At 65.5% G+C, this 56,792-nt stretch carries 52 protein-coding genes, 2 tRNA genes and 5 pseudogenes (1 of these 59 running past the window's edge); 22 read left to right on the top strand and 37 right to left on the bottom strand.

From position 1 onward, the window contains the following. On the bottom strand, positions 1-128 hold the 5' portion of the coding sequence (locus VET27_RS21090) for a hypothetical protein (protein ID WP_526521561.1). The gene continues 115 nt to the left of window position 1, outside the view; the window shows 128 of its 243 coding nt (coding positions 1-128); it begins with the start codon at positions 126-128; its stop codon lies beyond the left edge, outside the window. A 168-nt stretch (positions 129-296) separates the two neighbouring features. Here VET27_RS21090 and VET27_RS21085 point away from each other — a divergent pair. Next, a tRNA-Asn gene (locus VET27_RS21085) sits at positions 297-369 on the top strand. A gap of 13 nt (positions 370-382) precedes the next feature. On the opposite strand, the gene VET27_RS21080 is transcribed toward VET27_RS21085, so the two are convergent. Further along, positions 383-2,329 carry an acyl-CoA dehydrogenase family protein gene (locus tag VET27_RS21080; protein ID WP_526521560.1) on the bottom strand — a complete coding sequence of 649 codons (1,947 nt, stop codon included), beginning with the start codon at positions 2,327-2,329 and terminating at the stop codon, positions 383-385. A gap of 102 nt (positions 2,330-2,431) precedes the next feature. On the opposite strand from VET27_RS21080, the gene VET27_RS21075 reads away from it, so the two are divergent. Further along, positions 2,432-3,163: a VIT1/CCC1 transporter family protein gene (locus VET27_RS21075; protein ID WP_526521559.1), complete on the top strand. Its 732-nt coding sequence runs from the start codon at positions 2,432-2,434 to the stop codon at positions 3,161-3,163. 29 nt (positions 3,164-3,192) lie between these two features. On the opposite strand, the gene VET27_RS21070 is transcribed toward VET27_RS21075, so the two are convergent. From VET27_RS21070 to VET27_RS21060, 3 genes and pseudogenes are all read right to left on the bottom strand, one after another. Beyond that, positions 3,193-3,798 carry a hypothetical protein gene (locus VET27_RS21070; protein ID WP_526521558.1) on the bottom strand — a complete coding sequence of 202 codons (606 nt, stop codon included), beginning with the start codon at positions 3,796-3,798 and terminating at the stop codon, positions 3,193-3,195. Positions 3,799-3,920: 122 nt separating this feature from the next. Beyond that, positions 3,921-4,809, bottom strand: a pseudogene (locus VET27_RS21065) (MFS transporter). 29 nt (positions 4,810-4,838) lie between these two features. Continuing rightward, positions 4,839-5,297, bottom strand: a complete 459-nt coding sequence (locus VET27_RS21060) for a MarR family winged helix-turn-helix transcriptional regulator (protein WP_526521557.1) — start codon at positions 5,295-5,297, stop codon at positions 4,839-4,841. Between the two features lie 107 nt (positions 5,298-5,404). Between VET27_RS21060 and VET27_RS21055 the strand changes: the two genes are divergently transcribed. Next, positions 5,405-7,462 carry a DUF2232 domain-containing protein gene (locus VET27_RS21055; RefSeq protein ID WP_526521556.1) on the top strand — a complete coding sequence of 686 codons (2,058 nt, stop codon included), beginning with the start codon at positions 5,405-5,407 and terminating at the stop codon, positions 7,460-7,462. Further along, on the top strand, positions 7,459-8,292 hold the full coding sequence (locus VET27_RS21050) for an energy-coupling factor transporter transmembrane component T family protein (RefSeq protein ID WP_526521555.1): 834 nt from the start codon (positions 7,459-7,461) through the stop codon (positions 8,290-8,292). Before VET27_RS21055 ends, VET27_RS21050 begins: the two co-directional genes overlap by 4 nt. A gap of 92 nt (positions 8,293-8,384) precedes the next feature. Here the strand turns inward: VET27_RS21050 and VET27_RS21045 are convergent, their stop codons facing one another. The 5 genes from VET27_RS21045 to VET27_RS21025 form a co-directional block, all read right to left on the bottom strand. Further along, the gene (locus VET27_RS21045) at positions 8,385-9,731 is read right to left on the bottom strand and encodes an ABC transporter substrate-binding protein (RefSeq protein ID WP_526521554.1); all 1,347 of its coding nucleotides are present in this window, start codon (positions 9,729-9,731) and stop codon (positions 8,385-8,387) included. Further along, the gene (locus VET27_RS21040) at positions 9,728-10,561 is read right to left on the bottom strand and encodes a carbohydrate ABC transporter permease (RefSeq protein ID WP_526521553.1); all 834 of its coding nucleotides are present in this window, start codon (positions 10,559-10,561) and stop codon (positions 9,728-9,730) included. The genes VET27_RS21045 and VET27_RS21040 overlap by 4 nt, the downstream gene beginning before the upstream one ends. Next, entirely contained in the window at positions 10,548-11,420 is an 873-nt protein-coding gene (locus VET27_RS21035; protein WP_526521552.1) for a carbohydrate ABC transporter permease, read from the bottom strand. The genes VET27_RS21040 and VET27_RS21035 overlap by 14 nt, the downstream gene beginning before the upstream one ends. A gap of 64 nt (positions 11,421-11,484) precedes the next feature. Further along, entirely contained in the window at positions 11,485-12,927 is a 1,443-nt protein-coding gene (locus VET27_RS21030) for a DUF1214 domain-containing protein (protein ID WP_526521551.1), read from the bottom strand. 37 nt (positions 12,928-12,964) lie between these two features. Then, positions 12,965-14,293 (bottom strand): DUF1254 domain-containing protein, encoded by a 1,329-nt coding sequence (locus VET27_RS21025; RefSeq protein WP_526521550.1) that lies wholly within the window; start codon positions 14,291-14,293, stop codon positions 12,965-12,967. A gap of 159 nt (positions 14,294-14,452) precedes the next feature. Here VET27_RS21025 and VET27_RS21020 point away from each other — a divergent pair, with 159 nt between their 5' ends. From VET27_RS21020 to VET27_RS21005, 4 genes are read left to right on the top strand one after another with little or no spacing between them, the layout of a single operon-like run. Beyond that, a complete protein-coding gene (locus VET27_RS21020; protein WP_526521549.1) occupies positions 14,453-14,830 on the top strand; it encodes a DUF202 domain-containing protein in 378 nt (125 codons plus the stop codon). A 37-nt stretch (positions 14,831-14,867) separates the two neighbouring features. Next, positions 14,868-15,566, top strand: coding sequence for a hypothetical protein (locus VET27_RS21015; protein WP_526521548.1), 699 nt, complete (start codon positions 14,868-14,870; stop codon positions 15,564-15,566). Further along, the gene (locus VET27_RS21010; RefSeq protein ID WP_526521547.1) at positions 15,563-17,080 is read left to right on the top strand and encodes a metallopeptidase TldD-related protein; all 1,518 of its coding nucleotides are present in this window, start codon (positions 15,563-15,565) and stop codon (positions 17,078-17,080) included. Before VET27_RS21015 ends, VET27_RS21010 begins: the two co-directional genes overlap by 4 nt. A 28-nt stretch (positions 17,081-17,108) precedes the next feature. Continuing rightward, positions 17,109-18,479: a metallopeptidase TldD-related protein gene (locus tag VET27_RS21005; protein ID WP_526521546.1), complete on the top strand. Its 1,371-nt coding sequence runs from the start codon at positions 17,109-17,111 to the stop codon at positions 18,477-18,479. Here the strand turns inward: VET27_RS21005 and VET27_RS21000 are convergent. Both VET27_RS21000 and VET27_RS20995 read right to left on the bottom strand, forming a co-directional pair. Next, positions 18,467-19,429 (bottom strand): annotated as a pseudogene (locus tag VET27_RS21000) (amidohydrolase); the annotation flags it as partial. The gene VET27_RS21005 and the pseudogene VET27_RS21000 overlap by 13 nt on opposite strands. Positions 19,430-19,503: 74 nt before the next feature. Next, positions 19,504-20,010: pseudogene (locus VET27_RS20995) on the bottom strand (amidohydrolase family protein); the annotation flags it as partial. Between the two features lie 221 nt (positions 20,011-20,231). Here VET27_RS20995 and VET27_RS20990 point away from each other — a divergent pair. Continuing rightward, on the top strand, positions 20,232-21,056 hold the full coding sequence (locus VET27_RS20990; protein WP_526521545.1) for a carboxymuconolactone decarboxylase family protein: 825 nt from the start codon (positions 20,232-20,234) through the stop codon (positions 21,054-21,056). Between the two features lie 3 nt (positions 21,057-21,059). Here VET27_RS20990 and VET27_RS20985 read toward each other — a convergent pair whose 3' ends face one another. Continuing rightward, entirely contained in the window at positions 21,060-21,407 is a 348-nt protein-coding gene (locus tag VET27_RS20985) for an SHOCT domain-containing protein (protein WP_526521544.1), read from the bottom strand. A gap of 412 nt (positions 21,408-21,819) precedes the next feature. After that, on the bottom strand, positions 21,820-22,194 hold the full coding sequence (locus tag VET27_RS20980) for a phage holin family protein (RefSeq protein ID WP_526521543.1): 375 nt from the start codon (positions 22,192-22,194) through the stop codon (positions 21,820-21,822). 104 nt (positions 22,195-22,298) lie between these two features. On the opposite strand from VET27_RS20980, the gene VET27_RS20975 reads away from it, so the two are divergent. Next, a tRNA-Ile gene (locus tag VET27_RS20975) sits at positions 22,299-22,372 on the top strand. Positions 22,373-22,416: 44 nt separating this feature from the next. Here the strand turns inward: VET27_RS20975 and VET27_RS20970 are convergent. Next, positions 22,417-22,635, bottom strand: a pseudogene (locus VET27_RS20970) (site-specific integrase); the annotation flags it as partial. A gap of 6 nt (positions 22,636-22,641) precedes the next feature. Then, positions 22,642-23,181 (bottom strand): PucR family transcriptional regulator, encoded by a 540-nt coding sequence (locus tag VET27_RS20965; protein WP_526521542.1) that lies wholly within the window; start codon positions 23,179-23,181, stop codon positions 22,642-22,644. A gap of 371 nt (positions 23,182-23,552) precedes the next feature. On the opposite strand from VET27_RS20965, the pseudogene VET27_RS20960 reads away from it, so the two are divergent. Next, positions 23,553-23,681, top strand: a pseudogene (locus VET27_RS20960) (transposase); the annotation flags it as partial. 159 nt (positions 23,682-23,840) lie between these two features. Here the strand turns inward: VET27_RS20960 and VET27_RS20955 are convergent. Together VET27_RS20955 and VET27_RS20950 are read right to left on the bottom strand one after the other, a co-directional pair. Then, complete coding sequence (locus tag VET27_RS20955; protein WP_526521541.1) at positions 23,841-25,241, bottom strand: wax ester/triacylglycerol synthase family O-acyltransferase; 1,401 nt, start codon at positions 25,239-25,241, stop codon at positions 23,841-23,843. Positions 25,242-25,622: 381 nt separating this feature from the next. Continuing rightward, entirely contained in the window at positions 25,623-25,919 is a 297-nt protein-coding gene (locus tag VET27_RS20950) for a tyrosine-type recombinase/integrase (RefSeq protein ID WP_526521540.1), read from the bottom strand. Positions 25,920-26,401: 482 nt separating this feature from the next. Here VET27_RS20950 and VET27_RS20945 point away from each other — a divergent pair, with 482 nt between their 5' ends. Further along, positions 26,402-26,821: a DUF4352 domain-containing protein gene (locus tag VET27_RS20945; RefSeq protein WP_526521600.1), complete on the top strand. Its 420-nt coding sequence runs from the start codon at positions 26,402-26,404 to the stop codon at positions 26,819-26,821. Here VET27_RS20945 and VET27_RS20940 read toward each other — a convergent pair. The 3 genes from VET27_RS20940 to VET27_RS20930 all read right to left on the bottom strand — a co-directional run bounded on the left by VET27_RS20940 (position 26,795) and on the right by VET27_RS20930 (position 28,087). Then, a complete protein-coding gene (locus tag VET27_RS20940) occupies positions 26,795-27,181 on the bottom strand; it encodes an integrase core domain-containing protein (protein ID WP_526521599.1) in 387 nt (128 codons plus the stop codon). The two genes, VET27_RS20945 and VET27_RS20940, sit on opposite strands and share 27 nt — an antisense overlap. A gap of 134 nt (positions 27,182-27,315) precedes the next feature. Then, positions 27,316-27,564, bottom strand: a complete 249-nt coding sequence (locus VET27_RS20935; RefSeq protein WP_526521539.1) for a DDE-type integrase/transposase/recombinase — start codon at positions 27,562-27,564, stop codon at positions 27,316-27,318. A gap of 175 nt (positions 27,565-27,739) precedes the next feature. Next, a complete protein-coding gene (locus tag VET27_RS20930) occupies positions 27,740-28,087 on the bottom strand; it encodes a transposase (protein WP_526521538.1) in 348 nt (115 codons plus the stop codon). Between the two features lie 523 nt (positions 28,088-28,610). Here VET27_RS20930 and fabG point away from each other — a divergent pair. Continuing rightward, positions 28,611-29,453, top strand: a complete 843-nt coding sequence (fabG, locus tag VET27_RS20925) for a 3-oxoacyl-ACP reductase FabG (RefSeq protein ID WP_526521537.1) — start codon at positions 28,611-28,613, stop codon at positions 29,451-29,453. Positions 29,454-29,525: 72 nt separating this feature from the next. Continuing rightward, positions 29,526-31,478: a 3-oxoacyl-ACP synthase III family protein gene (locus VET27_RS20920; protein ID WP_526521536.1), complete on the top strand. Its 1,953-nt coding sequence runs from the start codon at positions 29,526-29,528 to the stop codon at positions 31,476-31,478. 21 nt (positions 31,479-31,499) lie between these two features. Here VET27_RS20920 and VET27_RS20915 read toward each other — a convergent pair whose 3' ends face one another. The 4 genes from VET27_RS20915 to VET27_RS20900 form a co-directional block, all read right to left on the bottom strand. Beyond that, on the bottom strand, positions 31,500-32,234 hold the full coding sequence (locus VET27_RS20915) for an alpha/beta fold hydrolase (RefSeq protein WP_526521535.1): 735 nt from the start codon (positions 32,232-32,234) through the stop codon (positions 31,500-31,502). Next, complete coding sequence (locus VET27_RS20910; RefSeq protein ID WP_526521534.1) at positions 32,231-33,961, bottom strand: PHA/PHB synthase family protein; 1,731 nt, start codon at positions 33,959-33,961, stop codon at positions 32,231-32,233. Before VET27_RS20910 ends, VET27_RS20915 begins: the two co-directional genes overlap by 4 nt. Positions 33,962-34,080: 119 nt before the next feature. Then, a complete protein-coding gene (locus VET27_RS20905) occupies positions 34,081-34,449 on the bottom strand; it encodes a helix-turn-helix domain-containing protein (protein WP_526521533.1) in 369 nt (122 codons plus the stop codon). Positions 34,450-34,498: 49 nt separating this feature from the next. Continuing rightward, positions 34,499-34,798, bottom strand: a complete 300-nt coding sequence (locus VET27_RS20900) for a hypothetical protein (protein WP_526521532.1) — start codon at positions 34,796-34,798, stop codon at positions 34,499-34,501. 143 nt (positions 34,799-34,941) lie between these two features. Here VET27_RS20900 and VET27_RS20895 point away from each other — a divergent pair, with 143 nt between their 5' ends. From VET27_RS20895 to VET27_RS20865, 7 genes are all read left to right on the top strand, one after another. Further along, a complete protein-coding gene (locus tag VET27_RS20895) occupies positions 34,942-40,443 on the top strand; it encodes an ATP-binding protein (protein WP_526521531.1) in 5,502 nt (1,833 codons plus the stop codon). A 150-nt stretch (positions 40,444-40,593) separates the two neighbouring features. Then, positions 40,594-41,241, top strand: a complete 648-nt coding sequence (locus VET27_RS20890) for an acetate uptake transporter (RefSeq protein WP_526521530.1) — start codon at positions 40,594-40,596, stop codon at positions 41,239-41,241. 278 nt (positions 41,242-41,519) lie between these two features. Next, on the top strand, positions 41,520-41,708 hold the full coding sequence (locus tag VET27_RS20885) for a helix-turn-helix domain-containing protein (protein ID WP_526521529.1): 189 nt from the start codon (positions 41,520-41,522) through the stop codon (positions 41,706-41,708). Between the two features lie 376 nt (positions 41,709-42,084). Further along, entirely contained in the window at positions 42,085-43,692 is a 1,608-nt protein-coding gene (locus VET27_RS20880; protein ID WP_526521528.1) for an AMP-binding protein, read from the top strand. Further along, entirely contained in the window at positions 43,692-44,963 is a 1,272-nt protein-coding gene (locus VET27_RS20875) for an acyl-CoA dehydrogenase family protein (RefSeq protein ID WP_526521527.1), read from the top strand. The genes VET27_RS20880 and VET27_RS20875 overlap by 1 nt, the downstream gene beginning before the upstream one ends. 145 nt (positions 44,964-45,108) lie before the next feature. Beyond that, positions 45,109-46,194 (top strand): patatin-like phospholipase family protein, encoded by a 1,086-nt coding sequence (locus VET27_RS20870; RefSeq protein ID WP_526521526.1) that lies wholly within the window; start codon positions 45,109-45,111, stop codon positions 46,192-46,194. 325 nt (positions 46,195-46,519) lie between these two features. Beyond that, entirely contained in the window at positions 46,520-46,630 is a 111-nt protein-coding gene (locus VET27_RS20865) for a hypothetical protein (protein ID WP_526521525.1), read from the top strand. A gap of 47 nt (positions 46,631-46,677) precedes the next feature. On the opposite strand, the gene acs is transcribed toward VET27_RS20865, so the two are convergent. From acs to VET27_RS20815, 10 genes are all read right to left on the bottom strand, one after another. Beyond that, positions 46,678-48,648 (bottom strand): acetate--CoA ligase, encoded by a 1,971-nt coding sequence (gene acs, locus VET27_RS20860; RefSeq protein WP_526521524.1) that lies wholly within the window; start codon positions 48,646-48,648, stop codon positions 46,678-46,680. A 351-nt stretch (positions 48,649-48,999) separates the two neighbouring features. Then, entirely contained in the window at positions 49,000-49,527 is a 528-nt protein-coding gene (locus VET27_RS20855) for a hypothetical protein (protein WP_526521523.1), read from the bottom strand. Positions 49,528-49,797: 270 nt separating this feature from the next. Continuing rightward, entirely contained in the window at positions 49,798-50,061 is a 264-nt protein-coding gene (locus VET27_RS20850; RefSeq protein WP_526521522.1) for a hypothetical protein, read from the bottom strand. A 93-nt stretch (positions 50,062-50,154) separates the two neighbouring features. Continuing rightward, the gene (locus VET27_RS20845) at positions 50,155-50,583 is read right to left on the bottom strand and encodes a cyclic nucleotide-binding domain-containing protein (protein ID WP_526521521.1); all 429 of its coding nucleotides are present in this window, start codon (positions 50,581-50,583) and stop codon (positions 50,155-50,157) included. A 223-nt stretch (positions 50,584-50,806) separates the two neighbouring features. Next, entirely contained in the window at positions 50,807-51,625 is an 819-nt protein-coding gene (locus tag VET27_RS20840) for a lytic transglycosylase domain-containing protein (RefSeq protein ID WP_526521598.1), read from the bottom strand. A gap of 208 nt (positions 51,626-51,833) precedes the next feature. Further along, a complete protein-coding gene (locus tag VET27_RS20835; RefSeq protein ID WP_526521520.1) occupies positions 51,834-52,187 on the bottom strand; it encodes a hypothetical protein in 354 nt (117 codons plus the stop codon). Continuing rightward, complete coding sequence (locus tag VET27_RS20830) at positions 52,123-52,401, bottom strand: hypothetical protein (RefSeq protein WP_526521519.1); 279 nt, start codon at positions 52,399-52,401, stop codon at positions 52,123-52,125. The genes VET27_RS20835 and VET27_RS20830 overlap by 65 nt, the downstream gene beginning before the upstream one ends. A 1-nt stretch (position 52,402) precedes the next feature. After that, positions 52,403-52,717: a hypothetical protein gene (locus VET27_RS20825; RefSeq protein ID WP_526521518.1), complete on the bottom strand. Its 315-nt coding sequence runs from the start codon at positions 52,715-52,717 to the stop codon at positions 52,403-52,405. Between the two features lie 733 nt (positions 52,718-53,450). Further along, complete coding sequence (locus VET27_RS20820) at positions 53,451-53,594, bottom strand: hypothetical protein (RefSeq protein ID WP_526521517.1); 144 nt, start codon at positions 53,592-53,594, stop codon at positions 53,451-53,453. An 89-nt stretch (positions 53,595-53,683) separates the two neighbouring features. Continuing rightward, the gene (locus tag VET27_RS20815) at positions 53,684-53,998 is read right to left on the bottom strand and encodes a hypothetical protein (RefSeq protein WP_526521516.1); all 315 of its coding nucleotides are present in this window, start codon (positions 53,996-53,998) and stop codon (positions 53,684-53,686) included. Positions 53,999-54,360: 362 nt separating this feature from the next. Between VET27_RS20815 and VET27_RS20810 the strand changes: the two genes are divergently transcribed. After that, entirely contained in the window at positions 54,361-55,494 is a 1,134-nt protein-coding gene (locus VET27_RS20810; RefSeq protein ID WP_526521515.1) for a glycoside hydrolase 5 family protein, read from the top strand. 3 nt (positions 55,495-55,497) lie between these two features. On the opposite strand, the gene VET27_RS20805 is transcribed toward VET27_RS20810, so the two are convergent. Both VET27_RS20805 and VET27_RS20800 read right to left on the bottom strand, forming a co-directional pair. After that, positions 55,498-56,211 carry a TVP38/TMEM64 family protein gene (locus VET27_RS20805; RefSeq protein ID WP_526521514.1) on the bottom strand — a complete coding sequence of 238 codons (714 nt, stop codon included), beginning with the start codon at positions 56,209-56,211 and terminating at the stop codon, positions 55,498-55,500. Between the two features lie 9 nt (positions 56,212-56,220). Continuing rightward, on the bottom strand, positions 56,221-56,792 hold a 572-nt coding region (locus VET27_RS20800), incomplete at its 5' end, for a Rossmann-fold NAD(P)-binding domain-containing protein (protein ID WP_526521513.1).

The raw sequence follows: 56,792 nt of genomic DNA, 5'->3' as shown, positions 1-56,792 counted from the left end.
AGTACCGCCTTGGTCGCCGGGCTGCCCGTGACCGCGCGGTACGTGCCTGCGAGTTGCTCGTAACGGCGCCTGCCGGCCTTCGCGCCCAAGACGTAGCCGACAGCCATGACGGCGGCGATCCGGATCACTGAACCCCCTTCATTCGACGGTGCATGCATCCATCCTGCCTCGTGCGGGCGAGGCGTGACGGAAGGAGTCGGGCACCCCCCCGTCACGTGCCCGATACCCGGCTTCGGGAGCCCATGCGCTAGAGTCAGCGTTCGGTTCTCGGGCATGCCCCGCAGGCCGACGAGCATTCCCCTGTAGCTCAATTGGCAGAGCTTCCGACTGTTAATCGGACGGTTCGTGGTTCGAGTCCACGCGGGGGAGCTTCAGTTTTCAGTTATTCGGCGTTCTGCTCTTGGTGCTCGTCGGCGTCGGGGATGTGCTCGGGGTGCAGCATTTCGGCGTAGCGCAACTGCCCGGGAATCCCGAATCCCTCGACCAGGAGCTCGGCGTGCGGGCGTAGCTTGCGGCACCGGTCGTTGATGCCCCGGGTGACGGCCTTGGAGCGCTCGGTGGACAGGAAGCGGTGCTCCATGAACCACGCCTTGTCATCCTCGATCACCGACAGCGCGTAGAGGTCGCACACCATGCCGAGGATCTCGCGTGCCTTCTCGTCCTCGCAGGTGTCGATGCCCGCGACGAACGATTCCAGGGTGATGCGGTCGATGTGCGCCTTGGCGGCGTGCAACACGTGGTCCTGAACGGCGTTGAACGCGTCGAACGGAGACATCTCCTTGGACTTGCCCTGCAGTCGACGTGCGACGGACGCGAGCATGTACTCCTCGCGGTCCTCGAACATCTTCACCTGTGTGCCGCGGTTGAACAGCGAGCCCTCCTCCTCGTTGTCCTCACGCGAGTCGACGATCGTCTGCATGATCGTCTGCGCCGCGGTCCGCTTGATCACCCGCTCGCCGGCGAAGTTCGCCGCGAAGCGCACCCACTGCGCCGGGCTCATGCTCTTGACGTCGTCGGCGTACGCGGTCAGCAGTTCCTTCGCCACCAGCTGCGTGAGCACGTGGTTGTCGCCCTCGAACGTGGTGAACACGTCGGTGTCGGCCTTGAGCGCGATCAGCCGGTTCTCCGCCAGATAGCCTGCGCCGCCGCAGGCTTCGCGCGCCTCCTGGATGGCGCGAGTGGCGTGCCACGTGTTGGCGGCCTTGAGGCCGGCAGCGCGGGATTCGAGTTCTCGTTGCTCCTCGGCGTCCGGGTCGTCGGAGGTCTGAAGCTCGTGACACTTGGCCACCAGCTCGTTCTGGGCGAACTGCAGGGCGTACGACTTCGCGATCAACGGGAACAGTCGGCGCTGATGAACGAGGTAGTCCATGATCAGCACCTCCTCTTCGGCCCCGGGTGCCTCGAACTGCCTGCGCTCCAGCGCATATCGCGTCGCGATGTCGAGTGCCACCCGCGCCGCAGCACCGGCGCTACCGCCGACCGTGACCCGTCCGCGGATCAGTGTGCCGAGCATCGTGAAGAACCGGCGGCCCTGGTTCTCGATCGGTGAACTGTAGGTGCCGTCCTCCGCGACGTCGGCGTACTTGTTCAGCAGGTTCTCCCGCGGGACCCGCACCTGGTCGAACTGGATCCGGCCGTTGTCGACGCCCGGCAGACCACCCTTGTACTGGCAGTCCGACGTCGTCACGCCCGGCAGGTCGTTGCCGTCGTCGTCTCGGATCGGCACGACGAGGCAGTGCACGCCGTGGCTCTCTCCCTTGGTGAACAGCTGCGCGAAGACGGCCGCCACCCGTGCCGTGTTCGCGGCGCCGCCGATGTAGTCCTTGCGCGAGGACGGGGTGGGGGAGTCGATGACGAACTCCTGCGTATCCGGGTCGTACGTCGCGGTGGTCTCGAGCGCTTGCACGTCGCTGCCGTGCCCGGTCTCGGTCATGGCAAAGCAACCCAGCAAGTCCAGATCGATGAGCCTCTTGACGTAGGCCTCGTGGTGGCGCTCGGTGCCGAGATTCTCGATCGCGCCGCCGAACAGGCCCCACTGCACGCCGGCCTTCACCATGAGTGACAGGTCGGACATCGCCAACATCTCGATCTGCGTCACCGCGGCGCCAACGTCGCCGTTGCCGCCGTGCTCCTTCTTGAAGCCGTCCTCGGCGGCACCATTGGCGGCCATGATCCGCATCTGCTCGGTGACCTTGGTGCGGGCGATCACGGTGTTCGGCGTGTAGTGCGGCCTGAAGACCTCGGAGGAGAGTTCTTGTCGCATCCGGTTCTTCATGTCCCGCCAGCGGCCGTCGAGCGCATTGCGGACATGATCAGCGGTGGTGGTCATCTTTCCACGGTATCCCCCGAAAGCGATCGTGAAACTGTGATGTGGCAAACCCAGGCAATCCTGAGTGGGTCGGGCCAATCAGGCTGGCGTTGAATCATCGACATGACAGATCCGGACCCCTCGCAGCCGCCGACCGGGCTGCCCCTCGACATCGACCACCGGCATGCCGACGTCACTGGCGGCTGGCTGCGGGCCGCCACGTTCGGGGCGATGGATGGACTGGTCAGCAACACGGCACTCATCGCAGGCGTCGCGGCGGGCGCGGGCGCGAACGCCGTGGTGCTGGCCGGCGTGGCGGGCCTTCTCGCGGGCGCGTTCTCGATGGCACTGGGGGAGTACACCTCGGTGACGACGGCCAACGAGCAGATCGAATCCGAGGTCCGCGTCGAGCGACGATCCTTCCGGAAGAACCCGGAAGCCGAGCGCAACGAACTCATCGGCATGTTGGTGGCTTTGGGGATCACCGAGGCGACGGCCACCGCGGCCACCCACGAGATTCACGAGGACGAGAACCGCGCGCTGAACTTCCACCTCGTCCAGGAGTTGGGCATCGACCCGAACGAGAAGCCGTCGCCGTGGGTGGCGGCCGGGTCGTCGTTCGTGATGTTCGCGATCGGCGCGATCGTCCCGCTGATCCCGTACCTGCTGGGCTTCTCGTCGCTCTGGTTCGGGCTGGCCTGTGGCGGCGTGGGGCTGCTCGTCGCGGGTGGGGTGGCCGCCTACTTCACTCGCCGGGCGGTGTGGCTGGGCTCCTTGCGGCAGTTGGCCTTTGGTGCGATTGCGATCGCGGCGACCTATGTCGTCGGCACACTCATCGGAACTTCCGTCGGGTAGAACTCAGCTCGTCGCCGCGCCGACGCCCGTCAATGCTCGACTCCGTAACCGCCACGAAGATCCTTGTGGGCGGCCTTCAACGTGCGTCCACACAGCGCCACCAGCTCATCGACGTCAAGGGCCGACTCATCGCCCAGTTTCCTGAGCCACGAGGTCTCTTCGTCCTTCAGCGCGGTCCACCTCTGCTGTCCTTCGACGATGTTCAGATCGTCGAATGCAGGGACGTCGGGGATTTCGGTGGCGGCCTGCACCAGTTGCTTCTTGCAGGTGTCCAGCTGCGCCAGCGAGTAGCCGTGCTCGCGGAATTGACGGTCCCATTCGTCAAGAATCAATGCGGTGAGGTCGCGAACCGGTTCCGCGGCATAGATCATCAGCTCGGCGATGCCGTCGTCCAACCCGAGGCGTGCACGGAATTCGTAGAGCTGCCTGATGGCCTCCGCCCGTCTTTCGCTCGGGCTCGCGTCGGTGCCTGCAAGACTTTCTGCTCCGCGCATGAGGTGCAGGGTCGCTGAGATCAGCGACTTCAGGACGGCCTTCTTATCGTCTCCGGCACGCTTCTCGTAGTCCAGGACGAGTTCGTGCGCCCTGTCGTCTCGCTTGGTTCTGGCATCGATGCGCTTCGTCCAAATCGCCACGGCCGCAGTCGATAGAACGGATACCACCGGCACTAGCGTCGTCGAGACCACGGTCAGCACAGTCATGCTGGATCAGTCTGCCCGATCTGGTCGAACCGCATGCGGTTGTCGTCGAGTTCGATTCAGCTGTCGCTGCCGACGGTAAGGGCGACGGCCTCGTCGCGCGCCTCTTCCTCGGGCGCCTCGGCGTCGTCGACGTGGGTCAGGTGTGGCCGGGTAGCGACCATGACCCCCGCGCCGAGCAGGACCGCTGCCGCCCCGACCCAGAACGGCAGGTGCGCGTTGAACGTCTCGCCGAGGACGCCCGCGAGCCACGGTGCCACGGCGCCGCCGCCGAATCGCAGGAAGCTGTAGGCGGCCGACGCGACGCCGCGCTCGACGGGCGCGGCCTTCATCACCGTCTCCGTGATCAGTGTGTTGTTGACGCCGATGAACAGGCCTGCGATCACCACACACGTCGCCAGCAGTGCCTTGCTGTCCGTCCCGACCGCCATCACGGCGAGAAGCAGCGAGAATGCGAGCAGGTTGAGGATCAGCACCCGCACGGTGCCGAACCGATGCTGTAGTCGCGGCGCAACTACCAACGAGGTGAACGCCAAGGCTGGCCTCGTAGAGGATGATCGCCTGGGCCACCGGGCCGCGGGCCGAGTTGACGATGGTGGCCAGCGCGGTCGCGATGAACACTGCGTTGCCCAGCCCCCACAGGGCCCGCCATCCGACGATGCCCATCACGGAGTCGGACATGCCCGCCAGTCCCGCCCCGGCGATGATGATCACCAGCCCGATCAGCAGGGTGCGCTTGGGTCCGATCCGGCTGGACACGACCCCGGTGATGAGCATCGCGACGCCCATGACGGCCATGTAGCTGGTGAACAGCAGCGACACCTGGGACGGCGTGGCGTGGAGGTTGTCGGCGATCGGCTTCAGGATCGGATCCACCAGGCCGATGCCCATGAAGGCGACGACGGAGGCGAAGGCGACGGCCCAGACGGCCTTGGGTTGGCGCCACATGGGCGGCTGCTCCTTTCTTTGGTGGGGGTTCAGCGGTCGTGCCGGGCGTCCTCGAGGATCGCGCGCATGACGCGGACGGCCTCGGTGAGGGACTCGCGGTCGACCGGCTCGAGACGTTCCAGGTAGGGGTCGACGATGGCGCCACGGTCGGCGCGCACGCGGGCCAGGACTTCCTTGCCCCGCGGGGTGATGCTGATCAGCACGGCGCGCGCGTCGGCCGGATCGGTGATGCGTGACACCAGCCCGCCGTCTTCGAGTCGACGGACCTGCGTGGTCATGGTCGGCTGCGAGCAGTGGTCGAAGGCGGCGAGGTCGGAGATGCGGGCCGCGCCCTGGTCCTCGATCGTGGACAACAGCCGGGCCTGTGCGTACGGCAGTTCCATCTTGACGCGCTGAGTGGCGAGCCGGTTGAGCCTGGCGACCACGGACAACAGATCCCCGGCGAGGGAGGTGTCGGCAGCGGGTTGCGTCGTGGGCGGAAGGGCCATGCCCCATGCTTACATAGAATCTCTATGTACATCAAACGCTACCGGATCGTGGCCATGGTCACAGCCGGCTGAGACTGCTCTTGGTGGACAGCTGGCAGAATCGAGAAATGGCCCAGACCGGGAGCGAGACCGGCGGCGGCGCACCTCCACGGGCTGGCTCGATGAAGCCCGACGAGTTGGCGCACGCCGCCGTCATGGCCGCGCTGTGCGCAGCCACCGCGATCATCGCGGTCGTCGTCCCCTTCGCCGCAGGTCTGTCGGTGCTCGGCACCGTCCCCATGGGGCTGCTCGCCTACCGTCACCGCTTCCGGGTACTCATCGCGGCGACCGTCGCCGGCGGCATCGTCGCCTTCCTGATCGCCGGATTCGGCGGACTGATGACGGTCTTCAACTGCGCCTACATCGGCGGCCTGACCGGGATCGTCAAGCGCCGTGGGCGCGGCACTGCGACGATCACCTTCGCGGCATTGATCGCGGGCGCGGTGTTCGGCGTGTTCGGCGTCGCCTTCCTGATGGTCTTCCACCGGATCCGCGACCTGGTCTTCGAGTCGATGACGGCCAACGTCAATGGCATCGCCGCGGTGCTCGAACGCATCTCCGGCCTGGAGGCGGCTGCAGAGCGACTCAGGGACGACTTCGCGACGGTGCTGACCTACTGGCCCGTGCTGATCATCGGCTCCAGCATTCTCAGCATTGGCTCCGTCACCCTCATCGGATGGTGGGCGTTGTCCCGAGTGCTCGTGCGCCTGTCCGGCGTACCCGACGTGCACAAGCTCGATGTCGTCGACTCGGCCCAACCCGTCGGTCCGGTGCCCGCCCGGTTCCGCGACGTCCGCTTCCGCTACGACGGCGCGGGTCACGATGCGCTCGGCCCGATGTCCCTGTTCGTCGCCGAGGGTGAACACGTCGCCGTCACCGGCCCCAACGGGTCGGGTAAGACGACCCTGATGCTCGTGCTGTCGGGCCGGCCCCCGACTGCCGGCACCGTGGACCGGCCCGGAGCGGTCGGCCTCGGCAAGGTCGGTGGAACCGCGGTCGTCATGCAGCACCCCGAGAGTCAGGTCCTGGGTAGCCGCGTCGCCGACGACGTCGTGTTCGGCCTCCCGCCGGGTGCCACCACGGACGTCGACCGACTGCTCGCGGAGGTCGGGCTGGACGGGTTGGCCGAACGTGACACCGGCGGTCTGTCGGGCGGCGAACTGCAGCGGCTCGCAGTCGCGGCGGCCCTGGCGCGGGAGCCGTCGTTGCTGATCGCCGACGAGGTCACCAGCATGGTCGACCAGCAGGGCCGCGAAGCGCTCATCTCCGTACTGTCGGGGCTGACCAAGAGGCACCGAATGTCGTTGGTGCACATCACGCACTACAACGACGAGGCCGAGTCGGCGGATCGAGTAATCGACCTCACGGGCAACGGTGGCACCGCGGACAACGTCGAGATGGTCAGCACCGCGCCTGCACCGGCCCCCACCGGTGCGCAGACCCGGCGCGGCGGGTCACCTCTGCTGGAACTCAAGGGCATCGGGCACGAGTACGGACTGGGAACCCCTTGGGCGTCAACCGCATTGCGTGACGTGGACCTCGTCGTCAACGAGGGTGACGGCGTCCTGATCCACGGCCTCAACGGGTCGGGGAAGTCGACGCTGGCGTGGATCATGGCGGGCCTGCTGGCGCCGACCTCCGGGACCTGCCTGCTGGACGGTAGCCCCGTCACGGAACAGGCTGGCGCCGTGGCGATCTCGTTCCAGGCCGCGAGATTGCAGCTGATGCGCGGGCGCGTCGACATGGAGATCGCGTCGGCGGCCGGACTGGACTACTACGACCACTCGCAGATCGTCGCGGCGCTGGCCATGGTCGGCCTCGACCCGACGATCGGGCTGCGGCGCATCGACCAGCTCAGCGGCGGGCAGATGCGTCGGGTGGTGCTGGCGGGACTGCTGGCCCGCAAGCCGCGGGTGCTGATCCTCGACGAGCCACTGGCCGGCCTGGACGCCGCGAGTCAACGCGGCTTGCTGGGGCTGCTGTCCGCCCTGCGCCGGGACGCGGGGCTGACGGTCATCGTCATCTCGCACGACTTCTCCGGCCTCGAGGAACTGTGCCCGCGCACGTTGCACCTGCGCGACGGCGCCGTCATGCCCGCACCCACGACGGCGGGAGGTGTCGCGTGACCGCGCCCCAGCGCCGCCCGTCCCGACCCGTCGTGCTGCTCCGGCCGGTACCTGGCCGCAGCGTCATCCACGAGCTGTGGGCGGGCACGAAGCTCCTCGTCGTCGCCGTCATCGGTGTCCTGCTCACGCTCTATCCGGGCTGGGTGCCCATCGCCCTGGTCGCCGCGCTCGTCCTGGTCACGGCGTGGATCGCCCGCATTCCCCGTGGCGTGTTGCCGTCCGTGCCTCGCTGGCTATGGGGGTTGCTGTTTTTCGGTGCGTTGACGGCGTCGTTCGCCGGCGGAAGCCCCCGCGTCGTCGTCGCGTCCCTGGACCTCGGACTCGGTGGACTGCTGAAGTTCCTTCAGATCACGGTGCTCTCGATCGTTCTGCTCGGGCTCGGCGGGTTGATCTCGTGGACCACCAACGTCGCAGAGATCGCGCCGGCGGTGGCGAAGATCGGCAGACCGCTGCGGCTGCTGCGTCTTCCGGTCGACGACTGGGCGGTCACGCTTTCGCTTGCGCTGCGGGCCTTTCCGATGCTCATCGACGAGTTCCGCGTGCTGTTCGCCGCCCGCAAGCTCAGGCCCCGTGAGCCTGCCACCACGGCGAGGGAACGGCGACGCCGAATGTCCAGGGAGATCATCGATCTGCTCGCGGCGGCCGTCACCGTGGCCCTGCGGCGCGCCGACGAGATGGGTGATGCGATCACGGCGCGCGGTGGCGCGGGTCAGATCTCCGCGCTGCCGTCACGGCCGGGGTGGGCTGACGCCGTGGCCGGTGCGGTCGTCATCGGGATATGTGCCGCCGCGGTGTACGTCGAGCTGTTCACCCCGCTGGCGACGAGCTAGATTTGCTCGCTCGAACACCCCGGCGAGTGGGCACTTGATCCACGTTCGCCAAGAGAAAGGCGTGGGGTAATCCACGTTCGGCGGGGAGGTGGCTAGCGATCTGCAGCGGCATTCGCCGCGGACTGGGCGTCGGAGAGGCTGCTCGGCACGTCGCGACGGCCGAGGAACATCTCGTCGAAGTACGGCTTGATGGCTTGATACCCCGCGGCGAAACCGGGCCCACCCGGCGCTGCGATGCGGGGCCCGTCCAGCACCTTGAAGAACGGGGTCACGTCGACGCCCCTCGCGGCCCAGTGGTCGAAGTACGCGGGCTGGGCCGCGATGACGGCCGGGATCGCCGCGCCGTAGGCCCCGAGGAATTCGTTGCCGCGGGTGCTGCCCATCCAGGCGAGCACTTCGCGGACGGCGTCCGGATGCGGCGAGGCGGCATTGCCTGCGGCGGCGATTCCGTTGGTGACGCTGACGCGACCCGTCGGACCCGTCGGCAGCATGGTCACCCCCCAGCGGAACGGCGCCTGGTCGGCGATCGCGGCCAAATTGTAGGTGCCGGACTGAAACAGGGCCATCCGTCCCTGCAGGAATCGGTTGCGCGAGAAGTCACCGTTGTCGTTGGTATCGGACGCCGGGGGAGCGACGTGGTCGTCGTTGATGAGTCCGACCAGATACTCGAACGCCTGGATCGCCGCAGGATTGTCGAACGCGAACCGGTCGCCGTCTTGGAACGATCCTCCCGCCGAGCCGATGTAGTCGAGGTAGATGCCCTGCAGGTCGTTGGCTGCGTTGTAACCCCACTGCTTGATCCTGGTCGGATCGAATTGCGTTGTGTTGGCGCGGTTTCCGTCGGCATCCACCGTCAGCCGGGCCAGCAACGGTCGCAGGGTGTCACCGGCGGAGGTCCCACCCCGTGACCACCGCAGCCCGAGCAGCTCGGCGAGGCCCACACCCGCCCGATCCAGCAGGTCGGCGTTGAAGTACACCGCGATGCCGGCGTCGGTAAGCTGAGGCACGCCCCACAGCACGCCATTGCGCGTGAACTGTTGCACCACCGGGGTTTCCCAGGCCCGAGCCGCACCCGGACCCAGCGTCTTTCCGATGTCGAGCAGCCTGCCGTTGTCGGCGTAATTGGCGAAATAGGCGTTGGAGAGCCAGAAGACGTCGTCTGCGCCGCCGCCCGCGACGTCGGTGCGCAGTGTGTCGAAGTAGGACGAGTAGGCGACGACGTTGAGGCGCACCTCGATGTCGGGGTGCTCGGTGGTGAACTCGTCGAACGATTGACGGTAGGCAGCGGCCACCTGTTCGTCCCAGAGTCGCACCGTCACCACCGTCTTGCCGGAGCGTTCGCTCGACCCGCCCAGCAGCACCGCGGCGCCGAGCAGCACCGCCAGGACGACGGCGAGCCCCCCGACGAACAGCGTGGAGAACTTCGGTCTGCGCGTCACTTGATACCCGTCACCACGATGGAGCGGACGATGTGGCGGCCGAACGCCACGAAGAGCACGATCAGGGGGACGATCGCCACCGTCGTCGCAGCCATCACCAGCGTCCACTGTGCGTCGTACCGGCGTTGCAGGCCGGCGGTGGCCACGGTCAGCACCTGCCACGTGCCGCCGCTGGTGATCACCAACGGCCACATGAAGTTGTTCCACTGCGATACGGCGGTGATCAACGCCAGCGTGACCAGAATCGGGCGGCTCGCGGGCAGCACCACGTGCACGATCACGTCGAGGGTGTTGGCGCCGTCGATCCGGGCGGCCCTGATGAGGTCGGCGGGAATCGTGCGGAAGTACTCCCGCAGCAAGAAGATCGCATACGGGGAGCCGAACATGAACGGCAACACCAAGGCCCAGAACGTGTTGCGCAGGCCGACTTCGGCCATCATCAGGTAGAGCGGAACCACGGTGACGGTGGCAGGCACCATGAGTGTCGCGACGTACACCCAGAACAGTGCGTCCCGGCCGGGAAACTCCATTCGCGCGAAGGCATATGCGGCGAACACCGAGAAGGTGAGTTGCCCGAGCAGGATGACGGCGGTCATCAGCGCCGTCACCGCCAGCGCCCTTCCGAATCCGGCGTCGGCCAGGCCGAGATAGTTCGCGAGCGTCGGCGGGGACGGCACCGACAGGGGGGATTCGGTGTTGAACTGCCGTGCCGAGGTGAACGACGTCAGCAAGCCGAGTCCGAACGGCACCAACGTGATCATCGCGAGGACGGCGAGCACCAGGTAGATCGCGGTGTTGACGACCACGCGGCCCCGTTCAGACGAGGTCATGGCTGATCCTTCGGCGGAAGTACACGTGCTGGACGAGCGTCACGCCGAGCAGCAGCACGAACAGCACGACCGCCATCACCGCGGCGCGCCCGACCGCCGCCGCACCGAACGCCTCGGCGTAGATGCGGTGCGCGATGAGGTCGGTACGGCCCTGGGGCCCACCACCCGTCAGGGCATACACGGTGTCGAAAACCTGCGCAGCGCTGACGATCCCGGTGACGAGCACGAAGAACAGTGTCGGCCGCAGCATCGGCAGCGTGATGTACCTGAACCGCTGCCAGGCATTCGCCCCGTCGGTGCGTGCCGCGTTCTGCACCTCGCGGGGGATGGCCAGGATGCCGGCGAGGAAGAACAACGTCACGTAGCCGACGTTGGTCCACACCGTGACCGCCGAGACGACGGGCAGCGCGAGCACGGGATCGGTGAGCCACTCGACGGGATAGCCAAGCACGGTGCTCACTGCGCCGTCGCTCGGCGCCAGGATCCACTTCCACAGCACGGCGATCGCCAGCGGCGAGCAGATCCACGGCAGTACGTACAGCGTCCGGAGGAATCCACTGCCCGGTAGGTTGCGGGCGAGCATTGCGGCCGCGAACAATCCGAGCACGGTTTGCAGAGGGACGACCAGAAGTATGAAGACGCCGGTGGCGGCCAGCGACGTGCCGAAGGTCTCGTCACCCAGAACCGATCGCCAATTGGTCAGCCCCACATAGTCGATCGGCCCCAGCAGGTCCCAGCTGTGCAGGCTCAGCCATCCCACGACGAGCATCGGCAGCAGCAGGAAGGTCACCACGCCGAAGAGACTGGGGGCGAGCAGCGCGTAGCCCACGACGGTGTTGCGAATGCGCAGGCGACCCATCCGATCATTAAAGGTCATGGCCGCCCCCGCGCGGACAGTGCCCACTCGTCGGTGAGCGCCTCGATCAGGCGATCATCTCGAAATCGTTGAGGGCGAAGGTTTTGTCAAAGAAAGGCTGCAGGGGTGCGTACAGGCGGAAATAGACGAACCAGCCGTCGGTGCCCACCGTCTTCATGAAGTTCTTTTCGTAGCCGGCCGGCGCGTGCGGGCCGATGAAGAGATCGACACTGCCGTCGTCGTTGTACCGCAAATCCTCCAACGTGTTGTCGAGGTTCGCGCTCCGGACGCCGCCGCCGCCGTTGTCGTAGGGCCTGCGGGTGTTCTCGCTGTAGAGGGTCAGCGCCCAGAACTGGCCGACGGGAACGTCATGGGGCACTCGCAGCCGGTAGGTCTTGTCGGCGCGCAGGGTGTTGCCGTCGCTGTCTCGTTTAGTCGTCATGTACACCTGCCCGGTGCCGACCTGGGGGTTCACCATGCCCTCGCTGCTCCCGACGGCCTCGTAGAACCAGGTGGTGCGTTCGTCGAGTTCCACGCGGGTCTCGGTTTCCTGCGCGAGCGAGAAGTCGAAGCTCTTGTACCAAGAGGTGCCGGTCCAGTACGGCTCGGCGAAGCGAGGATTGCACTGCAGGTTGCGCGCCATCAGCTCACCCATGGCCGCCCCCCTGAGCAGGATGGTCTGCAGGCGCTCGTTGGGGCAGAACGGTCTACCCTGCTCGATGCCCAAAGGCCGGATCATGGCCATCCACGCCTTGTCGATCGCGCGGACGGGTTCCTCGTCGAGGATGCTCGACAGGGTCTCCCAGTAGTCGAGGCCCCGTGGCGCCGTAGCGCTCCATTCGACGTCGATGTCTTCGATGAAACGACTCGTCGCCAGCGGCTGCCCGACACGTCCCATTTTCATCGTCGTCTTGAACGTTTGGTAGTACGAGGGAGTCTCGTCCAAGATGCGCAACAGCACACCGACGTTGTTGGTCGCGCTCTGACGCACGAAGTGGCCGGGCTTGGAGAACGTCGCCGCGTCCGCATCCGGCCCGACGATGACGTACTTGCCGCCGTTGCCGCCGTCGGGTCCGGTGAGACCGAGGTCGGCGACGGGGCGCTGCCAGAAGTCGAGGACGCCACCTGCCGTCAACCCGGCGGGGTAGTCGATCTCCAGCGGACCGTCGGCAAGGCTGATGAAGTTGAAGATGTACGGCGTCGTCAGATTGGCGGTGACGATGCCACGCTTCTCCTTGAGCGATCGCTGCACCACGAAGTCGGTCTCCCCGGTGACGCCAAAGGCCGCTGCCTGCCGGTTGCGCCACGTGGCCACGCTCACCAGCGGATGGCTCCAGAGGTAGGCCTGGACCGCCCGCTGATAGTCCATCTCGTCGAACAACCGATTCGAGGCATCCACATCGAAGTAGCCATGCACCAACTCGATGTCACCGACGGGGGTGTGGATGGTCTCGTTGCCATGCAGGGTGGCGTCTTCGAGGGCGATGCCAGGTTCGGGTGTCGCGGCCATCGTTCGTTGGTCCTTTCAGTGATCGGTCGGGTCCGGATTACTTCACGAGGCGTGGCTGCGGGGCGACCCACGTGCCGTCGGCGAGTGACCCTTGCGGGCCATACATGCGCAGCACCATGTAGAACGGGCCGTCGGGTGAGGGCAGCCAGTTGGATTCCTTTCCCTCACCGGGCGACTCGGCCTGAACGTAGATGGTTACTGAGCCGTCGGCCTCGGTGGTCAATCCCGTTGTGCGGCCGCCGATGGCGTGGCGGTCGAGTGGGTTGTCCACGAGCAGCCGCTGCGGGAGGTTGTACATCGTCTGCGACCAGAAGTACTGCACGGGTGGCACCTGTTCGGCGGTGAAGTGCAGCAGGTAGCGGTTCGCGCCGTCGAGCGGGTGGCCGTCCGCGTCGACCTGCCACGGGGTGTAGACCGCTTCTTCCTTGGAGTTGCCGTAGATGCCCATCGTCGCGGCGACCGCCCGCTTCACGGCGAAGTCCGCGCCGAGGAATTCGCGGGTGCCGAAGAACTCCGTCGAACTGCGGGTGGCAGCCACGGTCTTCTCGATTGCCTTCTGGCCCTGGGCAATACCCGCCGCGATCGCGGTGCGGACGGTGGGATCCAGCGCTGCGGCGTCGAAGGGGCGCCCGGCACCGATCCCGATGCGGGCAAAGCGCGCACGTTGCTCTTTCTCCGCCGGCAGTTCCGGACACAACCGGAGGATGAAGTTTAGATACGAGATGAAGTTGGTTGTCGCGGAATGACTTTCATCCCACGCGGGGAAACTCAGCGCTGGCGCCGGAGCGGGCGGCCGGGTGCCGGCGAACTCGCTCAGCGGCGTCAAGCGGTATTGGCGCTGCACGCTTTGCAGGGCTTCCTTCTCCTCGGGCCCGGTCCGCGCAGTGCGAGTGAGGGTGCCGATGATGTCGGTCTCCGAATGGAGGACCTCGGTGATGCCGTTCGGCGCGTCGCCGTGCCAGCCAGGCCCCGCGAACAGGTAGTTGCCCGCTTCCACGCCCGTCGCCCGCGAACCGATGTAGGCGAAGTTGTGCGTGTACATGTCGAACCACTGCAGGACGTAGTAACGCGTCCGGATCGCCGGAACGCTGAGTACCACGGGCTCCGCGCGCAGGTCGAGCCACGCCCAGGAGTACGGCGTGTCTTTGCTCGGGGTCACGATGTCGGTGTCGGCGGGAGTGAAACCTCGGGAATAGTGGCGGAATCGTCCGAAACCGCCGATGTAGCCCGGAAACGAGAAATCCTGCGTCTGCTGAAACAGCGTCTTGTAATTGAATAGCGGCGCATAGGCGTAGACGTAGGCTTCGGCGGCGATGGCCCTCGCTTCGTCCGGCGAGATAAGACATGTCTGCGGGTAGTGACTCACGGCACCGACTCGCTTCTCGACTGGGGATCGCGCGACGGGAGCGAGCAACCCTTAATGGTCTTCTGCCGTTCGGGAGATAATCAATTGGCATAGTAACCTCAATATCTGCGGGCGCGATAATCTGTTTGGGAGCCGGTTCGGACCGGCCGAGAGGTGGCCATGGCAGAGCGTCAGCTGGACACGAACACTCAACTGGCCGCTGAACGCAACCGCCTGGCACTGGAACGAACGTTGATGGCCTGGACCCGCACCAGCACGTCGCTGATCGCCTTCGGTTTCACCATCTACCAGATCTTCCTGTACCTCTCGCAGAACGAACGGCTGCGTGACCCGTACGTCAGCCCCCAGGTGTTCGGGGTGGTCATGATTCTCATCGGACTGGTGGCGCTGATACTTGCCTGGATTCAGCACCGCCAGGAGTTGACGGTGCTGCGGGCAGACTTCGGACCAATGCGTTATTCGATTGCCGCGATCGTCGCAGCGATGATCGTCGGTCTCGGCGTGATCGCGCTGCTCGGCGTCACCCTGCGGCTGTAACAGCTTGCATTGCATGATATTTCGAAGAAGGCAGCACATGGACGACGTTAATCGCCCCAGACCGGTCCAGCGGCTCAGCACGCCTCGTGGCGCTGCCATCGCCGGCATTCTTTTCGCCGTGCTGTTCGCGTCCAGCCTGGTCTTGCTGCGCAGCGCGGTCCCCGACGATCCCTTCGCGCAAACAGCGTGGGTGACCCGCGGCGAAACCAGAATCAGTACGGCGTTGGTGTTGGCTCCGCTCGCCAGCATCGCCTTCCTGTGGTTCATCGGGGTCGTGAGGGACCAGCTAGGTAACCTCGAGGACCGCTTCTTCGGGTCCGTCTTCCTCGGCAGCGGACTCTTGTTCCTTGCAACGGTGGCCGTCTCGATGTCCATCGCCGGAGCGATCCTGATGGTCGCTCAGATCCCGGTGATGGCCTCGAACGGATTGATCTACTTTGCTAGGTCGCTGATGCTCCAGATCAGCAACGTGTGGGGGGTTCGTTTCGCTGGGGTGTTCATGATTTCGCTGGCCACCATCTGGATCCGTACCAGGCTGATGCCACGCTGGTTGGCGTTCGTCACCTACCTGCTGGCCGTGAGCCTGCTCCTGGTGGTCACTCGCAACCTGTGGATCACGCTCGTGTTCCCGGCCTGGGTATTCGGAATCAGCACGGTCATCCTCGTGAGGAGCCATGCGGTTCGCCGTCGGCACCGAGTCACCCAGGCGGATGGTGCCACTACGGTAGAGGCGTGAGAGCGCGCCGACGTGTCGATGCCGACTATCTCGAACTGCCGCGGCACCAGCTCGCCGACGCCGCACTGACGGCGGCCACGTCAGCCGGCGCAAGCTATGCAGACCTGCGGATTCACCGCATCACCACCGAGACGGTGCAGCTGCGCGACGGGGAGCTTGAGACGTCGGTCGTCAGCCGCGAGATCGGCCTTGCGGTTCGGGCCATCGTGGACGGCACCTGGGGTTTCGCGTCGCACGCCGAGCTGGACCCGGTGGTCGCCGCCGAGACGGCGCGCCGCGCGGTCCGTGTCGCCGCCACCCTGGCCCCGCTCAATGCCGAACGCATCGAGCTCGCACCGGAGCCGGTGTACTCCGACGTCAGCTGGGTGTCGGACTATCTGGTCGACCCGTTCGACGTCCCGGCCGCCGACAAGATCGGTGTGCTCGTCGAGTACTCGGGGCGCCTGCTCGCCGCCGAAGGCATCGACCACGTGTCCGCCGGCCTGCACGCCGTCAAGGAACAGACGTTCTACGCCGACACGTTCGGCTCGTCGATCACCCAGCAGCGAGTGCGCGTGCAACCCTCGTTCGAAGCAGTCGCCGTCGACTCGGCGGCGGGCACGTTCGAGAGCATGCGCACCCTGGCACCGCCGATGGCGCGGGGCTGGGAGTTCGTCGCGGGTGACGAGGTGTGGGACTGGTCGACCGAGCTTGCCGAACTGCCATCCCTGTTGGCCGAGAAGACCAAGGCGCCGACCGTGGTCGCGGGCCCCACCGACCTGGTGATCGACCCATCCAACCTGTGGCTCACCATTCACGAGTCAATCGGCCACGCCACCGAGTACGACAGGGCGATCGGCTACGAAGCCGCTTACGCGGGAACGTCGTTCGCGACGCCGGACAAGCTCGGCGTCATGAAGTACGGGTCGCCCGTGATGAATGTGACCGCCGACCGCACCGTCGAGTACGGACTGGCGACGATCGGATTCGACGACGAGGGGGTGCGCGCCCAGAAGTGGGATCTGGTGCGCGACGGCGTCTTCGTCGGCTACCAACTCGACAGGGTGTTCGCGCCACGCCTGGGTGAAGCCAGGTCGAACGGATGCTCGTACGCCGATTCGCCCCATCACGTGCCGATCCAGCGCATGGCGAACGTGTCGCTTCAGCCGGGTACCGAGGACGCGAGCACCGACGACCTGATCGCCAAGGTGCAGGACGGCATCTACGTGGTCGGCGACAAGTCGTGGTCGATCGACATGCAGCGCTACAACTTTCAGTTCACCGGCCAGCGGTTCTTCCGGATCCGCGACGGACGGCTCGACGGCCAGCTCCGCGACGTCGCCTATCAGGCCATCACGACGGACTTCTGGGGCGCCATGGAAGCGGTCGGCGGCCCGGGGACGTGGCGGTTGGGCGGAGCATTCAACTGCGGCAAGGCGCAACCCGGGCAGGTCGCGGCGGTCAGCCATGGCTGCCCGTCGGCGCTGTTCCGGGGGATCAACGTCTTGAACACCCGCGAGGAGGCCGGCCGGTGATGAGCGCTTGCGCGAAGAACAGGGCAGCATGATCGCCGCATCGGACGTCGTCGGGATCGCCCTCGCCGAGGCAGTCCGCCGTGGGATGGCCGACGAGACCATCGTGGTGGTCACCGATCGGGCGACGGCGTCGCTGCGCTGGGCGGGCAACTCGATGACCACCAACGGCGAGTCGCTCGGCCGGGACGCGACGGTGATATCGATTGTCCGCCAGGGTAAGAGCGCTCACGTCGGCTCGGTGAAGTCCAGCGAGGTCGACCCCTCGGCGATCGCCGGCCTGGTGGCCGCGTCGCAGGACGCGGCACGCTCGGCGCCGGAAGCCCGCGACGGTGCGCCGATGCTGGCCGGCGACGAGACCCCGTACGACTGGGACGCGCCCGTGCCCGAGACGGCTGCCGACGTCTTCGCCGGCGTCGCGAAGAGCCTGGCGAGGGGGTTCCGCGGCGCCGACCGGTTGTACGGCTTCGCCCGCCACGAACTGGAGACGACGTTCGTCGCCACCTCGACCGGACTGCGTCGGCGCTACACGCAACCGACCGGATCGGTGGAGATCAACGCCAAGCGCAGCGGGGCCAGCGCGTGGGTAGGCGTCGGCACCCCCGACTTCGCCCACGTGCCAACCGATTCCATGCTCGAGCAGCTGTCGACCCGACTGGACTGGGCCAGCCGCAGCATCGAGCTGCCCGCCGGTCGTTACGAGACGTTGATGCCACCGTCGACGGTCGCCGACATGATGATCTACCTCGGCTGGACCATGGACGGCCGAGGGGCACAGGAGGGTCGCACCGCGCTGTCGGCGCCGGGCGGTACCCGGGTGGGGGAGAAGCTCACCGATCTCGGACTGACGCTGTACTCCGATCCGACTGCGACGGGTCTGGAATGCTCGCCGTTCGTTGCGGCGACGAGTTCCTCGGAGCGGGTGTCGGTGTTCGACAACGGCATGGACATCGACCGGGTGGAGTGGATTCGCGACGGGACGATCAACGCGCTGGCCTACCCGCGGGCGGCCGCGGCGGAGTACGACGTCCCCGTGGCGGTTCCTGCGGACAATCTACTGATGACGGGCGGTTGGGCGAGCCTGTCGGACATGATCCGCCGCACCGAGCGCGGCCTGTTGCTGACGACGCTGTGGTACATGCGCGAGGTCGATCCCACCGTGCTGTTGCTGACCGGTCTGACCCGCGACGGCGTGTACCTGATCGAGGATGGGCAGGTCACCGGCGCCGTCAACAACTTCCGGTTCAACGAGAGTCCGCTGGACCTGCTGCGCCGCGCCACCGAGGCAGGCGTGAGCGAGACCACGCTGCCCAGGGAGTGGGGTGACTGGGCGACCCGCGCGAAGATGCCGTCGCTGCGCATCCCCGACTTCCACATGTCCTCGGTGAGTCAAGCACAGTAGACGCTGCGGCCCTCCTTGAACGTCTCGACGACGGCGATGTCCAAGATCTCGTCGGTGGGCACGGTCGTCGGGTCGCCGTCGAGGATCACCACGTCGGCCCACTTGCCCGCGGCGAGCGTACCCTTGTCGTGCTCCTCGCGGATCTGCCACGCGGCCTCGATCGTGAGCGCCTTGAGCGCCTGCCACGCGTCGACCCGTTCGTTCGGGCCCATGACCTTACCCGAGCGCGACGTGCGGGCGACGGCGCTCCACACCATCCGCATGGGGTCGATCGGAGTCACGGAGAAGTCGTTGTGATTCGAGCAGTGCAGCCCCTTGGCGACGGCTGAGGCCATTGGGCTGAGGAAGTAGGCCCGCTCCTGGCCCAGATTCTCCTCGTGCAGGTCGCCCCAGAAGTAAGCGTGGACGGTGAAGAAGCTTGGGGACAGCCCCAATTCGACGTAGTCGTCAAGTTGTTCGGGGCGCATGAACTGGGAATGGACAATCACGGTGCGGCGGTCATCGCCTGCGGTCATGCCGGCCGCCCGGCAGGCGTCGATCATCATGTCGATCGCCGCGTCGCCGTTGCAGTGGCAGAAGATCTGGATGCCCGCGTCGGCGATCTCCTTGACCATCTTCTCGATCAGCTGCTTGGGGAACACGGGTTGGCCGCACCAGTCGGCCTCACCGTTGGGCCCCGGGGTCAGCAGCGGCTCGGTCCAGAACGCCGTCTTGCCCTGCGGCGAACCGTCGACGATGCACTTGATGCCCTGCAGCTTGAGCCGGTTGCGATAGGAGCCGAACGACTCGGCCGCCGTATCGGGCAGCTCCATCGGGCCACCCGCGAAGTCGGGGAAGTACTCCTTGACGAGTTTGGGTACCTCGAGCACCAGCGGCACGGCCACCACGTCGAGGTAGAGACGCCCCTGGTCGGCCGCCGTGCGGATGAGGGCGAGATCCTTGGCGTGGGTCGCGCCCTCCTGGACCGTGGTGGTGCCCTTGCAGGCGTAGAGTTGCTGAGCGGCGTCGAACGTCTCGCATTTTCCTGCTCCGACGGCTGCGGCATGTCAGCGAAGATCGGCACGAAGGCGGTCTCCATGATCAGGCCCTCGGGTTCGTTCCCGCCCGGCTTGCGCAGGATCAGACCACCGGGCGGCGTGGGCGTGGACGCGTCGTAGCCCACCGCCGCGAAACCCCGTGAATTGAGTACCGCCCCGTGGTTGGAGCTGTGGATCAGCATCACCGGGTGGTCTGGCAGCACGGCATCCAGGTCGTCGCGCGTGCACTGGCGGCCGTCGGACAGATTCGACACGTCGTAGCCGTAGCCGACCACCCAGTCACCCGGTGCCACCGAGTTGGCCGTCACGAACTCCTCGAGCACGCGCTGGATGTCGGCGATGCACGTGACCGGCCCCGTGGGCACGCCGGACACGTTGGCCCACTTGACGATCTGCGGTGCGTTGGCGAAGTGGCCGTGGGCGTCGATGAACGACGGCATCAGCGTGAGGCCGCCCAAGTCGACGATCTCGGTGTCGTCGCCGCGGGTCGTCATGACCTCGGCCTCGTCGCCCACGGCCAAAATGCGTCCGCCGCCGATGGCGACCGCCTCGACACGAGGCCGGGTGTCGTCCATCGTGAGAATCGTGCCGCCGCGGAAGATGCGCTCCGCCGAGTCGTTGATCATGATCGCGACGGTAGTCATCGACGACTTCGAGGGTTGGACTTCGCCGAGTTCCTCGTGTGGGCGACGAGCGGCACGCCATAATCGCGGTCATGGACGACGATCAGTTGTACGGCTTGTTGACCCGGCTGACGGCGCTCTCGCCCGAGGGCGATGCGGGCCGCAACGCGCTGGTGCGCGAGGTGTGTGCGCAGGCCGTGTCGTTGCCGCCGCTGGTGGCGCAGGTCCCTGCGGACGACGACCCGCAGCTGGCCGAGTTCGCCGAACAGTTCGCCGTCGACGTGTCGGTGCTCAGCCCCGAGCAGCGCTCGGCCTTCATGGCGGCGTTGGGCGACAAGGCATTCCAGATGGTCGCGCTGATCTTCATCGCCGACTTCGTTCCCCGCGTCAGGGCCGGCCTGACCGCGCTCGGCTTCGCACCGGTCGTCGACCCCGTCGTCTGGGACCGTGACACCGATCCGGTCGACCTGCTGCTCAACCAGTTCGCACCGACCGTCGGTGCGCTGCGCGCGCTGGACCCCGTGACGACCGAGGTGGTGCGGTTGCGCGGCGCCGTCCAGCACAACTGCCGGCTCTGCAGCTCGCTACGCGAGGGCGCGGCGCTCGATGCGGGTGGGACCGAGTCGCTCTATTCCGAGATCGAGCACTATGAGTCGTCGAGCCTGCTGAACGAACGGCAGAAGGCCGCACTGCGCTATGTCGACGCGTTGATCTGGACGCCATCGAAGATCGGTGCCGACGTCGCGGCCGGGGTGCGGGAGCAGTTCTCCGATGCCGAGGCCATGGAGATCACGCTCGACGTGATGCGCAACGCCGCCAACAAGATTGCGGTGGCGCTCGGCCGAGACGCGCCGCGTGTCGAGGAGGGGACCGAGCGGTACTTCCTCGGACTTGACGGCCAGCCGGTCTACAGCTGAGGTCTAACCTCGAAGCACCTGTTGCTTGGCCGCCGCGAACTCGGCGTCGGTGAGTGCGCCCCGGTGGTGCATGTCGTCGAGTTGCTGCAGCTGCTCGGTGATCGTCGGACCCTGCTGCGGCAGAAGCGGAGGCGCGGCCGGTTCAGCAGCGTAACCGGGTCCGTCGGTCGTCTCGAGGTGGTGGGGATTCTTGGGATCGACCCTCAGATGGAAGACATCGCCGGGGCTCGGGATCTCACCGAGCATGAACGTGCCCGAATACTTCGCCTCGTATGGCGGCGCGCCGTCGGCTCGATCCACGCCCAAGGTCATCGTCCGACGAATGTAGACGTCGTTGATGATGGTGTTCATGAGTGGCTGCTTGACCTCGAGCACGGTTCCGGTCGCCCGAATACCGTTGTGCTGCAGATCCGCTGCGTTCGATGCGCGAGTAGAACCACGCCGCGTAGGCGCCCACCACTGCGGCGACCGCGATCGGCGACCATGGCGCGACCGGGACGGTCCAATCCGCGACGAACGGTATCGTCGATGCGAGGAACCACTCGCCGATCCCGTTGCGCGAGGCCTTGCGCGTGGCGGCCATGAACACGCCGAACTGCAGCAGGGTAACCGACGATCCAGATGGCGAGGATGGGGCCGATGATGGGGGTGTCCGCGTCGACGCCGCGGAACGTCACGTAGACGATCCACGCCGGCAGGACCACCAGCAGGCACCACGTGGTCAGCAGTCCGGCGATGAGCGGCTTGTTCACGGCGTCTGTTACTACGCGACCTTCTTCTTCAGGATCAGCATCGGCAGCAGGAGAGTGGCGAGGGCGGTGACGAGCCACACGAGCACCGTCGCCGCCACCCACGAACCGATGCCACGGATGGTCAGTCCGTGGGTGAGCAGCGACGCCAAAATCAGGGCCGCCAGGGTGGACACCAGGCCGATGCCGCCGAGGAACGCCGACGCGTAACGGCTCGCCATCTTCAGGAAGAACGGGGAAAGGATGGCCTGCGCGACGGTGAAGATGACGACGGCGGTGACGAAGCCCCACGTCGACACCGTCACACCGTCGATCAGCCAGGCGGCCACCAATAGTCCGATCGCCGAGGAGCCGAGGAACACGACCATGCGCAACAGAAAGCGAATCACGGTCGGAGCCTAATGCGGCGGGGTTGATCATGATGAAGTTCGGATATCGCCGGCGAGGATCACCGACGGGTTGTGCGACCATGGGGACCGCGCACGCGCGCAAGGGGGCGATAGCTCAGTTGGTTAGAGCCGCGGACTCATAATCCGTTGGTCCTGGGTTCAAGTCCCAGTCGCCCTACGTCAGAGGCTGTTTTTTCAAGATCGATTTTTTCGAGTCGATGTTTATTCGTCGTTTATGGCTCGGTCAAGGAGATCGGCTACCTCGATCTGGCTCCGACCTCGGGCCATGTACCTGTCCTGCGTCATCGACACGTTGGTGTGTCCCAGGTGGTCGGCACCGATCCGCGCGGACAGGCCCCCGCCGTCGATCAGGGCGGCGACCGTCTTGCGGAAACTGTGCGTGGTCACGCTGGCGGCCCCGACCCCGTCCCGCACCTGTCGCGCGCCTCAGTTGTGGATGCCCGCATATGCCGAAGTGTCGGCAGGAGTCGACCCGCTCGTTCCATGCGTCTCGTCGACGAGATCGGCCAAGGCGAGTGCAACCCGCAACTCGAGCGTGCGTTTGTCCACTGACCGCCCCAACAGTTCCTCGGCTTGCCTGAGCCGGTAGGTCACGGTGTTCTCGTGAACGCTGAGTCGTTTGGCTGTCCTGGCGCGGCTTCCGTTCTCGTCGAGATTGGTGCGCACGGTCGCGGCGAGCCGGCGGGTGGTGTCATCGCCATCCGCCAGTGCGCCCAGCTCGCGTGCAACGAAGCCCCGGGCTTGGCCGATGTTCGCCGTCGCAAGTGCGCGCAGCGAAATGTCGCCGTACCGGGTGATGCTTCCCTCGCGACGCCCCGCCAACCGCGCGATGCTCTGCGCTTCGAGTGCCTCTACATGGCTGGCACGAAAGCCCGCGATGTCGCGTGCCGGTTCGCCGATCGCGACCCGGACGCCCGGTGCCGTCGCCGTCCGGAACCGCAGTTCGTCGAGCACCCTGGACGGCACCGGGCTGCTGGTGCTCCCAGTCGGCGACCGAGAGTGTGCCGAGGGGCTGAATGAGAGGTCGCTGGGTGCCGATCGCCGCGGCGATGTCGCGGAATGGCGGCTTCGAGCAGGGCATGGGTGTTGCGGCCCTCTTCGTGAGCGTCCAGCCAAGCGACTGCGGCCACGTGCACCCGGCGCAGGTCGTGGCGCAGGCGTTGGCCGGCGACGTCGATGTCGATGGATTGCCCGGACAGGATGGTGCTGACCATCTCGGCCTGGCTCGCCGCGGCGCTGCGCAGCCACCGTTCGCTCGGTGGTGTCCACCTCCTCGGCCAGGCACAGCGCGGTGTCGACGTAGGCAAAGAGCCACGCCGAACACAGTCGTGGCCAGGTTCAGTTCGTCGACGGAGGCGGCGGCCAAGGAACGCTTCGTCGAGTTCACCGCGAAATGGGGCGCCCAATACCCGGCCATCATTCGATTGTGGGAGAACGCCTGGACAGAGTTCGTGCCGTTCCTGGACACCGGCTGACCGCGTACAACGCCTCAGGAACCGCGGACAGCGAGTTGGAACACGTAGGGAAACCCCCACGCAACGGCTAGAAACTCACCACAACATGTTTCGTCGTCGGTCGGTCGGTCGGTCGGTCGGTCGGCTCGCGAGGCTCGAGGTAGCGGTCGGTCAGGACGGCGTGCGCTTGCGACCAGCCGGCTGCTTTCCAGCCGCTTCTTTCAGCTCCGTGTAGGCCTGCAGCGTGTGATGCGCGAGCTCGGCCACGTCGTCGATCGCCGCGGCGTTTGCGACGAACCCGAAGTCCATATGGTCGTGGTAGGAGGTGAGCGTGGCGTTCAGCCCGATCGAGGCGGCGAGCGCGGAGACCGGGTAGATGCCGACGAGGCGTGCAGCGTTGAGATACCGGGGCTCCCTGGCGCCCGGCACGTTGGAAATGACCAGGTTGCAGGCCGGGTGCCCGACCCGGTCCAGGTGCGTCGAGGCGGCCAGACCCGCGAGCGCGACGACTCCGACCGCGTAGGTCATCGCCGCGTCCTTCGACATGCCGCGCAGCTCCTTTTTGGCCGTGGCGACCGAGTCCACCACTTGCCGGATCCGCTGCGGCACGGTCGCGTCGGGCTCGCCGAGCCGCACGAACATCGCCGACACCCGGGTGCCGATCGCGGTGTCGCCGTCGGCACGCAGCGACACCGGACACATCGAGATGAACGGGTGGGTAAAGGCGCGGCCGGTCTCGCGCAGGTAGGCATGCAGCCCGGCGTCGATGACGGTGACGGCCACGTCGTTGAGGGTCGCCCCGAAGTGCCGGCCGATTTCGTGCATCTCCTCGAGCGGCAGCGCGAGCGTCGCGAACCTGCGCCCCATTGTGAGCGGCTCGTTGGTCGGGGCGTGCTGCGCCGTGAACGGCAGGCTGCCGTCGAGATGCGAGCCCACGAGCCCGGCCAACGTCTTGCGCAGCGCGCCGACCGAGACCTGGTTGAGCGCCTCGACCTGCGTGACCGCCGCGCGGATCGAGTCGGCGATTCTCTGCGTGACCGGCGTCGGCGGGCGCGGCTTGGGCACCGGCACGCCGAGCGCAAAGGCGGGTCTGTCGATCGTGGGCTGAGCGGACGTGCTCAGGCCTGCGTACAGGATCTTCATGCCGGAGGCGCCGTCGATGATGGAGTGATGGCTCTTCGTGTAGATCGCGAACATGCCGCCCGGCACCCCATCGATCACCCAGCAGCGAAACAGCGGGCGGTCGCGATCGATCATCGGCTCGTGCAGATCGGCCACGAGCCGCAGCAGGTCGTCATAGCAGGCTCCCGCGGGCAGCGACAGATGCTGGATGTGGTACCGCGGGTCCCAGCTCGCCACCTCCCGGAAATGGGGCGCGCCGCCCAGGAGCTCCGGGACATAGGTGAACGGCGGCGCGGGCCGCTGCGCCCGGTACGCCTCCACGATCTCGCGCACGACGGGCCTGCGGCCCGCGGGCTTTTTGAACAGCAGCATCGCCCCGACGTGCGTCGTGCTGCCCGGTGACTCGATCAGCAGCCATAAAAGGTCAAGCGGCGGAATCGGTTTGGTCATAGCTGCAGTCCTCTGGACATCATTCGTGCTTCGACTACGCGTACCCGCCGCTCGCCGGAAACCGGGCGCGGGCCGCCACGGCGGTCCTTGCCTCGCAGCGGTGCAGAAGGCTTTTCGTGCGGTTTCAGTCTTGGCTTGCCCGGACGCCGGGAAATAGGGGCCAAAGTCCTAAGCTGAGTGCGAGCTCATTCGGCAGTGTCTGACTTCCCGATCGGTCGAGTAAAGAGCGTCTTCGACGTCACCACGTGATGGCTTCGCCACCCTTGTGTCAGTTGCAGTGAAACGGATTGTGCGGCAACGATTAACGGAGCTTCCTAGGAACTATTCAGAACCACGGATCGGAAATCCGTTGGTCCTGGGTTCAAGTCCCAGTCGCCCTACTCAAGATCGTTTTCTGTGAGTCATTACAACGATGACTCGGTCCAGCAGGTCGGCCACTTGCGTGTGAACGCGTCCGCGGCTCCTGTACTCGTCCTGCGTCATCGAGACGTTGGTGTGGCCGAGGTGGTCGGCGCCGATGCGCGCCGACAAGCCTTCGTCGTCAATCAACGTGGCAAGGGACTTGCGAAAGCTGTGAGTGTTCGCGTTGGACGCGCCGAGCTCGTCACGGATCTGCCGCCACTGCTGGTTGAAATTGTTAGGGTGACGCAGCGTCCCCGCCGTGGACGGGAAGATCATCTCCTGCTCGCCGAGGAAGGGTAGATGGCGCCGTGCCTTGAGGACGTCGACGGCGAAGCGAGGCAGGCGGCAGGGTGCGCAGGCCGGCGTCGCTTTTGGCCGTGTCATGTCGTGGCAACCCTTGCCGGGCGGCCCGGCCCAACATTCCGGTCACCGTCAGGATGCCGGCGTCTGCGTCGAAGTCGCGCCACAGGAGTCCGAGTAGTTCAGACTCCCGCAGCCCGGTTGCGGCGAGCACGGTGATCGGGTCGGCCAAATCGTGGTGTCGGCAGTAGGCAGAAGCGCGCACCTTCGCCACCAGCTGGCGCAGCTCGTCGGCAGTGAGCGGGTTGCGCCCTTTGGCCGGTTCTTCGACCTGATCGTCTGCACGTCCCGCACCGGATTGCTGCCGAGCACGTTCGCCATCACCGCCAGCTGGAGGGCGCCGTGAAGGATGGTTTTCGACTGCCGCGCCGTTGTCGGTTCGTGCGCACTTCGCATCGATCGCAGAGCCGCATCAATTCGGGCGGGGTTCGCCTCGCCGACGTCGCGACGGCAAGTTCGAGTTCCGCGTGGTCGGGATGACGCGCCCGACGCAGGCTGGTGACCTGAGCAATCCGTACATGATCGCAAACGCGCAAGGCGAGTTCATCATCCTGACGCTGTCCGTCAGGAACATCGGCGACAAGACTCAATCGTATTTTGGGTCAAACCAGAAGCTCATCGACACGTCGGGTCGCGAGTATGGCGTGGACTCCTCTGCAGATATGTGGATGAACGACGAGGGCGCACTTATGGCCGACATCAATCCCGGCAACTCCATTCAAGTCAAGACGGCCTTCGACGTGCCGCCTGGCACCAAGTCCGCAGAGCTGGAGTTTCATGACTCGATGTTCTCAGGTGGCGCCAAAGTCGCACTCTGAACGAACCGATTCACGTTTCCCCGCGTCTGATCTATTGTTCGGCCCGTCACCACTCTCCGGGCGGGCCGTTCGCGCGTCGACCGGCCGTAAATGATGTGCCCCTGGTTCGGCGGTGTCGCTATACCTGGTTTCAGGCCACGGGTTGGGCGGATGGCGTAGCAGTTCGAACTCTATCGGAGTGCGCATCCCGAGGGCGGAATGACGGCGTTGCCGGTTTTGGAAGATTTCTAGGTAGTCGAATATTGCGTTGCCTAGCTCTACGCGTGACTTCCATCGCTTGCGGTTGAGTAGCTCCGTTCGCATTCTGCCCCAGAAAGATTCGATCATCGCGTTGTCGTAGCATTGACCGATCGAGCCCATGGATGGCACCAGTCCAGAGCGCTTGGCGCTATCTGTAAAGGCCCACGAGGTCAACTGCACGCCGTGGTCGGAATGAATGATCCCGCCCGATTGGGGGTCGCGATTGGCGATGGCCATACTCAGCGCGTTGGCGACTAGCGCCGCGGCTGACTCGAGTCGATCGACCATCCGACCACACGTCGGGAGAACGGTTCCAGAACGACTGCACAGTACACCTTGCCTTCGTAGGTGCGATGTTCGGTGATGTCGTTGACCCACAACCGGTTTGGCGCTTCGCGGGTGAGCATCCGCTCGACCAGATCGGCGGCTGTCGGGGTCTCGTGTCGGGGTCGGGGGCGCCGGTTACCCGGCAGTCCCTTTCTCGCGGCTCGGGTCATCAGCATCTCGACCTGGTTATGCCCGACCGCCAGCCCCAGCCCGAGGGTCAGTTCGGCGTGGACCCGCCGTAGGTGCCACGTGAGGCGGTGTGCACGGCCCGGGTCTGGTCGGTGAGCCCGGCATGGCGGACCGACCGTGCTGACGGCGCCCGAGACCGCCACTCATAGAAGCCCGACTCGGCTACCTCGAGCCTTCGACACGCCTTCTGTACGGGGAGTCCTTCTGCGGACATAGTCGGTATGCCCGCGTACCGTCTTTTGGGTCGTGCGGCTCCCGGAGCAGCTCACGGACCCTTTTCAGGATGGCCACCTCGGTCTCCAGTTCATCGGTGCGCTTGTTGGCCGCGCTGAGCTCGGACAGCTCAGTGCGGTTCAATCCCGGCAGCTGTCCTTTATCGATCAGCTCCTGGCGGCGCCAGTCGTAGATGGTCTGGTCGCTGATCTCCAGATCGGCAGCGATCTGGGCCACCGGGCGGCCGGCGGCCACCACGTCGAGCACTTTGCGGAGGAACTCTTCGGGATAACGCATGGGCACGGGCACGGCTCCTTTGTGGACGTCGTGACCAGAAGTCAAGCAAACGGACTCCGGACAACCCGGGGTACATCAGAGTCTGCATCAAACTCGGGATGGTGAAGGTGGCCTCGAGGATAAGGCCGGGGTGCATCGCTTGACATTGGGTGGCATCGAGAGTGCACTGAACAGGGCAAGAAAATGCCGGTCTGGTAACGCGATCGCCGCTTAGCGGCCGTGATCGCGCAAGCAACGTCTACCGCACCCAGAGTCTCGAAGCTCGCCCCGATTTGCCTCCCCTCGGCGTATGTCGCGATGGCAAAAGGCTTGGATGGTTGTGTTGTGGACTGCACTCCCGGTACGTCGAGGTCACCCACCTCGCCCGGTTCCCCACCGACCTACTCGTCGCGTCCGCGCTTGAGTGCGATGTCGTCACGACCGAAGTACCGGCCAGACCCCCGTCCGTCCTCGTCACCACCACCACCACCGCTGTGACAGCCGAGGAACCACGAGAAGCACAACTTCAAAGATAAGGATCATGATGACAGCGACGTCCGTTGATCAGATCGGCGAGTCTCGGTTCGCAGAGGCGTGGGGAGGGAAGCTCCGTGGGCGCGTCGCCTTCGTGACGGGCGGCACCCGTGGGATCGGCGCCGCGATCAGCAAAAGCCTGGCCCACCAGGGTGCGACGGTAGCGGCGGGGTACAGCACGAATACCGTAGAGGCGCAAAAGTTCCTCGCCGAGTTGTCGGAAGCCAGTGAGGGCGGCGAGGTCAGCGTCCATCAGGGCGACGTCTCGAACGGTGATGACTGCCGACGGACCGTCCGCGAGGTGATCGAGCGTCACGGCCGCCTCGACATCCTGATCAACAACGCCGGCATCACCATCGACAAAACGGTGGCAAGGATGACCGACGAGGAATGGAACAAGGTCATCGCGGTGAACCTGTCCGGGGCGTTCTTCCTCGCCCAGGCGGCGTTGGCGCACATGCTCGAGCGCGGCAGCGGGCGGATCGTCATCGTCTCTTCGGTCATCGGTGAAACGGGCGCCATCGGTCAGGCGAACTACGCCGCTTCCAAGGCCGGACTGTTCGGCCTGACGAAGACACTGGCGCGCGAGGCGTGTTTCCAGCTGGCGCGCGCGGACAAGTTGAGTGAAGACGGTATCGGCGTCACGGTCAACACCGTCACACCCGGTTACGTGGCGACCGAGATGGTCGAGTCCATCCCCGAGAAGGTACTCGACCGAATCAAGACCACCATCCCCGCGGGCCGCCTTGCCCGGCCGGATGAGATTGCCCGCGTGGTGCACTTCCTGGCCGCCGACGCCTCCGGGTACATCACCGGACAGGTATGGGGAGTCAACGGTGGTCTGGACATGTGATCGGTTCGGGACCTGTTGGGCATCGCCTGGAGTCACATCAACGCGCAAACCTCTCAGTGAAGGTGATGGGCAATGGATGCTTTTGAACTGAACAAGCACGGCAAGATCGTCTTTCCCTCCAATTGCTTTCCCGATCTTGACTTTTCGACCTTCGAGAGCCTTGAGCAGCTCGATGCCGTCGTCCGGCGTGACTTCGATTCCAAAGCGCCCACAGGGACAGACATCCTCGAGCAGATCAAGACGGGCGCCTACCAAAGCAAGTTCGAGTTGATGCGAGACATGGCGCTCAACCTGTTCTGGGCCAATCGTTTCAAGATGACGATGTTCGATGTCCGGCCTACCCGGTGGGCCGACGTTCCGCGCACCCGCGACGACGTCTTCGTGCCAGTCCAGACGCCGTGGTTGGACAGCGAAACCAAGGTGTCCGCGGTGTTTTCCGCCTACCCGAATCTTCCGGCGCAGTGGGATGACGAGGTCGAGGACAGCATCTTCGAGATCCTCTTCGACGTGTTCGGCCATCGTAGAAACCACGCGACCAAGCTTTCGGCCGTCGTACCCACGGTTGCCGAGTTGCTCTCTGACCCCGGTAATCAAACTCTCCGCCTGAATCGATTCGACCCCGACTTCCGCCGGTACAGCTACGCCGAGATCATTGACTGCAATGAGGATGTGGCTGAACTGGAGGCGCTACGCCGCTGGTCGATGGTCCTGCACAATCAGTATCCGTGGGGTCGCAGCGAAGCCGCCCTGGTCGCGGTCAGTGAACTGCACGATGACGACTACGTGGTGGTATTCCACCCGCGTGATCCCGAGGTGGCGAACTTCCTGTCCCGCATCGCCTCCGGGCACGCGGCGAAGAAGGCTGTCCCGGCTGTCCCGGAATTGTTTGCGCCCATCCGCCCGTACCCTGCGATCGACGTGCGCAACGACTTTGCGGTACAGCCTCGCATCGAGGCCATCGCCGCGGCTCACGGCGACCAGGTGTGCACCAACGACGATCTCATCCGCAACAGCGCCTACAACTGGTCGCCCATGTCTGCGGAGGAGATCCGTGACAAGACCGGCATCGAGCAGCGTCGCTACACCTCGGGCAGCATCGAGGAACTCTCGTTGCGGGCTGCCCGGTCGGCGCTGGCTCACGCCGGCGTGAGTCCAGACCAAATCGGGGCGGTTATCGTCTGCACCTGCACCAGTTCTCGGCTGATACCGTCGATCGCGACCTGGATCTCCGGCGCGTTGGGCATTCAGCAGACGCACTGCTCGTTCGACCTCGTCGCCGCGTGTGCCGGCCTCAGCTATGGGCTGGCCGAGGCGGTCAGAATTCTCCAACTCGTTCGACGACCGGTGCTGGTGGTCTGCGCGGAGAAGTTCTCCGACAAGATCGGGAACGTCCGGCCATCCCGGATGATCTTCGGCGACGGCGCGGCCGCCCTTGTCATCGGCCCTGCACCCGAGGGTTCACCGCCGGATATCGAGTACATCCAGACCTATGCCAGCGGCCCGACCAGCCAGGTCAACTCGATCCTGTGGCCAAACCCCGCGTTTGGCAACAACATCACGGTGTACGGCCCCGAGGTGAAGGCGCTGGCCGGCCGCTACCTCACGCAGATGCTCGACGACGTCAGGGCCCTGCCAGACCCGGATGGGGCCGCAGATTCGCTGCTGGCGAGCGTCGAACTGATCATCCCGCACCAAGCGAACAAGACCATGGTGATCGACCTGGCGACCGGCGCAGGTCTGTCGCCGGATCAGCTGTACTTCAACATCGAACGGGTGGGCAACGCCTCCTCGGCGAGTATTCCGCTGGCCATTCACGACGCGGTCCGTGATCAAGTGATCACCACGCCGACAAGGGTTTTCGCTCCTGGTTTCGGGGCCGGCGCGGTTGCTGGCTACGCGGTTCTCCGCGTCGATCCTGCCGTCGTCGCGCCCGACGATCAGGTGGCATCCCCTGCTGAGTCGGACGCGATTGCCGAGTCGGTTGCCGTGCCGACCGCAGCCGACATGGCCCTTGCCTTCGGTTGAGGGCCCGACGGCCGTGTGACCTCAGGTCGCCGGATCGAGAAACCGCTGCACCAGTTGCCCGGCAGCGGCCGCCGGACCAGGTGTTTGCAGATCGTGGCCGGCCTCGATCGTGACGAGGCGGGCGTTGCGGATGCGTGCCGCAAGTAGCCTGCTGTTGGCCGGTGGGACGACACGGTCGTGGTCACCGCAGATCACCAGAGTGGGTGCGTCGATACAGCCGAGCACAGGGATGCTCGACCAGGTCGAGATGGCCGCGATCTGCCACAGCAAGCCCAACGGATCCGCTGGCGGCCAACGTGTTCCGCGGTTCGGTGCAAGCCAGCTGCGCGTGACGTCGCGGCTGCGGCCTGGAACCGCCCCGACTCCACACGACGTCGACAACAGCACGAGCCGATTCACGCGTGCGGGGTGGCCGACCGCGAGCTGCTGTGCGACTGCGCCGCCATGCGAGAAGCCGACGACATCCGCCTTCTCAACGCCAACTGCATCGAGGACTCGTGCAGCGACATCCGCCAACATCGGCATCGAGTGCGGAAGGATCGGGGTCTCGCTCAGGCCGACCCCAGGACCATCCAATGTGATGACGGTGCTGTCGCGAAGCGCGTCGGCGAAGTACCTCCAGCTCTCCATCGGGCGGGCCAAGCCGTTGAGCAACAACACCGGATCACCCGATCCGATGGTTCGCGCAGCAATCCGCAGGCCACGAATCGACAGCACGAATGCCTCCGAGTCGATGGTCTCCGGCGGATGGGTCACGCGGCGTCGCTCGGTCGGACGTAGGTGCCCGGGGCCTTCTCGATCGGCGGATAGTCCTCGTTGCCCGGGAGTTGCGGTGCGGGAATCATTTCCCCGCCCCGGTCGGCGATCCACTGAGTCCAGTCCAGCCACCAGGTGGCGTCCACCAATTTCGCGTCCGCCTTCCATTCACGCGGGTCGGCGGGAAGGCTGGCGTTCACCCAGTGCTTGGCCTTGGGGCCGGGCGGGTTGACGATACCGGCAATGTGGCCGGATGTACTCAGGACGAACCTGCTCTTGCCACCCAGCAGCTGAGTGGTCTTGTAGCCCGAGATCCACGGCACCACATGGTCGTCCACGGCAGACAACACGTACGTATCGACGTCGATGAGGCCGGGATCGAGACACTGGCCGTCGATTTCGAACTCGCCGCGAGCGAATTCGTTGCGTACGTAGCACGACCGCAGATACTCCGAATGCATCCGGGCCGGCATGCGGGTGGAGTCTTCGTTCCAGGCCAGCAGGTCGAACGACGGCGGCTTGTTACCAAGGAGCCAATTGTTCACCACGTAGGCGAAGATCAGGTCGTTTGGCCGCAGGGCACTGAAGGTCCGTGCCATCGTCGTCGAGTCCAGGAACCCCTTCTTCAGCATCTGCTTCTCGAGTCCCGCGACCGTCGCCTCGTCGGTGAACGTGCCGAGTGAGCCTGGCTCGGTGAAGTCCGTATGGGTATTGAGAAATGTTGCGGTCCTGATGGACTCGTCACCGCGTGCCGCGTTGTACGCCAGCCCGATGGCGGTGAGCGTTCCACCAAGGCACACCGACACCGTGTTTACCGCTGGGGCACCGGTGATGTCGCGAACCACTCGCACGGCGTCCAGCGGTCCTTGGAACAGGTAGTCGCGGAATCCGAGCTCGCTCATGGACGCATCGGCATTGCGGTAACTGATGGCAAAGCACGTGTGTCCGTGTTGAACCGCCCACTCGATCAGGCTTTTGCCCGGTGCAAGATCCATGATGTAGAACTTGTTGATCCAGGGCGGACAGAAGAGCAACGGGATCGCGTGCGTATCCGGCGTCTGGGGCGAGTATTGGATCAACTCGATCAGATCGCTGCGGTAGACGACGCTCCCCGGGGTGGCACCCATGTTGACGCCAACCTCGAATTCGGAGCTGTCGACTTGCGAGGGCCATCCATCGTTGTGACGAAGATCGTGCACCAAATTCTTGAGGCCCCTGCCGATGCTCTTGCCGCCGGTGTCGAACGCCCTGCGGATCGCCGCGGGGTTACCGAGCAGGGTGTTCGTGGGCGCGAGCGCATCGACGAGGAATTTCGCGGCGAAGCGCGCCTTCGCTTCTCGCGATCCACTCACTCCCGCGGCATCGAGTAGTTCGGCGACGAGTTGGTCGAACAACAAGAAATGTTGCGCAAGAAGGAAGTATGAGGGATTTTCCTGATATGCCAGATCGGAGAACCGTTTGTCGCCTCGGGCGATCGCGATGGGACCGGGATTGTCATGGCCGATGGAACGTCCGGCGGCGGCTTGGAATGCCCCCGCAGAGCCCCAGGCCAGACGTGCGCTGGCAGCGATGATTGCGGCTGGATGCTTCAGCGTCATCGCGGCGGTGGCCAGCAGCTCGCGGATCAGGGCGGCGGGGTCGGCCCCGGAGATGACATTCTCGGCGACGCCGGGCAAGTCGAGAACTGAACGTGACGGGGAGGGGGTGGGAGCGTCTGACGAGGCCATGAGGCCTCCTTCGATTGGGCGGGGAAGACGATTCCCCTAGTGGCTCAATACTTTGAAGAACATGCGCGGGAGCGGGTCACGCCCACATGCGAACTGACACCATCAATCATATTCTGCCATCAGCCATCTGCGCCATGACCGTTGGCGTCGAGATAGCTTCGGTACACGGCGAGAAGCGCCCGTTTCTGCGGCCCGGTGAGTCGGGGATCCACGCGCAGTGCGGTTTCCGTTGCATCGTCTTCGGGTCGGGTTTCGGGTATCAAGCCGGCCTGGGCGAACAGTGCTTCGGCCGAGACGTTCAGTGCCATTGCGATCGACTTCAGCACGCGGGCCGAGGGCTCGGACAACCCTCGCTCGACCTGGCTGAGATAGGGGTTGGACACTGAGGTCATCGCCGAAAGCTCGCGCAACGACAGATTGGCCATCTGTCGCTGCGCGCGGATGAACGAACCCAGAAGATTGTCGTCTCGCGCTGACTCTTCCGACATCACCGTGCTCCCGTCATCGCCGTGCGCAGTATCGCACGCTGATTATGACTCAGGCAGTTTTGCTCGGGGTGAGGGTCTCCGCCAGAGCCATGGCGAAATCTTTTTGCGCGGCCAGCAATTCGGCGGCGAGGTCGAAGCCGTAGGCCGTCACTGCCGGAACATCGGGCAGTGAGCCCATACCGGGGATCGCGGACGGGTTCACCGGCATCGACGAACACGCCGCTGCGAACGCACGGGCCGAGTCCAACGCCAGGTTCTGGCTCTGCTTGACCGCCGAAACCATTTGCTCACCAAGCTTTTGGGTGGCCTCGGGGACGACGGTCGGGGCGGCGGCAGTCTTGTCGGTCATGTTTCTCCTTCAATAGTGGGTGGTGTTGCTAACTATAGCATGCATTTGCTTGATCTAGTTGAATTTTCGCTGTTGCCTTGCCCAGTTTCGTGGCCGTTGTCGATTCCACGCTCGGCCCCGGCTGCGGTGCATAAGCTGAGTGCATGCCCGAAATCGACCTGTTGACAGTCACGTTCCCCAGACGAATCGGCGTGGTCAACAGAGGTGAAGCCGCGGTCCGCCTCATCCGGGCCGTACGAGAACTCAATGCGGAACACGGTTGCGGCATAACGACCGTCGCTCTGCATACCGACGCCGAGCGCCGGGCCATGTTCGTCCGCCAAGCCGACGAAGCCGTGACACTCCGCAGAACCTCGGCTGGCATCGCGTACCTCGACCACACCGAACTGGAGCGCGCGCTGCTGGAGGCCAAGGCGGACGCGGTATGGGTGGGCTGGGGTTTCGTCGCCGAAGACATCGCCTTCGCAGAACTCTGCGCGCGCATGAACCTCACCTTCATCGGGCCGCCCCCCGCCGCGATGCGCACACTGGGCGACAAGGTCGAAGCGAAGTTTCTGGCCGAGAAGGTGGGTGTTCCGCTCGCACCGTGGAGCCGCGGCCCCGTCGACACCCGCGAGGACGCCCGCCGTCACGCGGAGTTCATCGGCTATCCGCTCATCATCAAGGCCCGTAGTGGTGGCGGTGGTCGCGGCATCCGCAAGGTGTTCGCGCCCGATGAACTCGAAGTCGCGCTCGAACGCACGCAGGGCGAGGCGCAGCGCTCGTTCGGCGACCCGGTCGTATTCCTCGAACGCCTCGTCACGGATGCCCGCCACGTCGAGGTCCAGATCATGGCCGACAACTACGGCAATGTCTGGGCACCGGGAGTGCGCGACTGCTCCATCCAACGTAGAAACCAGAAGGTGATCGAGGAATCCAGCTCCCCGGTACTCACCAAGGAGCAGGCCGACCACCTTCGAAGCGTGTCAACCGAACTCGTCCGCGCCGCGGGATATCGCGGCGCCGGCACCGTCGAGTACCTCTACCAACCGGACCAGAAGATCTTCACGTTCCTCGAGGTCAACACTCGGCTACAAGTCGAGCACCCGATCACCGAGGTCACCACCGGCATCGACCTGGTGAAGTTGCAGATTCTCGTCGCCGGCGGCGGTTCGCTCATCGGCGAATGCCCCCCGGAGTTCGGCCACGCCGTCGAGGCCCGACTCAACGCCGAGGACGCCGACAATGAGTTTGCCCCAGCACCGGGAACCGTACGGCTGCTGAGGTTCCCGCTCGGCTCCGGTCTGCGCGTCGACACCGGAATCGCGCAAGGCGACGTCATTCCGCCCGACTACGACTCGATGGTCGCCAAGGTGATCGCCTGGGGCCGCGACCGCAGCGAAGCGTTCGCGCGACTGCGCACCGGCCTGCGTGAGACCACCGTCGTCATCGACGGGGGCACGACCAACAAGTCATTCCTTCTTGATCTGATCGAACGAGACGAAGTCGTCTCCGCGTCAGCCGACACCGGCTGGCTCGATCGCACCGGCGCGGCAACGGCCGCCGGCCCCACGGAGATGGCCGATATCGCGCTCATCGCTGCCTCGGTCGACGCGTACGAAGCCGAAGAGAGCCTCGAACGTGCGGGCTTCCTGGCCTCGGCACGTGGTGGTCGACCACGCGCCACCCACGCCATCGGCCGCAGTGTAGAACTCAGCTATCAGGGCCAGACGTACAACCTCACGGTCGGACAGATAGGTCCGCGAAGCTACGGAGTCAGCGGGGACAGCGGCGAACTCGTCGTCAACGTCGAACGACTCGGCGAATTCGAGAGTCGACTCACCCTCGGCGACCACCGATTCCAGGTCGTCACGGTCGCGGGCCCCACCGGGTTCCTGGTCGAGGTGGACGGCATCAGTCATCGCATCAGCCAAGACGAAGCCGGCCTGGTGCGCGCCACGTCTCCGGCCGTGGTCGTGGCTCTGCCGGTCGCCATCGGCGACGAGTTCGAGGCTGGTGCCACTCTCGTGGTCCTGGAAAGCATGAAGATGGAAACCGCCATGCGTGCGCCATCCGCGGGACGTGTGCGCGAGGTGTTTGCCATCGTCAACAGCCAGGTTGATGCGGGCGCCACCCTGCTACGTGTGGACCAGGTCAGTACCGATACGACTGCCAAAGCAGCGCCGCGAGTTGAGTTCCGTTCCCAGCCAAGGAACGAGGACACGAACCCTCGTACCGAGGCCCTCGCGCGGCTCAGCGAACTCCGCAGCCTGATCACCGGTTACGACGTGAACGGTGGCCGCGCACGCATCCTGCTCAAGGAGTACGGCGACCTTCGTGACAGCCAGTCCGGCGACGACCAAGAACTCGTCGAGGCCGAACTCGGACTACTGGACACCTTCGCCGACGTCTGCGAGCTTTCCCGCAACCGTCCGACCCTGGACGAAGAGGGAGCCGACGAGCGCGTCCACAGCCCTCGCGAGCACTTCCATTCCTTCCTGCAGTCCCTCGACGCCGAGGTGGAGGGACTGCCAACGGCATTCCGCGCCAAGATCGCTCGCGCGCTGCTCAACTATGGCGGCGCTACTCTCGAGCCCGGACCCGAGTTGGAAGAAGCGGTCTACCGGCTCTTCCTCGCGTTGCAACGCATGGAGAACCAGGTACCCGTGATCACCGCGCTGCTCGGGCGCTGGCTCACCACAGAGGATGTCGCCCCCGCCCCGACCAACGCCGTGGGGGAGGTACTGGAGCGGCTCATCGTGGCGACGCAGTTGCGCTACCCGGTCATCGGCGACATCGCGCGGAACCTGCGGTTCCGCCTGTTCGACGAGCCGCAGATCCGTACAGCACGCGAGCAGGTCTATGACGACGTGCGCGACGGCTTGCAATACCTTGCCGACCATCCCGACGCCGCGGACTACGCATCCAGGATGGATGCCCTTGTCGCAACTCGCGAGCTGTTGATGCACCTTCTGGCACAAAATATCTCCAATCCTGGCCCGCTGCTCGAGGTGGTCACGCGTCAGTACTACGAGATCCGCGCGCTCGAAGACGTCACGACGGTCGAAGAAGCGGGTGACCGTTTCGTCACCGGCAGCTACGAACTAGCCGGAGAGCAGCTGCATCTCGTATCCACGGTGACGGACCGCACGCGCCTGCCGGCAACGCTCGACGCCGTCGACGCAATCGCCGGACCCAAGGCCGACAACCTGGTTGTCGACATCTACTTGTCCTGGCCGGACGCGCCCACCGACTGCGACGAGCTGTCGGCTGCGTTGCAGGACGTGCTTGCCGCGCACTCCAGCGTGACCGACTGGCGCCGAGTAACCGTGACGGTGGTCGGCCGCAACCTGAATCAGGTCACGTTCCGTTCGGCAGGAGACGGCGGCGTGGCGGAGGACCGGACGATCCGCGACATGCATCCGCTCTCCGGGCAACGCCTCAATCTGTGGCGGCTCAAGAACTTCGACGGCACTCGCCTACCCGCCGCCGCAGGCACGTACCTCTTCCATGTAGTGGCGAAGGACAATCCGGCTGATGAGCGCCTGATGGCGCTGGCCGTCGTTCGTGACGTCACTACTCAGCTGAACGACGACGGCGAGGTGGTCGGGGTTCCGGCCATCGAGCGAACCCTCGCTGCGTGTCTCGACGGTATTCGCCGTGCGCAGGCCCGGCGCGGCAAGAATCGGCTCGACGCCAACCGGGTCGCACTTTACGTATGGCCGGTGCTCGACGTCCCTGCGGACCGTCTCCCCGCGATCGCGCGACGGATCGCACCGCTTACGGTCAACGCTGGGATCGAAGAGGTCACCATCCTGGCCAGCGTCAAGGATGCCCAGACGTCGCAACACAGCCGAGTGGCGATTCGCTTCTCCTACAACGCGGGCGCCGGCATCGTCGCGCACGTGACGGCGCCTCCGACCGAGCCGATGCGCCCACTCGACGAGTACGCGCAGAAGGTGCAGCGCTCACAGTCGCGCGGCACGGTTTACCCCTATGAGCTGATTCCCCTTCTCACCGGCAGCGAAGGCAGCTTCGTCGAGTACGACTTCGACGAGTCCGGAATGCTCGTGCCGGTCGACCGACCGTATGGACACAACACGGCCGGCATCATCGTCGGCATGGTGTCGAAACCAACGACCCGCTACCCCGAGGGGATGACGCGCATCGCCTTGTTCGGAGATCCGACGAAAGCTCTGGGCACGGTCGCCGAAGCCGAGTGCGCTCGTGTCGTTGCCGCGATCGATCTTGCCGAAGAGGCTTCGCTACCGGTCGAGTGGTTCGCCCTGTCCTCCGGAGCCACCATTTCGATGGAGAGTGGCACCGAGAACATGGACTGGGTGTCCCGCGCGCTTCGCCGCATCATCACGTTCACCCAGAAGGGCGGTGAGATCAACGTCATCGTCGCGGGAATCAATGTCGGCGCGCAGCCGTATTGGAACGCCGAAGCGACGATGCTGATGCACACCAAGGGCATTCTCGTCATGACACCGGACAGTGCGATGGTCCTCACCGGCAAACAATCCCTCGATTACTCCGGGGGAGTGTCGGCAGAGGACAACTTCGGCATCGGCGGCTACGACCGCGTGATGGGACCCAACGGTCAAGCCCAGTACTGGGCGCCGAACCTGCAGGCGGCCTGCGACGTACTCTTCTCCCATTACGAGCACGCGTACATCGCGCCGGCAGAACGCTTTCCGCGTCGCGCGGCGACTACCGACCCGGTGGATCGTGACGTTCGTGACTTCCCACACGTGCATCCGTGCAGTGAATTCACGACCGTCGGCGACATCTTCTCGGACAGCACCAACAAGGACCGCAAGAAGCCGTTCGACATTCGGACGGTCATGCGTTCGGTGGTCGACCAGGACCACCCCACACTCGAGCGGTGGGCCGACATGGCGGACGCCGACACCTCCGTGGTGTTCGACGCGCACGTCGCTGGAATTCCGTTGTCCGTCATCGGTATCGAATCGCGGGTCATCCCGCGCAAGGGGTGGGTTCCCGCCGACGGACCGGACCAATGGACGTCGGGAACCCTCTTTCCGCAGTCCTCGAAGAAGACTGCTCGCGCGATCAACGCCGCAAGCGGCAACCGACCCCTCCTGGTGCTGGCAAATCTGTCTGGCTTCGACGGCTCACCTGAGTCTCTGCGGAACATCCAGCTCGAGTACGGCGCCGAAATCGGCCGGGCCATCGTCAACTTCGACGGACCGATCGTGTTCAGCGTGATCTCCCGCTATCACGGCGGAGCCTTCGTGGTCTTCTCCAACGCGCTGAACGAGAACATGGAAGTGCTGGCCATCGAGGGATCGTTCTCGTCGGTCATCGGCGGCGCACCTGCGGCCGCAGTCGTATTCACCCGAAACGTGAATGCGCGTACCGCTGCCGACGTGGCCGTGCGCGAGCTCGAAGCGCAACTTGCGGCTTCCACGGACGACGCGGCGAATGCCGGCCTGCGGGTGAAGCTCTCCGCCACCAGGGCGGCGGTGCGTTCGGACAAGCTGGGCGAGGTGGCAGCGGAGTTCGAAGCCGTCCACAACGTGGAGCGGGCGCGCAGGGTGGGTTCAGTTCACGCGATCATTCCGGCGGCAGAACTGCGCCCGAGGATTGTCGAGGCTATAGAGCGTGGGATGGCTCGGACGATGGGGGCGCTCGGCGGGTAGGCCCGGATTGGGCGCACCGCGGACCACTTTGGCTGATATGGCCAGTATTCAGTGCGACGAGTCGCGCAGGCGCACACTGAACACGTCGAATCTTCCTTGGAATGTAAGGGAACTCCGTACCGGTTACTCCCGCACGAAAATGGTCAGCCCATGCCAAACCTCGAAGACGACCCGAATGAGATCGCCGTCCCCGTACCCAGGGGCGCCCACATCGCCGATCCCGGGCCCTTGGGCCTGGCCGCCTTTGCGCTGACCACGTTCATCCTCTCCAGTGCCAACGCTGGATTCATCTCATCGAAGGCGGAGGCCGCCGTCCTGGGAGTCGCGCTGTTCTACGGCGGCGTCACCCAGCTCGCGGCTGGCATGTGGGAATTCCTCAAAGGCAACGTCTTTGGGGCGACGGCCTTTTCCTCGTATGGCGGCTTTTGGCTGAGCTTCTGGTACCTGGTCACCTACACCGCCGCGGACATGGGCGCCGAAAAACACGTCGGGGTGGGCATCTTCCTGCTGGCCTGGACCATCTTCACCAGCTACATGTGGTTCGCCAGCATCCGGGTCAGCAGTGCCATTCTCACTACCTTCTCGGTACTTCTGATCGCCTTCGTCTTCCTGACCCTCGGAGCGTTCCTCGAGCAGACAGGCTTGACGAAGGTCGGCGGCTACTTCGGACTCGCTGCCGCCGCCGCTGCGTGGTACACCTCCGCTGCCGGACTCCTCAGCACGACCTACGGGCGTGTCGTCCTGCCCACGGGCCCGCGAATAAGGAAGGCCCCTGAATCTGGCGTACTCGTGAACTGACCGCGGTGGCCGTACGGGAGGCGGATGTCCCCCGTACCGGCCCTGACCAGACTGTGTCGGCTTACTTGCTGGATCTGATGGCCTCGAACACGCCGGGATCGACTCGTCCACCGCTGCTGGGCGGATGATGATTGGTGTTTTAAGTTCCCCGCCGAGTACGAGCGCGAGCTAGTGAAAGAGCGCACGCGCCGAAGCGTCAAACTTCCCGCGCCAACGGGACCAAGTTCGGGCGGCCGCGGAAGGTCTTCGACCTCGAGCACATCGCCACGGCGAAGCGGATGAAGTCCGCCGGCCACAATGCCAAGGCGATCGCGAAGTACCTCGGAGTGAGCCGAGCGACCTTGTACCGATACCTCGGAGGAAGGGACAGTTCCGCGGACGGGTCGATGCCGGGTGATCGAACGATTCACGGTCCGAGTCCCTGTCGAATCCCGGCCGATCGAGATCGATCGGGCCGCTCCGCATGACCGATCTGTTGTGCCACAATGCTTATCGCCACAGTCTTGCCCGGCGTCCGCTCCCGACGGATCGCGATCCGACTCCTGCTCTCCACTCCTGGCAGGCGCGGCGCCACACCGCCAGAAAAATCGGGTTGCCGTGAGAAATGTCGGCGTCGTCTGAAAACTAACCCCGTGTCGACGCCCGAATTTTGACCCCCTTCGTCCAATTCTCGGTTGAAGAATGAACACCAACGGGGTCAATTTCAACCGTCGAAAAGGGGTCAAATTTCGACCGTCGTCGACAAGAAACCCGAAATGTCACTCCACGATATATTGACCCGTTCAGGGCGTACGGTGGAGATAAGGCGCCACAATGACGTCAGTAGACGAAGTGGCGTGAATCATGGAGATTTCTCTGACCCCACTGCGCTTTCTCGAGCGCGCGGCAGCGGTACATCCCGATCGCAAGGCGATCGCAGACGGAACGAGGTCCTTCACCTACGCGGCGATGGCACGGCAGGTCACTCGCCTGGCCCGGGCATTCCTGTCCAGAGGGCTGCAGCCCGGGGACCGGGTGGCCTACCTCGCTCCGAACTGTGCCGAAATGCTGGTGGCCCATTTCGCGGTGCCGCTGGCCGGTGGTGTGCTGGTCACCCTCAACACCCGGCTCTCGGCCGAGGAGATCGCCCAGATCGTCGAACATTCCGGCGCTGCGTTCCTCCTCGCCGACGCCCCACTGCTGCAACCAGCACGCGATAAGCTCGCCGCGGTGACCACGTTGCGGGAGATCGTGACGTTGCCGGCAGAAGACGGTCACGCCGTCGAGGTGGCCTTCACCACGACCTACGACGACCTGCTGGCAACCGGAAATGATGATCCGATCGCGTACACGGTGGCCGATGAAGACTCCGCGATCAGCCTCAACTACACGTCGGGAACCACCGGCAACCCCAAGGGTGTCATCTACACCCATCGTGGCGCCTACCTGAATTCCCTCGGCGAAGTCATCCATCAGGGATTGCGCGACGGGTCCAGCTATCTGTGGACCCTGCCGATGTTCCACTGCAACGGATGGTGCACCACCTGGGCGCTCACCGCGGTTGCCGGCACCCACGTGTGCCTGCGCGCGGTACGGGCGGACGACATCTGGCGGCTGGTCGATCGGGCCGGCGTGACCCACATGGCCGGAGCGCCGACGGTGCTGTCGATGATGCGGGAGTCCGCGTTGGCTCACCCGGTGGCCAAGGCGTTGACCGTGACCACGGCGGGCGCCCCGCCCAGTCCCTCCATCATCGCGGCCTTCGCCGAGCTGAACGTGCGGGTCGTTCATGTCTACGGACTGACCGAAACCTACGGCCCGTACACCGTGTGCGAGGAACAGGACGACTGGCACAAGTTGTCGGTCGCCGAACGCTCCCATCTGATGTCCAGGCAGGGTGTCGGCATGATCACCGCAGACGAAGCGAGAGTCGTTGCCAGCTATGGTCATTCGGAGGAACTGGTCGATGTACCAGCCGACGGTGTGACCATGGGTGAGATCGTCATGCGGGGCAACACGGTGATGAAGGAATACTTTCGCGACGAGACGGCCACGGCAGTGGCTTTCAAAGGCGGCTGGTTCCATTCCGGCGATCTCGGCGTCCGCTATCCCGATGGCTACATCCGGTTGATGGACCGTGCCAAGGACATCGTGATCTCCGGCGGCGAGAACATCTCCACCGTCGAGGTGGAACATGCCTTAGCATCGCATCCGGCGGTGGCCGACGTCGCCGTCATCGCTGTTCCGGACGAACGCTGGGGCGAGCGGCCGAAGGCCTTCGTGGTGCTGGCCGCGGGCCACACCGCAGGCCAAGCGGAACTGATCGGCCACGTCAAGGAACACATCGCAAAGTTCAAGGCGCCCAAGGAAGTTGTATTCGTGCTCGAACTGCCCAGAACGGCAACAGGAAAGATCCGCAAGAACGAGCTGCGTGAAGCGGCTTGGGCCGGACATGAAAGCAGGATTCAGTGATGACCACCAGTGTGGATCGCCCGGTCGGCGTCACCGCCGATGCTGATGCTGCGGAGGAGGTGGAGTTCCCGAACGGTGACGATCTGGCACTGTCCCGGGGCACGGATTTCTACGGCCTCGACGAGTTGCTGACAGGCCGGGAGCGGGAAGTACGGGACCGGGTGCGGGTGTGGTGCGACACCGAGGTCGCGCCCGCAGCGGCAGGTTTCTGGGAGCGTGCCGAGTTCCCTGTCAAGTTGGCCGAGGGCTACGGGCGGTTGGGGATCGCCGGCGCTTCGATCGTCGGGGACGGCTGCCCGGGGCTGAGTTTCCTGGCCGAAGGAGTGATCGCCGCCGAACTGGCGCGCGGCGACGGCAGCATCGCCACCTTGAACGCGGTCCACTCGGGGTTGGCGATGACCACCATCGCGATGCTCGGCTCGCCCGAGCAACGCGCGAAATACCTTCCGCGGATGGCGACGTGTGAGGTGCTGGGCGCGTTCGCACTAACCGAACCGAACCACGGCTCCGACGTCGTTGCGTTGGAAACCCGGGCCCGACGGGACGGCGACGAGTGGGTGCTGGACGGGGAGAAACGGTGGATCGGCAACGGCACGCTCGCCGACGTCGTCATCGTCTGGGCACGTGATGACGACGGTCAGGTCGGCGCGTTCGTGGTGGAGCACCCCGACGGCGCAGCGCACCCGGTCCCCGGCTACCACGCCAGAAAGATCGTCGGCAAGGCCGCGAACCGTGCAGTGTGGCAGGCCCAGATCCGCCTGGACGGTGTCCGGGTGCCCGCCGACGCCCGACTGACCCAGGCACGCACGTGGGACGACGCCAACTACGTGCTGGCCAAGTCGCGGCAGACCGTGGCCTGGGAAGCCCTCGGCCACGCGATCGCCGCGTACGAGGCCGCGCTCACCTACTCCCTTCGGCGCGAGCAGTTCGGCCGTCCGCTGGCCCGTTTCCAGCTGATCCAGGACAAGCTCGCCCATATGCTCAGCGACGTCACCGGCATGCAATTGATCTGCACCCGAATGTCGCAACTGCAGGCACAGGGCCGGATCTCGATCGAACACGCCGCGCTGGCCAAGCTGAACACCGGCGACGCCGCCCGCCGGGTCTGCGCGATGGCCCGGGACATCCTCGGCGGCAACGGCATCCTGCTGGACCACCATGTTGCCCGCCACCACGCCGACATCGAAGCCGTCTACACCTACGAAGGCACCGACTCGATCCAATCCCTCATCGTCGGTCGCGCCATCACCGGACTCAACGCCTTTCGCTGAACGGCTGATCGGTCCCTGCTGGCCCGTCGTCAAACCAACTTGACACATCGACGTCAACCGGCCGCCTGAGAGAAGGGGGCGCCGAACACGTCAACATGAGCCACGTTTTCCTTTCCCGACCTTGAGGAGCCTCAATGACCTCGGCATGGTTGATCACCGGAACTTCCAGCGGGACGGCGCGATGACCGGCCGCGCTCGACGCCATCCGGGCGGGACCGGCGGCCTCGCCGGGCCGCGCGCCCAAAAGACCGTGTCGCTGGCCCTCCAGGGCGGCGGGGCTCACGGCGCCTTCACGTGGGGCGTGCTCGACGCCCTTCTCGAAGACGGGCGCCTCGCCGTCGAAGCGATCACTGGTGCGAGCGCTGGCGCCATGAACGCCGTCGTCATGGTGCAGGGCTGGCTCGAGGGCGGGATCGACGGGGCGCGGAGCCAGCTGGAAACCTTCTGGCGCCGGGCCAGCCTCGACGGGTCCCTTTCCCCCGCCCAGCGCAGGCTCCTCGGCCTGATGCTGGGCTTCTGGAGCAAGGCCTGGACGGACGTCATCGCCCCAAGCTTCAGTCCCTACCAGACGAACCCGCTCAACATCAATCCTTTGCGGGACGCGATCGACACGCTCATCGACTTCGATCGCGTGCGCGCCTGCACGGATGTCGAGATCTTCATCAGCGCGACCAATGTCTGGACCGGCAAGGTTGCGATCTTCAAGAGACAGGAGCTCACGGCCGATCACCTCATGGCCTCCGGCTGCCTGCCCACGGTCTTCCAGGCGGTGGAAATCGACGGCGTGCCCTATTGGGACGGCGGTTATATGGCCAATCCGGCCCTGTTCCCGCTCTTCGACGAGACGATGACCGACGACATACTGCTCGTGCAGATCAACCCGCTGGAGCGTCGGCAGACGCCCCGCACGGCGCGCGAAATCAACAACCGGCTGAACGAGATCAGCTTCAACAGCACTCTCCTGCGCGAATTGCGGGCCGTGGCGTTCGTCAAGCGGCTGATCGAAGAGGGAAAACTCTCGCCCGACGAATACAAGAACGTCCACTTGCACCGGATCGACGCGAGCGACGAGCTCGACGATCACGAGGCCTCTTCGAAGCGCAACGCGGAATGGGATTTCTTCGTCCAACTTCGCGATGCCGGGCGGCGGACCGCTCAATGCTGGCTCGCAGCCCATTACGGAGCGATCGGGGTGCGCGGCACGCTCGATCTGCAGAGCGGTCGGTTGTGACACGGGTCAATCGCGGAAGCGCCAGACCGTCGACCGCTTCATGTCCGAATCTTCCAGCGAGCGGGTGACCGGCACCTGGTGGGTGGCGAGCGCGTCGAGCCGATCCTTCGGCAGTTAGCTTCGTCCCAGATCACCGATCAGCGGTCGCGCCTGCTCAAGCCGAAGAGCCACCCGGTCACGCGTTTGCGCCAGGTCGCGCTCGTTCGCAGACTTCGCCCGCGAGCACGGCGTCCCAGCCCTCGCGCCGGCAACGAGGTCGGCTTTCGACGGCAGCCACGCCGAACCCGTTCGCCGCCGCGTTGATGCGGCTGGCCGCGATCGCGAGGTGGGCATCTTCCTACTGGCCTGGACCATCTTCACCAGCTACATGTGGTTCGCCAGCATCCGGGTCAGCAATGCCATTCTCACTACCTTCTCGGTGCTTCTGATCGCCTAGCGGGAGGCGGATGTCCCCCGTACCGGCCCTGACCAGAGTGTGTCGGCTTACTTGCTCGCTCTGATGGCCTCGAACACACCGGGATCCAGGAGCGTCGACGTGTCGCCGAGTTCCCTGCCCTCGGCGACGTCGCGCAGCAGTCGCCGCATGATCTTGCCGCTGCGGGTCTTCGGCAGCTCGGGGACGACATGGATCTCGCGAGGCCGAGCAATCGGCGAGATCTCACGGGCCACCTCGTCGCGCAATTGCTTGACCATGAGATCGCGCGGAACGTCGGCGTGGTGTGCCATCAGGATGACGAACGCGCAGATCGCCTGCCCGGTCGTGTCGTCGCTGGCGCCGACGACGGCCGCCTCGGCCACCCCGGAGTGGCCGACCAGAGCCGACTCCACCTCGGCAGTGGATATCCGGTGTCCGGACACATTCATCACGTCGTCGATTCGGCCAAGCAGCCAGATGGCGCCGTCGGCGTCGTAGCGTGCGCCGTCGCCGGCGAAGTACCAGCCCTGCTCGGCGAAGCGGGACCAGTAGGTCTCCTTGAACCGATCCGGGTCACCCCAGATTCCGCGCAGCATGCCCGGCCAGGGCTTGTCCAGTACCAGGTAGCCGCTGACCTGCTCACCATGGACCTGCTCACCGTGATCGGTACCGCGGGCCAGTTGGTTGCCGTCGTCGTCGACGACTAGGGCGGAGATGCCCGGCAGCGGAGCCATCGCCGATCCCGGCTTGGCCGCCGTCACTCCGGGCAATGGCGAGATCATCGCCGCGCCGGTCTCGGTTTGCCACCAGGTGTCCACGATCGGGGTGCAGTCGGCGCCGATCGCCCGCCGGTACCAGCGCCAAGCCTCCGGGTTGATCGGCTCACCGACCGACCCCAGCAGCCGCAGACTGGACAGGTCGTGGGCTACGGGGATCTCGTCACCCCACTTCATGAACGTCCGGATCAGCGTCGGTGCTGTGTAATAGGTTGTTACACCGTACTTTTCGATGACCTCGAAGTGGCGATGCTCGGTGGGCGACGAGGGCGTGCCCTCGTACAGGACCTGGGTAACGCCGTTGGACAGCGGGCCGTACACGATGTAGGTATGCCCGGTGATCCAGCCGATGTCGGCGGTGCACCAGAACACGTCGGTCTCCGCCTTGACATCGAAGATGTTGTAGTGCGTGTACGACGCCTGGGTGAGAAACCCGCCAGTAGTGTGCACGATGCCCTTGGGGGCGCCGGTCGTTCCCGAGGTGTACAGCAGAAACAGCGGATGTTCGGAGTCGAACGCCTCCGGGGTGTGTTCCGGGGATGCCGGGTCGACGACGTCGTGCCACCACAGGTCACGGCCCTCGGTCCACGCGATGTCGATCCCCGTGCGCCGCAACACCAAGACGTGCTCGACGCGGTCCTGCCCGGCAACGGCCTCGTCGACGGCGTCCTTCAGCGATACCGCCTTGCCGCGCCGGTACTGCCCGTCGGTGGTGATGACGAGCTTTGCCTGCGCGTCCTCGATACGCGCCTTGAGCGCCGATGCCGAGTAACCGGCGAAGATGACCGAGTGCATGACCCCCAATCGGGCGCAGGCCAGCATCGCCACGATCGCCTCAGGCACCATCGGCATGTAGATGGCGACCCGGTCACCGGCGACCAGGCCCAGATCGGCCAGCGCGTTGGCAGCCTTGGATACCTCGGCCAAGAGGTCCGAATAGGTAAGGCTGCGGCTGTCACCGACCGGCTCACCCTCCCATAGAATCGCGACGCGATCGCCGAGACCCGCCTCGACGTGCCGGTCCACGCAGTTGTACGCAACGTTGAGCCGGCCACCCACAAACCACTTCGCGAACGGCGCGTCGGACCAGTCCAGAACCTCGGTGAACGGCGTCGCCCACGAGAGCCGCCTGGCCTGCTTCGCCCAGAACGCCAGTCGGTCTCGCTCTGCCTCGCGGTACAAATCCGCGGTCGCGTTGGCGTTCCTGGCGAACTCCGCGGAGGGCGGATAGCTCAACTGGACTTCGATGTGCGTCGTGGACATGGATGTGAGCTTAGTCACTCAATATAAGGGTGGGCTGGGTGGTCGTCGGTCGGGGCGCTGGAGGTTTGTCGGTCATGTTTTCCCGTTGTGGCTCGAGGCCATCCAGGTCCGCGGCAGGGCGAAGCCGGCCGAGGTTGCTACCTCGGTGTCGCACCACACCCTCACGCGGCCCCGAAATTTTCCGCTCCCGAACTGTTGGCTACTCGTCGAGGTCGTAGAAATCCGTCCCACGGGCCCGCTGGCCTCATGTGGATCAACCGAGTCAACCGCGGGCAACCCGATGTCGTCCTCGGCGGGCGGCCCCACGGCGGTCCTTGCCTCGCAGCGGTGCAGAAGGCTTTTCGTGCGGTTTCAGTCTTGGCTTGCCCAGACGCCGGGAAATAGGGGCCAAAGTCCTTCGCCACCCTTGACGCATCCGATCGTCAGCGCAGGATCGCGCGTATGAGGAAGCGGTGAAAGTGCCGCTGTTTCACCCCTCTGGACACCAAGAGAACCGCCAAGGCCGCTGCCCGCACCGCCGCCACTGGACACGCCGAATTTAGCCGCCAGTCTGTTGTCGCTGGGTTGCGCGACGCTGCGGGACGGCACTACCCCCTTCAACAGACAGTCAGTCGGATAGGGCGCGTGGCAGAAAGCGACATCGTTCTTGACGACGCCAAGGTCAGCCAGCGTCACGCCGTGATCATCGATACCGGAAGCAGTTTCGTCATCAACGATTTGACCTCGGCCAACGGCGTGCACATTCAAGGTCGTCGAGTGCGACTCAGCGCCACCCTCGCCGATGGCGATCCCATCCGCATCGGCTGCTACGAATTCATCTTCGAGATTCGACCACGATGACATCGCTACGCATGCGACGGCCAACGCATTCAACGACATCCGCGGCCCTCCGCCGGAGTGGGTGTGGGACGCCCGATCCATTGGTAACCCCTTGAAATCCTTTGAGGCCGCGACCCCAGACTTGGCGTATCAATGCGTTGTGAGGGGGATGGCAATGAGGAACGCGGCGTTGGTGGCGCTGGGAATTGCCGCGTTGGTCTCAGCGCCGTCAGCGGGCCCCGATGTGCCTGGGCGGGCGTCGTTCATGGGGACCTGGAGGGCCCACGAGGAAGGGCTCGTAAATCGGACCGAGGGCAACGGCCACATCGACTACCAAGATCTCAGCAGCTGTCTGACCTGTTCCATGGCCGGCGCGACGAGCGGCGTCACGGAATTCACGCTGATCTCGGTCTCCGGCAATACGGCCACCGGTTTCGTCACCGCTGCATCCGAGCCGCGAAATGGCGCCGTCGGCGATCCGTTGACAGCCGAGCCCGTTACCGTCTCCACCGCCGTTCCTCCCGTCACGATGCTGCGGATGACCGTCGGCAAGATGCGGGACTGGACCTTTTGCAACCACACCTCGGTCGGCATGTGTAGCAGATAATCGCATCAAGAGTTTCTGCACCGCTCGCAAGGTCGCCAACGCGCCGGCTTACGCCGACACAGGTTCGATCCCGTTCGGTATCAACTCGGATCAGCTGCAGGCGAATGGCGCGCGACAGTCGCGTCCATGGTTTCGCGCAGTGCGGGTATCTCGTCGAGCAACCGGTCGAGATCGTCGCGCGCGATATGCAGCACCTCGGACGGCCCGGTCGTCGTCACGGTCGCAGAACGCAGTTTCCCGCGGCGTAGTGCAGACTCGCCGATCACCTCACCCGGCTTCAACACCGCAACGCGGTCTTGGCCCACGTACACCGCCGCCTCTCCGCTGAGCAGGATGAAGCAGGCGTCGGACGGGGTCTGCTCGTGAATCATCGGCCACGGCGCGGACCTCGACGTGTGATGTGACGCTCGAACGAGACTCAACAGATCGTCGTCCGAGAATTTGTCGAATGCGGAGAACTCCCGCAGCCGACGGGCAGCGTCCTCGTATCCCTTTTTACCGGCGTCCATGGAGGCTCCTGACTGCGGGGTGGTTCTGGCATCGAGGAGCCTAGCCACTTGTCGTCGTATGCAGTTCCGATCGGACCAATGACTCGCCAGGTGTAGGTCGAGACCGTCGTGCGGCACGGCGACCACCACTGACGGGCCTCCACACGATGACCAATCGAGGCGGTCGAGGATCTCGTGGTGTTCGAGTTCCGGTACTGCCACCAGGTGCGGCTTGTCGGACGATTTACTGCGGGTGAGTCGCCAGATAGTCGGCGACGGGGAACGGCGACGTCGCGGCGTAGCCGATCGGGAGCAGCACGTCACCCGAGGCGGTGTAGTAGTAAACGTCCCACCGGTAGTAGCCCGTGAACGCTGAGGGGTCGGCCGCGAGCACCGCGGCATAGTCGTTGACCGCTTGTACGTACTCGTCGGCGTTGTTGTACCGGTAGATCGCATGATCACGTTCCGCGGCAAAGCCATTGGCAGCCAGGTAGCGGCCGGCGGCCATGATGCTGTCTCGGGGTGAGTGGATGTCGCCGCCCTCGCCGTAGCCGGCGAACGTCGAGGGCATGAACTGCATGGGCCCTTGCGCGCCTGCAGTGCTCACCCCGTCGATGCTCCCGAAGCGGGTCTCGATCAGGTTGATCGCCGCCAGGTGGTTCCAGCCGACACCAGACGCTGCTTCGGCTTCGCGGTAATAGCCCAGCAGCTCCGCGGCCGGAGCTGGAGCCCGAATGCGCCACGCGGGCAGTGTGTCCTTGACGTGTGCCATCGCGGTGAGCTGCCGACGGGCGTCGACGTTCCGGTCGTAGGCCTCGAGAAGCGAAGGCGGGATTCGCGATTGCACGAGGGCGTCCCATTCGGGGTGGCGCCCGATGGCGCGGTAGGCAGCCTGTTGCCGATGCGCGGCAGCCACCAGCGCTGCCTCCGGCGTTGACGGGTCGCGCAGAGCCTGCTCGTCGGCGACGAGGTCGTCGGCCAGTTGCGCGGTGTCTGCAGCCAGTTGCGGCTGGGCGCCCGCGGCGCCGCTCCCCGAAGTGGGCACCGTCGGCTCGTCCAACATGACCGCGTCGACCGGCTGGGTGGCAGCCACTTCCGTTGCGACGGTCGACGGCGTTGACGGTGAACACCCGAAGAGTGCGACCACAACCGCGGTAAGCACCAGGAGGTCGCCACGTCGCGGCCGGGCGATTACTACACGGTTACGCACACTTGTTCACTTCCGTCGACTACCTCAGAGCCTAGGGAGTGCTGCCGATATCGGGTGAACTTCAGCGGACGCGGCGGGCGTGGCCGGGCTTCTTGTCGACGCGGATGGTCTGCGGGGTGGCGATGGTGGGGTCGGCCAGCATGGAGGCGACCTGCGCGCACGCAATGTCGATAGGTGCGGCGATTTCATGCGCACGTGTGGTCGGCGCAACGTGCACGGTGAGATCAACGGTGCGGGTGCCGCGATCGATCACGGACTTGCCGTTGGCGGACTCGACGTCGATGGACTGTTCCAGCGCCTGTCCTGCCGCGGAGGCCACGTCGCCGAGATCGATGGTGATCGTGCCCGTATCACTGGTGTGCAGCGGCAGGCTCTTCACCCTGGCGACGGGGGTGTAGGTCAGCAGCCAGCGCATTGCCACCACGACCGCTACGACACCGGCGCCCAAGCGCGCCCACGGCCACCATCCGGTAGTCGTGGCTGCGCTCAGTCCGGGCGCGGGTGAGGGTTCGGGGGATGTTGGGCACCCAGGTGGTGTTCCACACCACCATGCCGGCGCGCAGGGCAAGAAAAGCGATGCCGGCGATGAGGGCGGCGAGCCGGTCGACGGTGGCGGCCAGATTGGTCATGTCAGTGGTCTCCTGTGCGGGTGCGCACCTTGATGCGCGGTGTCGTGGCGGTGGTGATGGCCTTACGAATGGCCGGATCGCCTGCGGCGGTGACCTCGGCGCGCACCGTGATCGTGCGCCGGCTCGCCGAGGCCCGAACGTTCAGGACCTCGGGTCCCGTCTCGGCCGCCGCAGCGGCCAAGCGGGCCAGATCGGCGGGACCGATCCAGACGCTGCTACTCGCGAGAACGGCCAGCGAGGTGCGTCGGCTGGGACGCGCCGACGCGTACAGCGACCACAGTCCGGCGACGGCGGCGACGATGCCGGCGGGCAGCATCCAGCCCTGATGGGTCAGGCCGTCGAACCAGTCGATGGCGGCGGATCCACGCGGAGCCCTGCAGCCACCCGAGGGCGACGGCGGCGTCGCGCAACGCCACGGCGCCGACGGCGAGCATCAGCAGCGCGACGAGTGCACCGGCGTAGCCGGCAGTGGGTGCTGCCACCGGAGGCCGTCCGGCTTTCGGTGCGAAGACGGTGCCGGAATCGGGTCCGTCTGCAATCTCCTGGATCGGGGTCGTTGTCATTGCACTGTCCTGGTTGGTCTTTCGGCGGGTTACGACGGCGTGCACGGAGACGTCCACGGCGTCGACGGTGAGAGCGGCATACGAGCTCATGTCCTGCGCGACGCTGCGTTGTACGGCGGTGGCCACGGCCACCGCAGGTTGCGGCCATTCGACGCCAATGTTGAGGTGCGCCCTGCCACGGTCACCGGCGACGCGCACAGTGGCACGCGGCAGTTCGCGACCGGTCAGCTTGTCCAAGCCCGCGGAGTGCGCACGAACGCCGTCGGTCAGCTGGGTGGAATGCGCGGCGATGCGTTGAGCGACCCAAGCGGCAGTCGCGCATGATCGTCAGGTACGCGGGGTTGCCGTACCACTGGTTGATCAGCCAGCGTCGTGCCGCGACTGTCATGGCGTTCCTGGCGATACGAGCATCGGCTGCCAGGTCTTGTCGCCGGGATGCGAAATTCGCCAGATCGGTGCTATACGTGTCGCACTGCCCGGCCGAAATCAGACCCCGCCACCCGCGGTCAGACGCTCATCGAGGAGTGCGTCGATCGGGCACAATGACGGGTCGCCGCCGTCCTGACGGAGAGCCAGCCGTATCTGGGCGACTAGCACCAGTTCGTCGTCAATCGACTCGAGGTCGCGCACCGCCTCAAGCTAAGAGCAAGCCGTGGGTGTGGCGAGCTTTTTCAGCGACGTGATTTAAGGCCCGCACCGGCTGACGTCGCCGTCGAGTTTCAGGCCTGCGAGCCCTGGGCGCATCGCACGATGAGCGTCGCCACGGACTCGGGCAGTTGGTGCTTCTGCGCGAGAGCGGTGATCTCCGCCTGCTGGGCGCTTTGCGTCTGCTGTTGGCCACCGGTCGCGGCATACGCTTCGGCGCCGAGTTTGGCTGCGGAACTAGAATCGAGGGTGAGGCCGCCGACGGACATTGCGTCAGCCACCATGCACCGCAGGTAGGCAGCGCGATCGAAGTCTGCGGAGGCCTGCGGGGCAAGCAGGAGGGACAATGCGCCCATCGTCGTCGTCACCACGGCGATGCGAATCTGCATGACGCGAAAGGCCCTCCCGTACGGCTACTTCCAGGGTGTCCAATACTACCTGCGGCGTATCCCATCCGCCGTCAGGGCAGGTCAGAAGGTGAGACGAACGCCCCGTCGAGCCAGACTCCCCAGTGCTGCCAGCCCGCCCGCGATCGCGGCACTGGCAAACACTCGGATCAGTTTCATGATCAAAAATCCGTTGTTCGTGGCTCGCCTCCAGGCGGCGTGTGGTGCTCTTGGCGCCGCGGTATGGCTAACAGTGTCAGCGCGTTCGTAAACACTTGCGGCACCGGGTAACGATTGCCAACCTGATCGATTGCGAATCGATCCGCAGGTCTGAACCCACCGACTGAGAAAACTACGGTGGCTTGGTGCACCGTCGAACCGCCCTGCAGCTTCCGCTACTACTGGCAGCAGGCGCGGCACTGACTCGCGTGCCCCGCGCTTCTGCCGATCCAGGTCCGTGGTCGGTCGACCGGGCGAACAGCTGGTATCAGTCTCAAGGGTGGCTCGTCGGCGCGAACTACATCCCGGCAACCGCCGTCAACCAGATCGAGATGTTTCAACAGGGCACCTACGACCCCCGGCGCATCGACGCCGAGCTGGCCATCGCCCGACAACTCGGGTTCAACACCATGCGCGTCTTCCTCCACGATCTGCTGTGGGCGCAGGACCGCCAAGGCTTTCAACGTCGGCTGGCGCAGTTCGTCGCCATCGCGGCGAGCCGCGGCATCAAACCACTCTTCGTCTTGTTCGACTCCTGCTGGGACCCCCACCCGAGGCTGGGCCCTCAGCGCGCGCCGTCCCCTGGCGTGCACAACTCCGGTTGGGTCCAGAGCCCGGGCGCCGATTACCTCCGTGACTCGCGTTACCGCAGCGTTCTGTACGACTACGTCACGGGCGTGCTGAGTCAATTCCGCGGTGACCGACGCGTTCTGGGGTGGGATCTGTGGAATGAACCCGACAACCCGGCGAAGGTGTATCGGAAGACGGAGACGAGTGACAAGCAGGAGCTGGTCGCAGCGCTACTGCCCCAGGTGTTCCAGTGGGCGCGCGCCGTCGGCCCCGTCCAACCGTTGACGAGTGGCGTCTGGCAGGGGAGCTGGGGTCGCGGGAATCGCAGCACGATCGCCGGCATCCAGCTGGACAACTCCGACGTCATCAGCTTCCACTCCTACGTCAAACCCGCCGGCTTCGAGGCGCGGATCGCCGAGCTCGCCCCGCTGGGACGACCGATCCTCTGCACCGAGTACCTAGCTCGCTCGGACGACAGCACCGTGGAGGGAATCCTGCCGATTGCCAAGCGGCACAACGTCGGTGCTTACAACTGGGGTTTCGTGGCGGGCAAGACGCAGACGTACCTGCCGTGGGACTCGTGGGATGATCCGTACGCATCGGCACCGAAGGTCTGGTTCAGCGATCTGCTACAACCCGACGGACGGCCCTATCGGGACGGTGAGATTAAGACGATCAGGCAGCTGACCGGCGTGCTCGGTCAGCCCTGAGAGCTACCCCGGCGAGCCGGCGTCGTCCCCGGGGGCGGAGCGTCCCCGCCACGCTCGGTACCCGCGGTGTGCGGCGAAGGCCCCGATGACCGCGGTCACGCACCACACCGCAACGGCCGCGTACGCCAACGGGGCCGACAGGTCGCCGATCGACGCCCCCAAGGCGGTGTAGACGAACGCTCGCGGCGCCGATCCGATGAACGCGCCAACGGCCATCTGCCACAACGGAACTGCGAACGCGCCGAACGCATACGAGGCCAGTGCGTCCGAGATGCCCGGCACGAAGCGCTGGCCGACGACGGCCCACAGACCGCGCCGCTGAACCTGGTCGTCCAGGCGGTCGGCCCGCTCCGCTCCGAGCAACGCTCGCGCACTGTCGCGCCCGGCGCGACGGCCGATGAGACTGGTGATGCAGGCGGTGCCTACGGCCGAGAACAACGTCACGAACGTCCCGAGCACGGGGCCGAACAGCACGCCGCTACCCGCCGCCAGGATCGGCCCCGGCACGAAGATGGCGCCCAGCAGAGCCGAGACGACGACGTAGGTCAGCGGCGCGGCGGGACCCGTCGCGGTGACCACGCGCCGGACGTCGTCGACGTCGACGATGCGGGTGACGGCCACCAGGTAGAACAGCCCGAGCAGGAACGCGACGAACAGGGCGAGTCGAACGACGTGGCGCCGGCGCGCGGGCGCGGTCGAAGCGTCGCTGTCGGTCATGGGCGACGTTTACCAGTTGCTCGGCGAGTAGTCCTTCAGGAAGCAGCCGTGCACGTCCTCGCCGGACTCGCCGCGCACGATGGGGTCGTACACGCGCGCGGCACCGTCGACGAGGTCGAGTGGCGCGTGGAAACCCTCGTCGGCGAGCCGCATCTTGGTGGGGTGCGGGCGCTCGTCGGTGATCCAGCCGGTGTCGACGGCGGTCATGAGGATGCCGTCGCCCAGCATCTCGCCCGCGCTGGTGCGCGTGAGCATGTTGAGCGCCGCTTTGGCCATGTTGGTGTGCGGGTGCCCGGGGCCCTTGTAGCCGCGGCTGAACTGGCCCTCCATGGCGCTGACGTTCACGACATAGGTGCGCCGGGCCGGCGAGGCGGCCATGGCGGGCCGCAGGCGCCCGACCAGGATGAACGGCGCCGTCATGTTGCAGAGCTGCACCTCGAGCATCTCGACCGGGTCGACCTCGTCCACCCGCTGGATCCAGCTGTTGACCGGGTGCAGGTCGGGCACGAGGCCCCCGGCGTCGATGGCCCGGTTCTCGGCGATCCGCGCGAACGACGCCGAGCCGGCCGTGAGCGCGAGCG

Source organism: Mycobacterium sp. (assembly GCF_035633495.1).
Taxonomy (GTDB): Bacteria; Actinomycetota; Actinomycetes; order Mycobacteriales; family Mycobacteriaceae; genus Mycobacterium.
The sequence above is the reverse complement of the archived record's forward strand: the minus strand, read 5'-3'. Positions and strand labels throughout refer to the sequence as shown.

Bases quoted from the DNA above. Each gene is read 5' to 3' on its own strand.
- VET27_RS20930 (WP_526521538.1), bottom strand. From the start codon at position 28,087: ATGCGTTATCCCGAAGAGTTCCTCCGCAAAGTGCTCGACGTGGTGGCC.
- VET27_RS20885 (WP_526521529.1), top strand. From the start codon at position 41,520: ATGAAGTCCGCCGGCCACAATGCCAAGGCGATCGCGAAGTACCTCGGA.
- VET27_RS20920 (WP_526521536.1), top strand. From the start codon at position 29,526: ATGGATGCTTTTGAACTGAACAAGCACGGCAAGATCGTCTTTCCCTCC.
- VET27_RS20850 (WP_526521522.1), bottom strand. From the start codon at position 50,061: ATGCCGACCGAGGTGTGGTTGCAAAAGGTCCAGTCCCGCATCTTGCCG.
- VET27_RS20835 (WP_526521520.1), bottom strand. From the start codon at position 52,187: ATGCGCTGGCTGCTGACCTACACCCCCGTCGCCAGGGTGAAGAGCCTG.
- VET27_RS20950 (WP_526521540.1), bottom strand. From the start codon at position 25,919: ATGATCTTCCCGTCCACGGCGGGGACGCTGCGTCACCCTAACAATTTC.
- VET27_RS21055 (WP_526521556.1), top strand. From the start codon at position 5,405: ATGGCCCAGACCGGGAGCGAGACCGGCGGCGGCGCACCTCCACGGGCT.
- VET27_RS20840 (WP_526521598.1), bottom strand. From the start codon at position 51,625: ATGTTGGACGAGCCGACGGTGCCCACTTCGGGGAGCGGCGCCGCGGGC.
- VET27_RS21080 (WP_526521560.1), bottom strand. From the start codon at position 2,329: ATGACCACCACCGCTGATCATGTCCGCAATGCGCTCGACGGCCGCTGG.
- VET27_RS20985 (WP_526521544.1), bottom strand. From the start codon at position 21,407: ATGAACACCATCATCAACGACGTCTACATTCGTCGGACGATGACCTTG.
- VET27_RS20890 (WP_526521530.1), top strand. From the start codon at position 40,594: ATGCCAAACCTCGAAGACGACCCGAATGAGATCGCCGTCCCCGTACCC.
- VET27_RS21060 (WP_526521557.1), bottom strand. From the start codon at position 5,297: ATGGCCCTTCCGCCCACGACGCAACCCGCTGCCGACACCTCCCTCGCC.
- acs (WP_526521524.1), bottom strand. From the start codon at position 48,648: ATGTCCACGACGCACATCGAAGTCCAGTTGAGCTATCCGCCCTCCGCG.
- VET27_RS20910 (WP_526521534.1), bottom strand. From the start codon at position 33,961: ATGGCCTCGTCAGACGCTCCCACCCCCTCCCCGTCACGTTCAGTTCTC.
- VET27_RS20990 (WP_526521545.1), top strand. From the start codon at position 20,232: ATGGACGACGATCAGTTGTACGGCTTGTTGACCCGGCTGACGGCGCTC.
- VET27_RS20900 (WP_526521532.1), bottom strand. From the start codon at position 34,798: ATGACCGACAAGACTGCCGCCGCCCCGACCGTCGTCCCCGAGGCCACC.
- VET27_RS20935 (WP_526521539.1), bottom strand. From the start codon at position 27,564: ATGCTGATGACCCGAGCCGCGAGAAAGGGACTGCCGGGTAACCGGCGC.
- VET27_RS20895 (WP_526521531.1), top strand. From the start codon at position 34,942: ATGCCCGAAATCGACCTGTTGACAGTCACGTTCCCCAGACGAATCGGC.
- VET27_RS20880 (WP_526521528.1), top strand. From the start codon at position 42,085: ATGGAGATTTCTCTGACCCCACTGCGCTTTCTCGAGCGCGCGGCAGCG.
- VET27_RS20815 (WP_526521516.1), bottom strand. From the start codon at position 53,998: ATGCAGATTCGCATCGCCGTGGTGACGACGACGATGGGCGCATTGTCC.
- VET27_RS20805 (WP_526521514.1), bottom strand. From the start codon at position 56,211: ATGACCGACAGCGACGCTTCGACCGCGCCCGCGCGCCGGCGCCACGTC.
- VET27_RS21020 (WP_526521549.1), top strand. From the start codon at position 14,453: ATGGCAGAGCGTCAGCTGGACACGAACACTCAACTGGCCGCTGAACGC.
- VET27_RS21005 (WP_526521546.1), top strand. From the start codon at position 17,109: ATGATCGCCGCATCGGACGTCGTCGGGATCGCCCTCGCCGAGGCAGTC.
- VET27_RS20870 (WP_526521526.1), top strand. From the start codon at position 45,109: ATGGTTGATCACCGGAACTTCCAGCGGGACGGCGCGATGACCGGCCGC.
- VET27_RS20855 (WP_526521523.1), bottom strand. From the start codon at position 49,527: ATGTCGTTGAATGCGTTGGCCGTCGCATGCGTAGCGATGTCATCGTGG.
- VET27_RS20875 (WP_526521527.1), top strand. From the start codon at position 43,692: ATGACCACCAGTGTGGATCGCCCGGTCGGCGTCACCGCCGATGCTGAT.
- VET27_RS20830 (WP_526521519.1), bottom strand. From the start codon at position 52,401: ATGACCAATCTGGCCGCCACCGTCGACCGGCTCGCCGCCCTCATCGCC.
- VET27_RS21035 (WP_526521552.1), bottom strand. From the start codon at position 11,420: ATGGGTCGCCTGCGCATTCGCAACACCGTCGTGGGCTACGCGCTGCTC.
- VET27_RS21015 (WP_526521548.1), top strand. From the start codon at position 14,868: ATGGACGACGTTAATCGCCCCAGACCGGTCCAGCGGCTCAGCACGCCT.
- VET27_RS21040 (WP_526521553.1), bottom strand. From the start codon at position 10,561: ATGACCTCGTCTGAACGGGGCCGCGTGGTCGTCAACACCGCGATCTAC.
- VET27_RS20955 (WP_526521541.1), bottom strand. From the start codon at position 25,241: ATGACCAAACCGATTCCGCCGCTTGACCTTTTATGGCTGCTGATCGAG.
- VET27_RS21030 (WP_526521551.1), bottom strand. From the start codon at position 12,927: ATGGCCGCGACACCCGAACCTGGCATCGCCCTCGAAGACGCCACCCTG.
- fabG (WP_526521537.1), top strand. From the start codon at position 28,611: ATGACAGCGACGTCCGTTGATCAGATCGGCGAGTCTCGGTTCGCAGAG.
- VET27_RS20940 (WP_526521599.1), bottom strand. From the start codon at position 27,181: ATGGGCTCGATCGGTCAATGCTACGACAACGCGATGATCGAATCTTTC.
- VET27_RS20825 (WP_526521518.1), bottom strand. From the start codon at position 52,717: ATGCTGCCCGCCGGCATCGTCGCCGCCGTCGCCGGACTGTGGTCGCTG.
- VET27_RS20845 (WP_526521521.1), bottom strand. From the start codon at position 50,583: ATGGACGCCGGTAAAAAGGGATACGAGGACGCTGCCCGTCGGCTGCGG.
- VET27_RS21075 (WP_526521559.1), top strand. From the start codon at position 2,432: ATGACAGATCCGGACCCCTCGCAGCCGCCGACCGGGCTGCCCCTCGAC.
- VET27_RS20905 (WP_526521533.1), bottom strand. From the start codon at position 34,449: ATGTCGGAAGAGTCAGCGCGAGACGACAATCTTCTGGGTTCGTTCATC.